51 protein-coding genes and 1 pseudogene are annotated in these 57,671 nt (G+C 43.5%); 21 read left to right on the top strand and 31 right to left on the bottom strand.

All coding sequences use genetic code 11. The features are described 5' to 3' along the window. Window positions 1-47: 47 nt before the first annotated feature. Entirely contained in the window at window positions 48-950 is a 903-nt protein-coding gene (locus AACT52_RS28500) for a phosphate ABC transporter substrate-binding protein (protein ID WP_083630604.1), read from the bottom strand. A gap of 660 nt (window positions 951-1,610) precedes the next feature. Here AACT52_RS28500 and AACT52_RS28505 point away from each other — a divergent pair. From AACT52_RS28505 to AACT52_RS28515, 3 genes are all read left to right on the top strand, one after another. Further along, window positions 1,611-1,859 (top strand): hypothetical protein, encoded by a 249-nt coding sequence (locus AACT52_RS28505; RefSeq protein WP_073634201.1) that lies wholly within the window; start codon window positions 1,611-1,613, stop codon window positions 1,857-1,859. Window positions 1,860-2,433: 574 nt separating this feature from the next. Then, window positions 2,434-4,584, top strand: a complete 2,151-nt coding sequence (locus tag AACT52_RS28510; RefSeq protein ID WP_073634202.1) for a peptidase domain-containing ABC transporter — start codon at window positions 2,434-2,436, stop codon at window positions 4,582-4,584. 173 nt (window positions 4,585-4,757) lie between these two features. After that, complete coding sequence (locus AACT52_RS28515; protein WP_073634203.1) at window positions 4,758-6,182, top strand: HlyD family efflux transporter periplasmic adaptor subunit; 1,425 nt, start codon at window positions 4,758-4,760, stop codon at window positions 6,180-6,182. Between the two features lie 80 nt (window positions 6,183-6,262). Here the strand turns inward: AACT52_RS28515 and AACT52_RS28520 are convergent, their stop codons facing one another. The 7 genes from AACT52_RS28520 to fbp form a co-directional block, all read right to left on the bottom strand. Continuing rightward, the gene (locus AACT52_RS28520) at window positions 6,263-7,114 is read right to left on the bottom strand and encodes a hypothetical protein (protein ID WP_073634204.1); all 852 of its coding nucleotides are present in this window, start codon (window positions 7,112-7,114) and stop codon (window positions 6,263-6,265) included. Between the two features lie 1,313 nt (window positions 7,115-8,427). Further along, window positions 8,428-9,861, bottom strand: a complete 1,434-nt coding sequence (locus AACT52_RS28525; RefSeq protein ID WP_073634205.1) for a cobyrinate a,c-diamide synthase — start codon at window positions 9,859-9,861, stop codon at window positions 8,428-8,430. Window positions 9,862-9,920: 59 nt separating this feature from the next. Beyond that, entirely contained in the window at window positions 9,921-11,300 is a 1,380-nt protein-coding gene (gene opcA / locus AACT52_RS28530; protein ID WP_073634206.1) for a glucose-6-phosphate dehydrogenase assembly protein OpcA, read from the bottom strand. A 110-nt stretch (window positions 11,301-11,410) separates the two neighbouring features. Continuing rightward, a complete protein-coding gene (gene zwf / locus AACT52_RS28535) occupies window positions 11,411-12,940 on the bottom strand; it encodes a glucose-6-phosphate dehydrogenase (RefSeq protein WP_073634207.1) in 1,530 nt (509 codons plus the stop codon). Between the two features lie 135 nt (window positions 12,941-13,075). Next, entirely contained in the window at window positions 13,076-14,221 is a 1,146-nt protein-coding gene (tal, locus tag AACT52_RS28540; RefSeq protein WP_073634208.1) for a transaldolase, read from the bottom strand. Window positions 14,222-14,269: 48 nt separating this feature from the next. Then, window positions 14,270-14,407 (bottom strand): hypothetical protein, encoded by a 138-nt coding sequence (locus tag AACT52_RS28545; protein ID WP_158054798.1) that lies wholly within the window; start codon window positions 14,405-14,407, stop codon window positions 14,270-14,272. Window positions 14,408-14,409: 2 nt separating this feature from the next. Next, window positions 14,410-15,462 (bottom strand): class 1 fructose-bisphosphatase, encoded by a 1,053-nt coding sequence (fbp, locus tag AACT52_RS28550; RefSeq protein WP_073634209.1) that lies wholly within the window; start codon window positions 15,460-15,462, stop codon window positions 14,410-14,412. A 355-nt stretch (window positions 15,463-15,817) separates the two neighbouring features. Between fbp and AACT52_RS28555 the strand changes: the two genes are divergently transcribed. Then, on the top strand, window positions 15,818-15,943 hold the full coding sequence (locus AACT52_RS28555) for a hypothetical protein (protein ID WP_272937122.1): 126 nt from the start codon (window positions 15,818-15,820) through the stop codon (window positions 15,941-15,943). 106 nt (window positions 15,944-16,049) lie between these two features. Here the strand turns inward: AACT52_RS28555 and AACT52_RS28560 are convergent, their stop codons facing one another. The 4 genes and pseudogenes from AACT52_RS28560 to AACT52_RS28575 all read right to left on the bottom strand — a co-directional run bounded on the left by AACT52_RS28560 (window position 16,050) and on the right by AACT52_RS28575 (window position 21,366). Then, a complete protein-coding gene (locus AACT52_RS28560) occupies window positions 16,050-16,325 on the bottom strand; it encodes an RNA recognition motif domain-containing protein (RefSeq protein WP_041037900.1) in 276 nt (91 codons plus the stop codon). A 762-nt stretch (window positions 16,326-17,087) separates the two neighbouring features. Continuing rightward, window positions 17,088-17,315 (bottom strand): hypothetical protein, encoded by a 228-nt coding sequence (locus AACT52_RS28565; RefSeq protein ID WP_073634210.1) that lies wholly within the window; start codon window positions 17,313-17,315, stop codon window positions 17,088-17,090. A 213-nt stretch (window positions 17,316-17,528) separates the two neighbouring features. Beyond that, a pseudogene (gene nrdJ / locus AACT52_RS28570) lies at window positions 17,529-18,599 on the bottom strand (ribonucleoside-triphosphate reductase, adenosylcobalamin-dependent); the annotation flags it as partial. 313 nt (window positions 18,600-18,912) lie between these two features. After that, the gene (locus tag AACT52_RS28575; protein ID WP_233154098.1) at window positions 18,913-21,366 is read right to left on the bottom strand and encodes an LAGLIDADG family homing endonuclease; all 2,454 of its coding nucleotides are present in this window, start codon (window positions 21,364-21,366) and stop codon (window positions 18,913-18,915) included. 223 nt (window positions 21,367-21,589) lie between these two features. Between AACT52_RS28575 and AACT52_RS28580 the strand changes: the two genes are divergently transcribed. Both AACT52_RS28580 and AACT52_RS28585 read left to right on the top strand, forming a co-directional pair. Further along, window positions 21,590-22,189, top strand: a complete 600-nt coding sequence (locus AACT52_RS28580) for an Npun_F5749 family FMN-dependent PPOX-type flavoprotein (RefSeq protein ID WP_073634211.1) — start codon at window positions 21,590-21,592, stop codon at window positions 22,187-22,189. Between the two features lie 131 nt (window positions 22,190-22,320). Then, window positions 22,321-22,632 (top strand): hypothetical protein, encoded by a 312-nt coding sequence (locus AACT52_RS28585; protein WP_073634212.1) that lies wholly within the window; start codon window positions 22,321-22,323, stop codon window positions 22,630-22,632. Window positions 22,633-23,066: 434 nt separating this feature from the next. Here AACT52_RS28585 and cysE read toward each other — a convergent pair whose 3' ends face one another. Next, window positions 23,067-23,861 carry a serine O-acetyltransferase gene (gene cysE / locus AACT52_RS28590; RefSeq protein WP_073634213.1) on the bottom strand — a complete coding sequence of 265 codons (795 nt, stop codon included), beginning with the start codon at window positions 23,859-23,861 and terminating at the stop codon, window positions 23,067-23,069. Between the two features lie 218 nt (window positions 23,862-24,079). Then, entirely contained in the window at window positions 24,080-25,774 is a 1,695-nt protein-coding gene (locus AACT52_RS28595) for a DUF3352 domain-containing protein (RefSeq protein WP_073634214.1), read from the bottom strand. A 226-nt stretch (window positions 25,775-26,000) separates the two neighbouring features. Here AACT52_RS28595 and AACT52_RS28600 point away from each other — a divergent pair, with 226 nt between their 5' ends. The 4 genes from AACT52_RS28600 to AACT52_RS28615 all read left to right on the top strand — a co-directional run bounded on the left by AACT52_RS28600 (window position 26,001) and on the right by AACT52_RS28615 (window position 29,423). Next, window positions 26,001-26,357: a rhodanese-like domain-containing protein gene (locus AACT52_RS28600; RefSeq protein ID WP_073634215.1), complete on the top strand. Its 357-nt coding sequence runs from the start codon at window positions 26,001-26,003 to the stop codon at window positions 26,355-26,357. Window positions 26,358-26,861: 504 nt separating this feature from the next. Further along, a complete protein-coding gene (gene hrcA, locus AACT52_RS28605) occupies window positions 26,862-27,953 on the top strand; it encodes a heat-inducible transcriptional repressor HrcA (protein WP_073634216.1) in 1,092 nt (363 codons plus the stop codon). 101 nt (window positions 27,954-28,054) lie between these two features. Further along, window positions 28,055-28,735, top strand: coding sequence for a DUF2834 domain-containing protein (locus tag AACT52_RS28610; protein ID WP_073634217.1), 681 nt, complete (start codon window positions 28,055-28,057; stop codon window positions 28,733-28,735). Window positions 28,736-28,739: 4 nt separating this feature from the next. Further along, window positions 28,740-29,423 (top strand): hypothetical protein, encoded by a 684-nt coding sequence (locus AACT52_RS28615; protein WP_073634218.1) that lies wholly within the window; start codon window positions 28,740-28,742, stop codon window positions 29,421-29,423. A gap of 343 nt (window positions 29,424-29,766) precedes the next feature. On the opposite strand, the gene AACT52_RS28620 is transcribed toward AACT52_RS28615, so the two are convergent. The 4 genes from AACT52_RS28620 to AACT52_RS28635 all read right to left on the bottom strand — a co-directional run bounded on the left by AACT52_RS28620 (window position 29,767) and on the right by AACT52_RS28635 (window position 32,823). Next, window positions 29,767-30,591, bottom strand: a complete 825-nt coding sequence (locus AACT52_RS28620) for a DUF3800 domain-containing protein (RefSeq protein ID WP_073634219.1) — start codon at window positions 30,589-30,591, stop codon at window positions 29,767-29,769. Between the two features lie 37 nt (window positions 30,592-30,628). Further along, window positions 30,629-31,336, bottom strand: coding sequence for a restriction endonuclease subunit S (locus tag AACT52_RS28625; RefSeq protein WP_073634220.1), 708 nt, complete (start codon window positions 31,334-31,336; stop codon window positions 30,629-30,631). A gap of 126 nt (window positions 31,337-31,462) precedes the next feature. Next, window positions 31,463-32,260, bottom strand: coding sequence for a beta-carotene ketolase CrtW (gene crtW, locus AACT52_RS28630; protein ID WP_073634248.1), 798 nt, complete (start codon window positions 32,258-32,260; stop codon window positions 31,463-31,465). 365 nt (window positions 32,261-32,625) lie between these two features. Further along, window positions 32,626-32,823 (bottom strand): high light inducible protein, encoded by a 198-nt coding sequence (locus AACT52_RS28635; protein ID WP_073634221.1) that lies wholly within the window; start codon window positions 32,821-32,823, stop codon window positions 32,626-32,628. Window positions 32,824-33,113: 290 nt separating this feature from the next. Between AACT52_RS28635 and AACT52_RS28640 the strand changes: the two genes are divergently transcribed. Continuing rightward, entirely contained in the window at window positions 33,114-33,932 is an 819-nt protein-coding gene (locus tag AACT52_RS28640) for an SDR family NAD(P)-dependent oxidoreductase (RefSeq protein WP_073634222.1), read from the top strand. Between the two features lie 34 nt (window positions 33,933-33,966). Here AACT52_RS28640 and AACT52_RS28645 read toward each other — a convergent pair whose 3' ends face one another. Next, window positions 33,967-34,416, bottom strand: a complete 450-nt coding sequence (locus AACT52_RS28645; RefSeq protein WP_073634223.1) for an SRPBCC family protein — start codon at window positions 34,414-34,416, stop codon at window positions 33,967-33,969. A gap of 157 nt (window positions 34,417-34,573) precedes the next feature. Then, window positions 34,574-34,762 (bottom strand): CPXCG motif-containing cysteine-rich protein, encoded by a 189-nt coding sequence (locus AACT52_RS28650; RefSeq protein ID WP_073634224.1) that lies wholly within the window; start codon window positions 34,760-34,762, stop codon window positions 34,574-34,576. A gap of 104 nt (window positions 34,763-34,866) precedes the next feature. Between AACT52_RS28650 and AACT52_RS28655 the strand changes: the two genes are divergently transcribed. Beyond that, a complete protein-coding gene (locus tag AACT52_RS28655; RefSeq protein WP_143172902.1) occupies window positions 34,867-35,055 on the top strand; it encodes a hypothetical protein in 189 nt (62 codons plus the stop codon). Here AACT52_RS28655 and AACT52_RS28660 read toward each other — a convergent pair. The 6 genes from AACT52_RS28660 to AACT52_RS28685 all read right to left on the bottom strand — a co-directional run bounded on the left by AACT52_RS28660 (window position 35,049) and on the right by AACT52_RS28685 (window position 41,994). Further along, window positions 35,049-36,695 (bottom strand): B12-binding domain-containing radical SAM protein, encoded by a 1,647-nt coding sequence (locus tag AACT52_RS28660; RefSeq protein WP_073634225.1) that lies wholly within the window; start codon window positions 36,693-36,695, stop codon window positions 35,049-35,051. The genes AACT52_RS28655 and AACT52_RS28660 overlap by 7 nt on opposite strands. A 21-nt stretch (window positions 36,696-36,716) precedes the next feature. Next, complete coding sequence (locus AACT52_RS28665) at window positions 36,717-36,971, bottom strand: SemiSWEET family sugar transporter (RefSeq protein ID WP_073634226.1); 255 nt, start codon at window positions 36,969-36,971, stop codon at window positions 36,717-36,719. Window positions 36,972-37,006: 35 nt separating this feature from the next. Next, window positions 37,007-37,831 carry a DUF4037 domain-containing protein gene (locus tag AACT52_RS28670; RefSeq protein WP_073634227.1) on the bottom strand — a complete coding sequence of 275 codons (825 nt, stop codon included), beginning with the start codon at window positions 37,829-37,831 and terminating at the stop codon, window positions 37,007-37,009. Window positions 37,832-38,088: 257 nt separating this feature from the next. Then, window positions 38,089-39,177, bottom strand: a complete 1,089-nt coding sequence (gene aroC, locus AACT52_RS28675; protein WP_073634228.1) for a chorismate synthase — start codon at window positions 39,175-39,177, stop codon at window positions 38,089-38,091. 485 nt (window positions 39,178-39,662) lie between these two features. Further along, entirely contained in the window at window positions 39,663-40,745 is a 1,083-nt protein-coding gene (gene psbA, locus AACT52_RS28680; protein WP_073634229.1) for a photosystem II q(b) protein, read from the bottom strand. Window positions 40,746-40,959: 214 nt separating this feature from the next. Next, window positions 40,960-41,994, bottom strand: coding sequence for a hypothetical protein (locus tag AACT52_RS28685; RefSeq protein WP_073634230.1), 1,035 nt, complete (start codon window positions 41,992-41,994; stop codon window positions 40,960-40,962). Window positions 41,995-42,381: 387 nt separating this feature from the next. Between AACT52_RS28685 and AACT52_RS28690 the strand changes: the two genes are divergently transcribed. From AACT52_RS28690 to gshB, 8 genes are all read left to right on the top strand, one after another. Continuing rightward, window positions 42,382-43,008 (top strand): helix-turn-helix transcriptional regulator, encoded by a 627-nt coding sequence (locus AACT52_RS28690; protein ID WP_073634231.1) that lies wholly within the window; start codon window positions 42,382-42,384, stop codon window positions 43,006-43,008. A 78-nt stretch (window positions 43,009-43,086) separates the two neighbouring features. Next, window positions 43,087-44,127, top strand: coding sequence for a 7,8-didemethyl-8-hydroxy-5-deazariboflavin synthase subunit CofG (gene cofG, locus AACT52_RS28695; RefSeq protein ID WP_073634232.1), 1,041 nt, complete (start codon window positions 43,087-43,089; stop codon window positions 44,125-44,127). A gap of 583 nt (window positions 44,128-44,710) precedes the next feature. Next, on the top strand, window positions 44,711-46,036 hold the full coding sequence (locus tag AACT52_RS28700) for an AAA family ATPase (RefSeq protein WP_073634233.1): 1,326 nt from the start codon (window positions 44,711-44,713) through the stop codon (window positions 46,034-46,036). After that, entirely contained in the window at window positions 46,033-47,571 is a 1,539-nt protein-coding gene (locus tag AACT52_RS28705) for a tetratricopeptide repeat protein (protein WP_073634234.1), read from the top strand. The genes AACT52_RS28700 and AACT52_RS28705 overlap by 4 nt, the downstream gene beginning before the upstream one ends. An 82-nt stretch (window positions 47,572-47,653) precedes the next feature. After that, the gene (locus AACT52_RS28710) at window positions 47,654-47,854 is read left to right on the top strand and encodes a hypothetical protein (protein WP_073634235.1); all 201 of its coding nucleotides are present in this window, start codon (window positions 47,654-47,656) and stop codon (window positions 47,852-47,854) included. Between the two features lie 188 nt (window positions 47,855-48,042). Continuing rightward, a complete protein-coding gene (hflX, locus tag AACT52_RS28715; protein ID WP_073634236.1) occupies window positions 48,043-49,836 on the top strand; it encodes a GTPase HflX in 1,794 nt (597 codons plus the stop codon). Between the two features lie 525 nt (window positions 49,837-50,361). Continuing rightward, complete coding sequence (gene grxC / locus AACT52_RS28720; protein WP_073634249.1) at window positions 50,362-50,634, top strand: glutaredoxin 3; 273 nt, start codon at window positions 50,362-50,364, stop codon at window positions 50,632-50,634. A 290-nt stretch (window positions 50,635-50,924) separates the two neighbouring features. Then, complete coding sequence (gene gshB, locus AACT52_RS28725; protein WP_198941009.1) at window positions 50,925-51,893, top strand: glutathione synthase; 969 nt, start codon at window positions 50,925-50,927, stop codon at window positions 51,891-51,893. Window positions 51,894-52,328: 435 nt separating this feature from the next. Here the strand turns inward: gshB and ftsZ are convergent, their stop codons facing one another. From ftsZ to AACT52_RS28745, 4 genes are all read right to left on the bottom strand, one after another. Next, window positions 52,329-53,618, bottom strand: a complete 1,290-nt coding sequence (ftsZ, locus tag AACT52_RS28730) for a cell division protein FtsZ (protein WP_073634250.1) — start codon at window positions 53,616-53,618, stop codon at window positions 52,329-52,331. Between the two features lie 849 nt (window positions 53,619-54,467). Beyond that, window positions 54,468-54,647 (bottom strand): hypothetical protein, encoded by a 180-nt coding sequence (locus tag AACT52_RS28735; protein WP_143172903.1) that lies wholly within the window; start codon window positions 54,645-54,647, stop codon window positions 54,468-54,470. A 51-nt stretch (window positions 54,648-54,698) separates the two neighbouring features. Beyond that, window positions 54,699-54,872: a hypothetical protein gene (locus AACT52_RS28740; protein WP_158054802.1), complete on the bottom strand. Its 174-nt coding sequence runs from the start codon at window positions 54,870-54,872 to the stop codon at window positions 54,699-54,701. A 117-nt stretch (window positions 54,873-54,989) separates the two neighbouring features. Continuing rightward, window positions 54,990-55,871, bottom strand: a complete 882-nt coding sequence (locus tag AACT52_RS28745) for a cell division protein FtsQ/DivIB (protein ID WP_073634238.1) — start codon at window positions 55,869-55,871, stop codon at window positions 54,990-54,992. 1,099 nt (window positions 55,872-56,970) lie between these two features. On the opposite strand from AACT52_RS28745, the gene AACT52_RS28750 reads away from it, so the two are divergent. Beyond that, complete coding sequence (locus AACT52_RS28750; RefSeq protein ID WP_073634239.1) at window positions 56,971-57,201, top strand: hypothetical protein; 231 nt, start codon at window positions 56,971-56,973, stop codon at window positions 57,199-57,201. 113 nt (window positions 57,202-57,314) lie between these two features. Here AACT52_RS28750 and AACT52_RS28755 read toward each other — a convergent pair whose 3' ends face one another. Beyond that, window positions 57,315-57,665 (bottom strand): hypothetical protein, encoded by a 351-nt coding sequence (locus tag AACT52_RS28755; protein ID WP_073634240.1) that lies wholly within the window; start codon window positions 57,663-57,665, stop codon window positions 57,315-57,317. Between the last annotated feature and the right edge of the window lie 6 nt (window positions 57,666-57,671).

Consider the following 57,671-nt stretch of genomic DNA (forward strand, 5'->3'; position numbering starts at 1 on the left):
GCTAAATCGAAGATTATAGCGCGGGTCTTATAGCCCCCGAACCCCCACTAGATAAATTGCTTTGCTGCTGGACTCGTTTTACGCGGCACGACTAAATAAACGACTCGACTAATGGGATAAGTCCCATTTTCGATAGCAGTTTTATCAGTCGGAGAAATGCCGTTAATCGGGATAAAGCGGACAGTTTTTTGATTTTCTATCTGGGAAACCGTGCTGTAACTGATGCCGTTATCACCCAAAGCACGTAATATCGAAGTGGTTTCATCTTTCTTGACTGTGGTGAAATTTGCACTATCAGCTGCAAAAGGCTCCTCTAAAAGCACCGCTTCCTGAAACAATGTATATGTACCACTGTCTGGAGAGCGGTTAATCACTTTGATTGGCAGGTTGGGACCTCCTACCTGTGACCAGTTGGTGATTTTCCCCTGAAAAATTCCCTTCAACTGTTCTATTGTCAATTCCCCTTTGTACGGATTGTTGATGCCGACTGCTACAGCCAAAGCATCTCTTGCTATTGGGACTTGCACCAATCCAGCCTGTGCTTCATCAGGCTTGAGGGGACGTGAACTCGCTGCCATCAACACTCTGCCGTCCCTTAAATTTTGAATTCCTTTGTTAGTGCCATTGGGACTGCCATTTGGTAAGCCATAACTTGTAGGCAAGGAAGGGTTCACCGGATTAAAGGCAATTTGAAGCTGCTTCATCAAAGCCACTATCGTGACGCTACCATCAATACTCAACAGGTTTGGATTGGGCAGACTGGTATCCAACCTTGAAGAGTCATATGCTTGTTCCGCGCCCCTTTGGGATGCAGAGGGTTGAGTCTGTTGCTTGAACCCAAAAGGCAAGCTATTGCGGAAGTACCACACACCAAACCCTAGAAGCCCAAGAGTGATGAGCAGAGATAGCACCAAGGTGAGTGTTTCTTGATTGTTGCTTTTATTAGCCATGTGGGATGTTAGTTATTGGGACTTTGCAATTTGGGCGATCGCCGTAAAGCGTGGCACCTGTGCAATCGCAAATGCTGTAGCACCTAACCTCATTAGTCTGGTCGCCATCCAATGACAAGTATTACCCAAAACCCTGCCGTTAAGTAGTTTAGCCTACAAAGAACCACCGCTTTGATTGCTTGAAACATTGCTCAGAATGGCTCCTGTGGCAACGCCAAAAATATCAGCCACAGAGAAATCAATTGCTCCTATACTATCGCGAGTTCACCCAAAATGCCTAAATTCAGAAGCCCTATATTTGTGACAATCATTTCTTTGTGAAGTTTTGCAATTTCAATTTTTGTAAAAGACAGTGTTTTGCCATTACGTTTTTATTAGTAGGAAAAGTGGGAAAAGTAGATTGATACATATTATTCTTGTTTCTAAAAAAGTAGGAAAAGTGGGAAAAATGCTCGGCATATTATTGCGTGCCTCATTCTTCTTATTACTTCAATAAAAGATTTATGTTTAGTAAACTAAGTACAGTTATTTATATTATTTATATAAAGATAAATACAAAAGTGAATTTAGAAAAATTTGTCATGCTATCTTTCTAAATGTCTGGAACGAACAAATCGATTTTCAGACAACTCAATTCAATTAAGTTGAAGGAGTAAAATCATGAATCCACTTTTCACTGAAATTACAGAATCTGAAGCAACCAGCGTTGTGGGTGGTATCGGCTTCTTACCTACAGTTCCCTTTCTATCGAACAATGCGATTGCAAGTGCTTCAGCTAGTGCTAGCACTTCCCCTCAGTTCATAGATATAGCCTACCCTGAAACTTTTGCTTTCGCTAATACAGCACAAGATGACTTAAATAGTGCAGCGGTAGCAGGTTCTCAATCACGTGTTTTCTATCTCGAGTAACTGGTACTGCATGGTTTGGAAACTGTGTGGTTGATACTAGCTGTACATCAACGACACCAGTATGCAAACTACCACTTGGGCGTGGGTCAATATGGTTCAGTATATGCCTTCACCGTAAAGGTGTAGAGCTACATAAACTAAGCCTGGAACGACAGGCTTAGTTTATACAGCCTTGAGCTTTAGCTTGTCAGCTCATCCGATGAACCATATTAAGGGATGTGCAAGAAAGGATGGAAGCCATTCTTGCTTTTCAACGACTTTCCCACGCTCATTTTCTCATTTATAGCGGTGAAATGCAAATATTTTCTATGAGATAAAGACGAACTTATCACTGTGACATTGAAAAAATGTATGCTTTTTTAGCAGTATATTAATACTAAAAAAAGCATATTTTTTTATAAAAAATTTTTTTTATAAAAAAATATGCAAATCTAATAAAATTGAGAGAAGTTACTTTGCTACTTTTTTAAATAATTAATTGCAAGAGTTACGTAGTTCCATCATTTGAGTAAACACCTCTAGATGATAGGTGCTTTGTTTTGAAAAACAGGGGAATATAGACAAGCATTTCTGTATGAAACACACTTGCGTTTTACAATACAGTGAAGAAGATTGCGGTGCTGCTTGTTTAGCTTCTATCGCTAGGCATCATGGACGTACTTTCACACTGAATCACATCCGTGAGGTGGTAGGTACTGGACAGTTAGGCACAACTTTATTAGGGCTGAAACGAGGAGCAGAAACCCTTGGATTTAATGCTCGCACAGTGAAAACTTCGCCAGAGTTGTTAAATCGGATGAATGAAGCGCCTCTACCAGCAATTATTCACTGGAAAGGTTATCACTGGGTTGTTTTATACGGTACGAAAGGCAAGAAATGTGTCGTCGCCGATCCAGCGGTAGGAGTTCGTTATCTTTCTAAAAAAGATTTAGCAGAGGGTTGGACGGATTGGTTGATGCTTTTGCTAGAGCCTGATCCAGTTCGGTTTTCTGCTCAACAGAACGATCAAGTTGGAGGCTTTTGGCGTTTTTTCCAGCGCGTCTGGATTTTTCGCTCAATTCTGGCGCAAGCTTTACCTTTAAACTTCATTCTGGGGTTACTCTCTTTAGCTTCCCCTTTTCTGCTGCAAATCCTGACTGATGATGTGCTGGTACGCGGTGATACGAGGCTACTGACTACGGTGGCGATCGCTGTCGTAACCATGAATTTGATTTCTAGCAGCCTTTCCTGGGTGCAGTCTAACTTAATCGCTCACTTTGCTCAACGTCTACAATTAGGGCTAGTCCTAGAATTTGGGCGTCAAATTCTGCAATTACCTCTTTCTTACTACGAATCTCGACGCAGTGGAGAAATTGTTAGTCGCTTGCGAGATATTAACGAAATTAATCAATTAGTTTCTCAAGTCGTTATCTCTCTACCCAGTAGATTCTTTATTGCGGTCATTTCTTTGAGTTTGATGATTTTCTATAGCTGGAAACTGACTGTAGTAGCAATGTTCATCTCTGTGGTGATGAGTTTATCTACGATAGTATTTCAGCCTACTTTACGGGAAAAAACCCGTGAACTTTTAGTCACAGAAGCAGAAACACAAGGCATTTTAGTAGAAACATTTAAAGGCGCACTCACTCTCAAAACAACTACAGCTGCACCCCAATTTTGGGATGAATTCCAAAACCGATTTGGTCGTCTTGCTAGCGTCACACTCCGGACTGTTCAGATTAGCATTATCAACAATACTTTCTCTGGTTTGGTTTCTGGTATTGGCAGTATTGTTTTACTATGGTTTGGCGGTAATTTGGTGAGTAACCCAGCGGAGAATTTAAGTATCGGGCAATTGCTAGCATTTAACTCGATGAACGGTAATTTCCTGGGGTTGATTAGTACTATCATTAGTTTTGTCGATCAATTTACACGTGCAAAAACTGCAACACAACGCTTGACAGAAGTTATAGATGCTACCCCAGAAAATCAAGGCGACGGGAAAAAGCAGTTTGTAAAAATACAAGGAAATGCTGATATTGTTTGTACTAAAGTCAAGTTTCACTATGCAGGTCGGCTTGATTTATTAGAAGACTTTTCTTTAACAATTCCTGGCGGTAAAGTTGTAGCTCTCATTGGTAAATCTGGTTGTGGGAAAAGCAGTCTAGCTAAAATCATTGCCGGGTTATATCCACTGCAATCTGGTAATATTCGTATTGGACTTTATAACTTAGATGACCTTGCTCTTGATTGTCTGCGTCAACAAGTGATTTTAGTTCCTCAAGACGCTCACTTTTGGAGTCGTTCCATTATTGAAAACTTTCGCTTAGGAGCACCCCACTTAAGTTTTGAGCAGATTGTGCGAGCTTGCCAAATTGCTGAAGCTGATGCATTTATTAGTAAACTACCCGACAAATATCAAACTATTTTAGGTGAATTTGGCGCAAATATTTCTGGTGGACAACGTCAACGACTAGCAATAGCACGAGCGATCGCCACAGATCCAGCAATCCTCATTTTAGATGAATCTACCTCTGGACTCGATCCAGTGAGTGAGAACCTTGTGCTGGATAAACTGTTTAAACATCGTCGCGGTAAAACCACGATTTTGATTACCCATCGTCCCAAAGTCATTAATCGCGCTGATTGGGTTGTGTTGTTAGATCAAGGAAAGTTAAAACTTCAAGGCTCTCTGGAGGATTTACACTCAAAAGAAGGAGACCATTTGGACTTTTTAATACTTTAGCTCATGGCGAATCGCTTATAGAACAATACGGTTCAGATAAGACGAAAATCCTTAGTAGAACCACATTGTAGAGACGCGCTGTTTGAAGCGTCTCTACAGAGAACGCGAATGCCACTAAAATCCTTAACTGAACCGTATTGGCTTATAGAAGAAATTTAGCAGACTAAGTAGCAATTATGTATATCGAGAAACAAAAGCTTCTCTCCTCGCTTCAAATTCCCTCGATTCAAACTGACGGGTTTCTCCCTCCTATTAGTCCTTGGACATCTTTAGCTGGAGTTTTTCTTGTTGGAACTGTCGGTGCTGCGTTTAGCCTCGCTTGGTCTGTAAAATACAATGTCACAGTGAAAGCTAGTGCTAATGTGCGTCCCACAGGGGAACTTCGGCTCGTGCAACCAGAAATAGAAGGAACTGTTAAACAGATTTTTGTCAAAGAAAATCAAATAGTCAAGCAGGGAGATAGAATCGCCCTCCTTAATGATGAGCAACTGCAAATAAAAAAGAGCCAGGTTAAAGGCAATATTGAGCAGAGCAAGTTACAACTGATTCAAATGTATGCTCAAATCAAAACTTTAGATGTTCAGATTGTTGCTGAAAAGAGAGTTATAGAACAGATAATTTCTTCTGCGAAAACGGAATTGGCACGTAATCAGCGAGAATATCAAGAACGAGAAATTACAACGACAAGCGACTCAGTAGCTGCAGAAGCAAATTTGCAAAAAGCAGAAGTTGATTTGCAAAAAGCCAAGGTAGATTTAGAGTTTGCTATCGTAGATCGCGATCGCTATGAGCAGTTGTCACAAACCGGAGCAGTTGGTCGGCGTGAATTTGAACAGAAAAAACTAGCTGTTGAACAAGTAAAATTAACACTACAAAGTCAACAAAAAGCTGTTGATATCGCTAAAGCCAAAATTCAATCAACTAAAGCCGCTCTTAATCCCAGCTACGCAACGGTTGACATAGCAAAAAAACGGATTGACCAAGAAATTGCTAAAGGTGAAGCAGCGATCGCGACTTTGCTCAAAGAAAAAGAAGCCTTAATTCAGCGGCGAGCTGAAATACAAAACCAAATAAACCAATCTCGAAAAGACATCCAACAACTTGATACTCAACTCAAAAGTAGCATAATTCGTGCCACCACTAACGGTGTTATTCTTAAGCTAAATGTGTACAACCCTGGTCAAGTTGTGCGTACTAGCGAACCTATTGCCCAAATTGTGCCTCTTAATGCTCCTCTAGTTATTAAAGCCATGATTCCTCCTGCTGACATAAAAAAAGTCGCAGTTGATCAAAAAGTGCAATTACGAGTTGATGCTTGTCCCTATCCTGATTACGGGACTCTCAAAGGTACTGTCAGCGCTATTTCTCCAGACGCCATTACATCTGGAAGCAATTCAGGTACTCTAGCAACGAGTTCCTCAACTGCTGGTGCTAGCTACTTTGAAGTCACAGTAAAACCGGAAACACTAACATTTGGACGTAGCGGATATGAATGCCATCTTCAAGCTGGAATGGCTGCTACAGCTGATATTATTTCTAAACAAGAGACAGCACTGCAATATCTGTTGAGAAAAGCAAGATTAATAATAGATTTGTAAGCAGCTATGAAATTGACCAAAAGCAATATATTATTGCTTTTAGTCACTGTAGCTATTAACCGTTATCCGTTAGCAACTGCTCAACCTTTAGCAGCTAGGTTTTCTTTTAATGAGCGTGCTGAGGTCATTGCTTTACGTTTAGCATTGGCGATAAGACCAATAACGCTACCACAACAGAGTAAAGCTAGAGTACTGGAAGGTTCAGGTGCTGTAACTCTAGTTCTATTGCTCTTAACCTGTACTAAAGCCAGATTTGTTTTGTTGGTAAAAGAGCGTTGCAGAGAACCTCCAAGAGAAGCCGTAGCATATTCTTGATTTCCTCCAAACTCAGATGCGGGGACTGCTAGCTCCCTTACAGTAACATTGTCGCTTTTTTGATATGCGATAAAGTCGTTATCACCTTGAGTCGCTAAATTTCCCGTAAGGCTGAAGAAGTCTAAGACACTGTTATTCGTAGTGTCGATTAATTTGAAAGATATATCTCCAGCTGCTCTTGCATTTTCTGCTGGTGGATTATCTATTGATGTTTCCAAGTCTAAATTTGCTGTAAAGTCAAAAGAAAAAGGTGTATTTGCCTCTACAACAAAATTACCAATAACTTTACTTTGACTTTCCGCCTCTCCTAGGTAATCTTTGTTCTCGCCCAAGGCTACGCTCAAACCTGAAGTGGATGCTTTTGGTGGAGAAACTAGAAAAACTGCACCTGCTTGAGCGAAAGTATCTACATTACCACCATTACCAATAGCAAGGGTGTCGGTGTTAGTCTCAGTTCCAATTCCTAATGGTGTTTGATTAATGTTGGTAAAATTGAAATCTCCTCCAGAGTAAGCAAAAGTAGCAGCTTGACTCGGTGCAGTTCCTAAGACAGAACCAGCTATGAGTGGCGTAGCGAACAGTACACAATGCTGAACAAAAGCTAAGCGTCGCTTCATACAATTCTTTGCCTATATTTGGTGATTAGGTTGGCTAAGTTGCCGTATAAAAATCTGTAAGCAGCATAAATGTGCCTTGAAAATTCAAAGCGTTTACTCTGCTGTGTCTGCAGTTATTCTTTAACTGGGTAGATAATGCAACTTATTTGCACCCAAATACTTGTAATTTGCACTTAAATACCTCTAACAACCGCTTTAGTGTTAGGACGGTATAAGTGTAATTTTCAATGATGTATTTAAGTAGTAATATTAACAGATAAATATAAGTAATTTGTTGTATTTTATGTAAAATAACGGTAAACTTTGTTTGAACAAAAGTTCACGAAAACACGAATAAAATTCAAAATCCTTGTTCTATTTTTCTACTATTAGGTTATCTTTAACCTCACTTAATGTGTCCTCTTCGGAAGCTAACTGAGATGTTGAGAGCTATCAACTAAACTCAGTTTTGGGGTAGATCAGTACAAAGACACTGTTCGCGAATTCGTAAAACACCTATGCTAAACTAGTGAGTTCAGCAAGAAGAGATAGATGGCGATCGCTCAACATCACTCACACTAAGCGTCCTGAAGGCGATGATAGAAAAAACATCTACATTTCAAAAAGTCATTGAAGCTGTAGAAGCATTAGATATAGATGCTCAGATTTTGCTGATAGATATTACAGCACATTGCAAGTAAATGAAGTACAACGCGCTTTGTCTAAAAGCCGAGACACTAAGCCCTTTTTACTTCTGACTTCTGACTTCTGAGTTCTGAATTCTGCTGTATTACCAAGCGCCTCAATCAACATAGACGATGCGGAGTTATTAAAGGAAGTTGCACAAGCACAACATGATTATGAACAGGGAAATGTGCGGCGGTGTTCTGTTGCAGATTTGATGGCGGAGTTAGAAGATTGAAGAATTTAGTTTGGAGTTCTGCATTTGCTCGTGCTTTGAAACGTTTAGTACGTCAAAATCCACAATTACGTTCTCAAGTTGAATAAACACTACAAAAACTATGTGAAGATCCTTTTTATCCCAGTTTACACACTCAAAAACTGAAAGGTGATTTAGAGGGTATATGATCGTGTTCTATTGACTATAGCAATCGTATTTTATTTCAGTTTGTTAATAACTCAGATTCAGGAGAAGAGATTTTGTTGTTAACTTTGGATTCTCTTGATGATGTATAGTAGATACAGCAGAATTCAGAACTCAGAAGTAAAAAGGGCTTAGTGTCTCGGCTTTTAGACAAAGCGCGTTGTACTTCATTTACTTGCAACGTGCTGTATATAGTGTCACCCTTCCAAGCGATCGCACTATGTATAGTTTAAGTAAATTTAAATACCTGACACTTTTTTAAAAACCCTTGTGGAATTTCTGGACTCTCTCCCCAATGCTGGTGAATATAAGAAGCGTGTAGAGACGGAAGCAAATTCCAGCCCTCTTCTCCTGTAGATTCTTCGCAATCAAAGCGATAAGTTTGAAACAAAGGTGTACTAGGATTTGAAATTAAACGGGAACGATGAAACTCATGCCCGTAAACGGTTGCACCTGCGCGTACTACCAAACTATTTTGTAAAGCAACGGCTCGACGATACCCCAAGGTAAGACGCCCACCCATCTCGGCTGTTGTGGGCAACACTCCTACCATTGACCACGATTTTCCTTCAAAATCGATTATTTGCTCGCATAGATACATTAATCCTCCACACTCAGCTATTGTGGGCATTCCAGAGAGGATTGCTGTTTTTACTGTATAGCGAGCATTGGCGTTTTCTGCTAGTTGTTGGGCAAAGACTTCTGGAAAACCACCGCCAAAATACATTCCTTGCACGTCCTCTGGTAGTCCAGCATCTTCCAAAGGACTCCAGAAAACGAGTTCTGTACCCAATTGTTGCAGCAAATCAAGATTGTCTTGGTAGTAAAAATTGAAAGCGCGATCGCGGGCTACGGCTATCCTGATTTGGGATTTTGGATTTGGGATTTTGGATTCAATAAGCGATTGGGGACTAGCGATTAGGGATGAAGCAGATTCTTTCCTCTGTTCCCAGTCCCTAGCCCGCAACAATGGTAATAAACGTTCCCAGTCAAAGCAAGTGTCGCCCAAATGGGCAAGTCGGTCAATTACAGCACGTAGTTGGGGGAGTTCTACTGTTGGTACTAAACCCAAATGGCGATCAGGAATTGTGATGTTATCCTCACGTCGCAACACCCCAAGAATTGGTAATTGTAGGGGTTCCAGGGCATCCTTGAGAAGGGATAGGTGGCGATCGCTTCCCACTCGATTCAGTACCACTCCTGCAATCTTCACTCTGTTGTCAAACGAACAATAACCGTGTGCGATCGCAGCCACAGAACCAGACAACCTGCTGCAATCAAGCACCAGCACCACAGGCAAATCCAAAAGCCGTGCAATATGAGCTGTACTAGCAAAATCATTTGCCCCTCCCCTTGATAAGGGCAGGGGTTGGGGTGGGGTGACTCCATCAAATAGCCCCATCACCCCTTCTACTAACGCATATTCACTTATGTCAGCGTGCTTAGCAAAACATTGCTTTACATAAGCTTCCGATGTCAGTACGCAGTCTAAATTACGACAAGCAAGACCCGTAACGTGCTGATGAAACATCGGGTCAATGTAGTCCGGACCAACCTTGAAAGATTGTACTTGTACACCTCGTTGACATAAAGACGCTAAAAGGGTGAGCGTGACAGTCGTCTTACCCACCCCACTGCGTTCTCCCGCAATAACTAAAGCCATAAATTTCTATTAAGGAGTTAAGAGTCAAAACTCCTAACTCCTTAATTTTACTTCTTAAGTTACTTCTTAAGCCCTAATTTGAGAATTTGGGTTGTGACACCAAGGCTTTCTTCAAAAAGTGCCTCATGACCCCAGCGTTGCACCTGCTGGCTTAGCAAAGCTTCTGCCTTTTGTTCAGAAAGTGAAGTGACCTGTTGAAACACACCACTAGACTGGGCACCACCTTGTGTTTCCATCCGCATACAACCACCAGTTTCCGAACAGATCAGAGTACCGCCGTTTGCCTGTGGATTTGTGGAACTTAGGCGCAGGGCAATCAAATCGCCAGGAACTTCACCCACATCACCCACTGGGACTCCTGCTAACTCGGCTTCTATTTGGCGTTGATCTTGGGCAACTAACTGAATTCGTGTAATCTCATAATCTCCGCTTTCGTTTTGATAAGAAACCGGCTGCCATTGCAAGCGACTTGCCAACCAACCCAAAAACAACAGTGCTTGTACAGGGCTGCCTTTTTCGTAATCAATGTTGATTCTATCTACCTCTGTAAGGGCAGCACGACGTTGGGGTGCGTCGTAAGCCTCAGCTGTTAACTCCTGCCATCCTGAAAGACGACGCCAGTTGAGGTCAGCTAGAGGTACACCAGATTCTACCAACTCTTGCAAGCTGAGCAAATCAGTTTCTGGCTTGTTGAAGTAGCAGGAATCTACAATAACATTGTTGCATACTGCCGCTAATCGCTTGAATAAAGGATTGCTGGGGTCTGGCGTTGCTTTCCACCAGAGAAACTTGGGCAAGCCACCTATCAACAATGCCGGAATCATGCCACCGATCCGTTCCAAAGCAGCAGCGGTTCCTGTCAGAGTAATGTACTCGCAGCAGACGAGTGTACTTGCGGACTGCTTTTGAATTGGGCAGTAGGCAGAGACTTGAGCCTTCACCCCGACATCTTCGCCAGCTATGGGAGTCAGGGCAATAATACGGCAGGGGTTACGGCTGGCAATTTCATCAGCAAGTCGGGGGCTGCTGGTATCTGCAACATAGGACGTACCACCAGAACCGTTGTCTGCGGTAGCCCCATTGCCATGACGTTTGGTGAGTTCTTCGCGCAAGACGCCCAAGGTTTCATCTGTTGCTGTTCCAGTCTCAGTCAGACCATAGGTTTTCTGCACTTCTCGTAGTGCTGTTTTCATCTGCGGACCGAGAATGCCATCAATCGGACCTTTGTAAAATCCCAAAGTAGCCAATAGATACTGGGTTTCTTCGGGTTCGTAAACCACTAAACTAAATGTTGTGGCGCGAGTGGCTGCAGGAAGCGCACCGTCTTCACCGGCAATGCCGTAACTTTGCCAAATGCGGCTCAGTTCCGCTTCAATATCTGAGAGCGAAACATCTTTGGGAGCCTGAAGTGAAAAAATCGTAGGAGCTTGGGAAGTCATAGCTAATTTTGGATTTGGGATTGTTAGTTGTTAGTTATGAGTTATTATTTGTTAGTAGTTAGTAGTTAGTTGTTATACTAGCGACTAACTACTAACTACTAACTACAAATCTATAATCTGCGCCAGCGGCGACCATCCTGGTTAATCAACAATTCCGCTTCCGCTGGTTCCCAAGTACCAGCTTCATACCGGGGAACCGATGCTGGATCTGCGGGTGCATCCCAAACAGAAAGGATTGGTGTCACTACCTGCCATGCCGCTTCGACTTCGTCTCCCCGTGTGAATAATGTTTGATCGCCCATCATACAATCTAAAAACAGGCGGTCATAGGCATCGGAAGTTGCTTGGATACCAAAAGAACCATAAGTAAAGTCCATGTCAACGGAACGGGTACGGAATTCCGCTCCTGGCATCTTGACTTCAAAGCGTAGAGAAATTCCTTCATTAGGCTGAATCCGCATTGCCAAAATGTTACCAGCCATTTGTTGGGCGGCAGATGGAAACATCCGAGAAGGAACTTCGCGGAAGTGGATCGAAATCTCACTCACTTTTTTTGGCATCCGCTTACCAGTACGCAAGTAGAACGGAACTCCTTGCCAGCGCCAGTTGTCAACCAGAAACTTCACCGCCACATAAGTGGGTGTCGTGGAATTTGGATTAACTCCTGGTTCCTCATGATACCCTGGGACGGGTTTACCCTTCATCCACCCAGCACTATACTGACCCCGGACTGCAGAACGGTGCAAATTTTGGACATCAGCTAATCGGGTCGCCCGGAGTACCTTGACTTTTTCCGTACGGATGCTGTCGGCATCTAGGGCATTGGGAGGCTCGATCGCGGTGAATAAGAAAAGTTGCATGAGGTGGTTTTGCAACATATCTCGCAGCGCGCCGGAGCTTTCATAATATCCGGCGCGGTCTTCAACTCCCACGGTTTCTGCTACAGTAATCTGAACGTGGTCAACAAATTGACGATTCCACAGGGGTTCAAAAATCGCATTGGCAAAGCGAAACACCAGTAGATTCTGAACTGTTTCTTTTCCGAGATAGTGGTCTATCCGGTAGACTTGCTGTTCTTTGCAATATTTCTGTACCACTCGGTTAAGACTTTGGGCAGAAGCCAAGTCCCGGCCAAAGGGTTTTTCAATCACTAGACGATGTTTGTACGGGTCTTCCAGCATCCCCTCTGAGCCAAGCTGCCTGATTGCTTCTGCAAAGAAATTCGGCGCAACAGACAGGTAGAACATTCGGTTTCCGCGTGTTCCCCTTTTCTCGTCTAACTCACTTAAGAAATTCTTCAGTTTCTGGTAACTTTCAGGCTTGTCGATATCACCAGAGCAGTAGAACAGACCTTGGGAGAAGTCTTGCCAGAGTTCCTCCTGACCGACACCGCCATGAGCTTCTTCCATGCCCTTGCGCATCTGTTCGCGGAAGTATTCGTGGCTCCAGTCCCGACGTGCAACACCAACAATGGTGGTTTCTGGTGGAATGCGCCGTTCTTGTCGCAGTTTGTAAAGTGCTGGTACCAGTTTACGCCAAGTAAGGTCGCCGGAAGCACCAAAGATAACTATGATCTGAGGTTCGGGCATCCGTTGCTGTTGCAGACCAACCCGCAGCGGATTTTCTAGCAGACTGACCATAACAATTTTGGATTTTTAGATGTGAGATTTGCGATGAGAGATTGGGATTTGGGAATTCTTGGTTGTCCAGAGCGTCATAGCTGTAGAGACGCGCCACGGCGCGTCTATACATTTAACCACTATCGACTAACGTTATTACACTGGCGACAACTGTCTAACTTTGGTTTCTAGAGAACCCATCAGCGATTCAAAGGGCTTGACAAACTTATCGATACCATCAACGAGCAATTCGTCCATCACTTTGTTGATATCGATGTTGATGTCTGGGTCTTTGAGGCTTTCTATCAGGTTATAAGCTTCTTCCACAGCTGTGTCAACGCGGCTGGCGACGTTGCAGTGGTCAGCACAAGCTTCAATCGTCGCAGGTGGCAGGGTATTCACTGTGTCGGGACCAATCAACTCATCGACATACATGACGTCGCTGTAGCTGGGGTCTTTGGTGCTGGTGCTTGCCCACAGGAGGCGTTGCACGTTAGCACCTTTGGCGGACAATGCTTTCCATTGCTCAGTCTGAATAATCTTTTTGTATTCCTGGTAAGCAATTTTAGCGTTGGCGATCGCCACTTTTCCTTTGACATCTTTGAGCTTAGCTTCTTGGGTAATGTCATCAACGCCTTTTTTCAATTTGGCGTCAATCTTACCGTCAATATTACTGTCAATCCGGCTGAGGAAGAAGCTCGCTACAGACGAAATCTTGCTAATGTCTTGACCTTGTGCAACCCGTTTTTCTAAGCCGCGAATGTAAGCCCAAGCTGTGTTCACGTAGCTTTGAACCGAGAACAGCAAGGTAACGTTAACGCTGATTCCTTCCGATATTACCTGCTCAACTGCTGGCAAACCTGCCTCTGTGCCGGGAATTTTAATCATCAAGTTTTCCCGACCAACTTCTTGGTAATAGCGGCGGGCTTCTTTGATTGTTGCTTCGGTATCATGAGCAATAGTTGGTGGGACTTCGATGCTCACATAACCATCTAATCCCTCAGTTGCGTCATAAACAGGGCGTAGGATGTCACAAGCGTTACGGATATCTGCAAAAGCTAGGGATTCATAAATTTTGTATGTCGGTAATCCAGCCTTGATCCCCGCTTCAATATCGGCATCATAAATCGCGTTTCCGGCGATCGCTTTTTCAAAGATGGCTGGATTTGACGTGATCCCGCAGATTCCCTTATTTTCAACCAGGTCTTTCAGTTCGCCAGATTGAATAATATCACGGCTCAAATTATCCATCCAGATACTTTGACCGTACTTTTTAATCTCTAGTAGTTGATTAGTTGCCATACCTGTATTCGTTTAACTCCTGCTAATGATGTGTTTAAGTAACGTTTGTCAGGCTGTTAGTTGTTGGTTATTGGTTGTTCGTTGTTTGACTTCCCAATAACTACTAACCATTAACCAATAACTGCTAACCACTAACCACTCACTCATGCCTTCTGTGCTTGCTGCACCCAAGACTGATCTTTTCACATTCAAGAGTGACTGTTGTTAATAAAAGACTCCACCTTTGCGACATCTTTTGGGCTTCCAATAATCAAAGGCGTGCGCTGGTGGAGTTGTTTCGCTACCACGTCTAAGATTTCCATGTGTCCCGTAGTAGCGCGACCACCTGCTTGCTCAATGACAAAGGCTAGGGGAGCGGATTCATAAAGCAAGCGCAGTTTACCTTCTGGTTTGGAAAGTGTACCAGGGTAGAGAAACACACCGCCTTGAAGCAAAATTCTGTGGATATCACTTACCATTGCCCCACTATAGCGAGCGGTGTAGCCTTCTGTTCTGTGAACGTAGCGGACGTATTCCCGAATCGGTTCATCCCACTGCCAAAAATTACCCTCGTTGACGCTGTATATGGAACTGTGATCAGGAATTCGGATATTTTCTTCCGTGAGGATAAACTCTCCTAAGCTGGGGTCGAGGGTAAACGAATGAACTCCCTTACCAATAGTATAGACCAGCATCGTGCTGGGACCATACAATATGTAGCCGGCGGCAATTTGGTTGCGCCCAGCAGCTAGCAGGTCAGCTGCTTCACCATTGAGGTCGTTTCCTTCCTGTTGCCGAATCGCGAAGATGGAACCCAAACTGAGATTTGTATCAGTGTTCGATGAGCCATCAATTGGGTCATACAAAAGAGTGTAGCGACCTATCGGGCAGTTTTCCGGAATGTAGTAGGGGTTTTCCATTTCTTCGGAAGCTAAGCGACAGACTAAACCGCTTTGCTTGAAAACCGAGATAAAGACATCATTGGCATAGACATCCATCTTTTTGACGGATTCTCCTTGCACATTGACTTCCCCTGTAAATCCGAGAACCCCTTCCATTAAGCCTGCGCGGCTGAGGCGACGAGCAATCAGTTTGCCAGCAAGGGCGATCCGATTCATCAGCGCACTCAGATCTTGCGCTTCGGGCGAAAAGCTGTGAAGTTGCTGTAGGACATGACGGGATAATGTTGTACAATCACGATCTAACGCCTTGTCTACGACTTCGCTGCTTACCGACTCTAAAGATTCCGGCACTTTAGCCATTTTTTATTCTCCCTAGAGACTAGGTGTTTGTTGGGTTCATCCCGTGCGTTGCAACTTGTGGTTGCTGCCTCTATCTTAGAAAGGTAATTTGACAATCTAAATGTGATTTTAGATAAACTAAAGAAATCAATCACCTGTAGGTCTATCCAAGGCTAATTCACCAGCTTGGAATGCTATACTTGAGCAAGTCTACCTAGTCTAAATGGAAATTTAAACACAATGGTATCTCGCCATAAATAATTCCATAGGTATATTTATCCAATCAAGCGAGCAGCGCACCTGTAGACGAAAAAAACATTTTTTACTATGTTAACTTGTCATCATCTCCCCGCTCGCTGGGCAGACTCATAGAACAATGGAAAAAACGAAAAGCAGCAAACCCTGCACTCCAATTCGGTTGAACGTTGCTAACTATACTTTAGCATTTTACAAACCGACGAGTTATGACTATGAGCTAGCAGTCACAACTCGTCGGACATAACTTGATCAAATTGTTTTATTGATTTTTTCTAGATATTTCAGCGCTTAATAGCTTGCATAACTAGAAAACAATTTGCTACTATTGTATTTCATCGCTCTTAAGACTATTATCTTTTCACCCAACTACCTTGTCGCTCCTCCTCGCGGGGTTTAGCCTTATTAACTCTAAGTTGGCGACCCATCCATTCAGCTCCATCTAACTCTGTAATGGCAGCGTCCTCTTGGGCATCTTCGCTCATGTCAACAAAGGCAAAACCGCGTAATCGTCCGGTTTCACGGTCAGTAGGTAACACAACTCTTTTGACCTCGCCATATTCTGCAAATACTAATTTTAAATCTGCTTCTGTGGCGCGGTAGGAGAGATTTCCAACGTAAATAGTCATGTGAATCACGTAAGTCGCAACAAAGAGCGAAGAGTTCAGCTTGAAAACAGCTAAAACAAATAGCAGGAATTGCTTTCGTCTCGTCTGATTCACCAACGGCAAAGATTGTAGGAGCAAAGCAACCAAGGAGGTTGCGTCTTCTTACAAGTCAACCAGTGGTCATGCTGAATTTTCGCATACGCTACAGATCATAACTGATTGCGTCAATTTTCAAAGTATGAGATTTTACAAACACCTAAAGGTTCAAATCAGCTTGGCTTATATGTGCTGATATCTTTTATGGTTAATAAAATTTTGTTTAATTTTTTCTAACTTTCAATTAAGAAAAATACCTATTTATGCAGATGCGGAATTTTCAATTTTGAAATTTTCGTATTATCATTTGGCTGAAATGAAATACTTATCATACCTGAGATGAACTGCACACTCCTCTTTAGAAGGAGGCAAGTAAGCAGTTAACAAGGTCTTAATACATCGAGTAGACGAGCAAAGCGCCCTAGCAAATATCTTGCAATAACAAAGAATAGGTATAATTTTTTATACACTAAAGGGATTTCCAACAAAGAAATTATCCCCTAACACTGGCGTGGGGAACTCCCAGAGCTATACGTGCCAACAATCACGCTTAAACACGCAATTGAGCGTCGTTTTAGATTGCCAAACCCCCAATCCTTGCGGGCTACTAAGAAGAAGCCTCGCGGTGGGTTAAAAACACCGCGCAGCATTCTTTTAGAATCTCTGGACTAGAAGTCCGGGGAGTGGTCAATCAATGCTAATCGACTGAGGACCACCAGTTTTGCCATTATGTGCCTGAGTGGGTTCAGTCGTTGAATTCCTGTAGGTTGTTGAACCGCGTTGTTGGTCGAGCCAGCTTTTAACGGGATCGTCAGCAAGGCTGAGTCGAAGCAAACCAGAGACGAAACCGCCCAGAAATGAGACTGGGTGCTGGGTGAATTGTTTAAATATGGGTGTTAATTCATCAATGAACATGAAAAATCTCCTGGTACTTAATTAAAAACTAGGACTATTAAAGCGATCGTAACGTGTGGAGCTATGCCTTCGTGAGGATTGTTATGGTTCTGGAAGCTTTGGGGACTTTATGGTGAGAAAAGCTGGGAGTGCATCTATGGCATCTATGTAGGAATAGAATAAGCGGTGGTAAAACATTCCCAACACAACCACCGCTGTTCATCTCAATTGTATTTACATTGAAGTTTGTTCAGGCATCATGCATTTATCAGAGTCACAACCTGCTGGTCCTGCTTCTATTAACTCGCCGAAATCATAGCGGCTCAAAACAGCATGAAAATCTTCGGTTTGGCGACGCATTTCCACTTCTTTCATGAGCTGTTCGTACTGTTGTTTTGTTATTGGCTCAAATGGTAAGCGAGGAAAAGTTTGAAGATCGTCAAACCGTGCTAGAAGTGCGGCGCTAATGTAGCCTTGATCATCTCTGATAGTTTCATATATGCGAGTTCCCAACGGTTCAACTTCATTTTCCCGTAGCTCAATGGTGGCAGAGGTGTTATGTGTCACATAAAATTTCTGCACTTGCATATAGAAATCCATTTGGGCGATCGCACTAAATTTACTGATATCTATTTGATCAGCACCTGGTAAATCAGCCCACAGTACAGAGACTGGAATTTCCACAAGCCATTCGCTGACTCGGGGATCAAAGGGATCATTCAACAAGTTACCTTGTTCATCTTTGTCGGATTGAGAAGGTATGACATTGTAGCCGTAGTCAATACAGGCTAAAGCTACGGGATCATTTTTGCGGAACGTGATGCGACGAAGAAATCTTTGTGCTTTGGGCGGATGCCATCCCGGACTAGCACCTGTTAATAAAGACTTGGTACCGCTGGGTTGAACTGTGGTACAGCGATTTGGACGTTTGAGATTGTGGCGATCGCAGTAATCCCAAACAACACGCTGCACAGTATTTTTCCAAAAACTTAGGTATTCTTCCTCCTGACGCTTAAACGCCAATCCTTGAGCAGTCGCAGGTCTTCCTTGTTCCCACCAACGTAACCAATCTACCCCAAAAGCTTGAACAAAGAAATCAAATAAGCCTGTGAAAGAAACACCAACAATTGGGTCTAATTCACGGCTGTACTGGTAGCGTGGTTCAATAAATTTGTGATGCAAAAGTGCAGCTACAGAGAGCGCACCTGCTGTGAAAGCCTCCTCCTGTTCTTTGTAGTTATTTGGGTCTATTTGATTTAGGTGAATTTCTGCCAAGTTGCAGTGGAAATTCGAGCCAATAATTTCCATTTTTGTTACCCTAGAGGCTTTTTATCCCCTAGTTCTACGAGTTCCTAATTCCTCGTAGATCCGACTATATTTTCTACTAATGATTGACGATAGCATTAGTAGCCGGAGACTCGTGGAGCCGTTCTTAAGAACGGAGGTAAAACCCAGATTATATTCTTTTTAAAACCCAACAATAAGTGTTTATTTATGGTTTAAAAAGGTTCACTCTCTAGTCTGTACGGTGTCAAAGGTGCTTTAGTTCCTCTAATTACCTCGGTATTCCCAATCGCAGGGTTCACCGAATTTCTCCGGTTTTTAACGTGAGGCAAAACTATCTACCACACGGGTTTAAACCATAGCGAGCCAAACGATGCTCTAACTCACTTTCAGGAATTTGAGGATAATTCTCCTGCAACCAATCTTTGGCTTTTCCCTCAGCGTATGCTTTGAGAAAATCCACTTTTTGTTCATGATTTCTCAAAAGGTCACAGTTAGCTCTAGCTATCGCTTCACCAGCCCATTGAATTGCACCTTCGCCGCTGTAATACTGTTTGCGGACAGCATCAAGACATTCTTGTAATGTGGGCTTTTGGTGAAAAACTCTTGTGTGGTTTGCCATTCTTAGAGCATCACGCTCTGGATCAATGCGCCAGTTGCCATTTTCATCCTGCTGCCAAAGATTGTTCTTAGCATCTGCAAACAAATGATCCTCACTGAAACCTTGGCGCATACCAGCACTGTTATGCGTTAGGTAGCCATCGCAGTAGAAGCAATGAGCTTCTTCGACTTCAATGTCATAAGTTTGGACATGATCGTAACTGCCCAACCCTTTGACGGTAACTGGAATATCCAGTGAAATGTCCGACTCAGCAATATAGCGTTCATAGTTGGCATCCATCAGGCGCGAGCCTTGAAATCCCATTTCTCGCATCTCACTATAAGTGTAAGCCTCTCGCATGATGACACCCGGAACGGTGAAGCCGTACATTTTCAATCCTTGTTTGATCTGTCCCTGAATGCTATGTGGAGCAATAAGAGCGTTGTAACGCTCTTTCAGGGCTGGAATGGTAAGGTTGTACTTAGCTTGCCATCCCTGCTTTTGAGGATGAGTGATCGTCATTCTACCAGCGATCGCCAAGCTGGATAAAACTGCTGCAACTTGTCTGATAAATGAGCGGTAAACTGTCGTAACTAGTTGCGGTGGGCGGTTATTAACAGCACCATCGCTATCCATTAATCCTGCCAGATAAGCTGCTCGGATATCTACTGAACCCTGGAGAATAAAACTGGGAACTTCCAGAGGAACATTAGGCTGCTTAATATACCGATGGAAATATTCTGCCAATCTGATGGATGAGCAGATTGATTTGGCAGTGTTTTCACCCTTAGTTATGCTGTGACTAGCAGTCAGCCCAAATAAAGCTAAAGCAGAATCTATTTTGGCTTGAATTCCTGCCGTAAGTTCTGTATCTGAACTGTTCATTGCCCATTCAACACGACCGTACGGTTTATCATGCTTATTGCGACCAAGAGCAACATAGCCATCACCGTGGGTAAAGCCTATCAGCCAAGCGACTTCCGGTGTCAGATCGGGAATAATAAACGACTTAGCGGTTCGACTTTGAGATGGTCTTTTTTCTGTAAAGTCAACAGGTAAATGCGTCACTGTACCTGGTAGTACTTGTGTATTGTGTAAGAGGCGATCGCCCTCTACTAAACTTGCCACTGACTTCCAGACAATCCCCCCTTTACCATCTGCAAGAACTGCTTGTCTATGGTTTAAAGTTGCCCTTGGGTAGGTAGCGTTGGTTTCAATTTCATAAACATCCTGAAATCCTTGGTCAAATTTATCGACTACTCGCCGAAATCCCAAGGGGGTTTGCACTAAGTCACCCACTTGGACATTACGAATGGAAATCAGACCTTTGGAAGTATGAACCAAGGCGTCTTCAGGTAGACATCTTCTTATATTACCTGCGACAATTGTGACAGCTGCTTCATCAATCAACAAACAGCATTCAACGGAATTTAACTGTCGTCCCACAGCTTTATTCAGGATCGATGCACAACGCTCATACAGCCCAGGCAATTTTACAGGATTAGCAACCCCTCCAAAGCCATTGAGAGGCTCTCCTGCTTGACGTACGTCGCTAATATCAACAATGACTTGAACGTCTCCACAAAAGCGTTCATCAGTTGAGAGTTCCAATAGGCTTTGATATGATTTCACCCAACCTTGACGGCTATCGCCAACGTAAATAGTGACGAGATTGCCTTGTATTTTGACTTCTGTCTCCTCACGACGCTGATCAACAGGAGTACTACCAATCTCACCCCGCACTTGTACTTGAAGACGATTGCGGATCGGGGGTAACTGGTTAATATATTGTGGTTCTAGAACTGCTCCAGTCCCACACCCCATCATTGCTAAATCCACCATTAACCCAAAAGCGCTCCAGTCTTGCAGGTTGGTAGATGTACAATTGTACGCTCCAGAAAAGTTTTTTTGCTCTTTTAGCCAATTTGTACCGCCAACCCATAACCAACGCCCACTGGGTAAAGCTTTTAAGTTTCGTTGCATCCGCTCTAAGATATCAGCCTCATGTGGGAGTAGCTTCCCGAGAGTGATGAAAGCTTGGAGGGTGCGATCGCACACCTGCTCCCAAGTCTCCCTCACCCCAGCCTCTTTCCGGCGGCTGTAGGTTCTAAAAAATACTGGGTTAGCAGCTGGGGCAGTTTCTGGAAATGTTGCACTCTGACGTTTTCTTTCAAGCTCACGAACCATAATCAAGTCTTGTTGCTCGCTGACATAGATTATGACTATACGGCAAGTGAATGAGAGGGTAAAGATTGAAAATTTGTTGAATTTGCGCTACGTGTAGGGCAGCACTCATTGTGGTAAAATTTTATAGCTTTTCTCGTTGAAAGAAAATAGAGTTTAATTGATGGAAAAGTATATAATGTGCAACTAGCCAGTAAAAATCTTATTGCATAAAACGGGGGTAGATATGTGTGAATCCCTATCAGGGATTGTAAATGTTGCCCCTTGGCGTTCTCCCCTTGCCCGTGCTTTGCACCGCAATCGTAGCCAGCCCCACTCCCGCTACTTTCAACTGGCAACTGTCCAAACTGACGGACGCCCCGCGAATCGTACTGTTGTTTTTCGGGGGTTTCTAGGCGATACCAATCTGCTGAAAATCATCACAGATACACGCAGTCAAAAATTCGACCAAATACTTTATAAGCCTTGGGCAGAAGCTTGCTGGTATTTTACCGTCACTCGTGAGCAATTCCGCATAGCAGGAGAACTGAGTCTCATCGATGGTAATCATCCTGACTTAGAACTGCAAAAAGCTCGTCAGTCAACGTGGCAAGACCTTTCAGACAATGCTCGTTTACAATTCGCTTGGCCCCATCCTGGAAAACCTAGAGATTATCAACAAGCTTTCTCACCACCTCTTCTTGATCCCGCTAATCCTCCACCTAATTTTTGCCTGTTATTGTTTGATCCCACTCAGGTGGATCATCTAGAATTGCGTGGCGAGCCCCAAAATCGTTGGTCTTATCTGCGTGGTCACACTTGGTCTACGACTGCGATTAATCCCTGAAGAATTTCTGCTTTCTTTAAAGTTGCAAAAATGTAGTAAGTACCTTAATTTATATTACGGGAATAGTGAAAGAAATTGTCTCTCTTATGTATTAAAATTACAGCATTTTTAGTATAAAAACTCGCATTTTTATGGATTTCTACAAATACCATGCCCTGGGTAACGACTACATTGTTATAGATCCCAACAAAATAGATGTTAGTTTATCCCCAGATAATATTCGACTTATCTGTCACCGAAATTATGGCGGTTTGCAATTGGGCAAGATACAGAAAGAAATAATGAACCACAGATGGACTCTTGCGTGCGTTGCGGAGCCAGCACGCTCAGACGGAGAAGCCAGTGCAGGTGACTGGCGTTGGGGTTCCCCCCGAGTCCCGCAACTGCCGTACAGATGGACACAGATAAATAATTACTTCATTCAATGGAGTTGCGCTATATGAATTCTTTGGGCTTCCGAACAGTTGTATGTACTAAAACTAGCAAAGAAAAAGAGCCAAGAAATAAGTTTCTTGGCTTTTTTCAGTGCGGAAGTTCGTAGTAAGGACTTTAGTCCAATAGACAAGATTGCGGAATGTGAGTTCCATCTGTGTCCATCTGTGTGCATCTATGGTTCATTATTCTTTTTTTTGGAATGAATGCAAGAAGTCCAATACAGTTCAGTTAGTGGTGTTCGGTTACGGAAGCTCCCCCCAACCCCCGATGCATTGGGGGGCTTAATTCCCTCCTTTTTAAGGAGGGTTAGGGAGGATTAACTCTTATCACCAAGCGTATTGGACTTTAGTCCTCTTTACCGACAAAGCAAGGACTCTTGTCCTTACTACAAATAAGTTTTCTTATGGACAATTAAGCGAACATGATAGAACTTGCTTACTTGTTAAATCCCAGATCCATCCAAGAACTCTTCTATGAGCTTATTTTCCAAGCGGCAACTCTTGCGCGTTTCTGCCAAAGATGCCTCATCAGTTAATATATGGGAATTTGAGACGCTAGGTGTTTGAAATGCTGGGTTAAGAGAAGAAAATGAAATTTTTTGCTGTGTTTGTTGCAACTGTTGAATTTGTTGTTCAAGTTGCTCAAGCCTGTCTACTAAAGCACGTATCACTTGGGCTTCAGCATCTGGTAAACTTCCGTGTTCTAGTGGGTTGACTCGAACGCCAGCGCGATAGATAATTCGACCAGGAACGCCAACCACAGTACAGTCGGGTGGCACATCACGCAATACAACTGAGCCAGCACCAATACGGACATTGTTACAAATTTCGATATTGCCCAATACTTTGGCTCCAGCTCCAACGACAACATTTTCCCCCAAGGTAGGATGGCGCTTACCGCATTCTTTACCTGTACCGCCGAGGGTGACACCTTGATAAATCAGGCTATAGTCTCCGACAATCGCCGTTTCCCCAATCACCACACCCATCCCGTGGTCAATAAAAACACCATGTCCAATCACTGCACCAGGATGGATTTCAATTCCGGTCAAAAATCGAGCGATGTGGGAAATCAGGCGGGGGATAAAGGGAATACGAATGCTATACAGCCAATGAGCTAACCTGTGTAAGAGTAGAGCTTGCAAACCGGGGTAGCAAAACAATACTTCCAACCAGTTACGAGCAGCTGGATCGCGTTCAAAGATGATGCGGAAGTCAGTAATGAGTGTAGATAGCACGCTTCTATTACCCTAGTTTTGCCAATCTAGTCAAACTCTATATTAACGTCCTATGTCCATGCATAATTGTTCAAAATCCCAAGCTTTTTTCTTTTGGGTTTCAAGCGACAGGATGACAAGAAAGCAGGGGAAGAAGAGGAAACTTCTTGCCCTGCACCCTCTGTACTCCCTGTACCATGAACAACTACAGCTTTGTTTGTGGCAATTTCGGAATTGAACTAGCTATTGAATTGGAAAAACACGCCGCCTTTGAGTAATCGCGTGTCGCTCCCATAACTACTAAGTGTGAGCGATCGCAAATCTTTAAAAAACGGCTTACCCAAGACGAACACAAACTTAAGAATTGGTAGTTGACGCTCTAAAATCTCCTGACTCTTTGTCCAGTCGAGATACACGTAGCCTTGATTGGGTTGAGGAATAGCAGCGACGCTGTCTTGGAAATTGCGACTGTTGATCAAGGAGTTATTTTTGGCTGTCAAAGCTTGATCAATTGCTTCAACAGAGGATGCGAAAATCTCGTAATTTCCCAGATCAGCACGCGCCCCTAGAACCTTTGCTTGGATTGCGAATGATTCTCGCTCTTTTGCTTCATGAGATTTATTCACAGCAGCGCTTAACTGTGTCCAAGTGGAGATTTTTTGTTCGTTTAGGCTGAAGGAATTCAGGGAAAGCCCTTTTGATGAGGCGAGTTCATCCAAATGGGAAATTCCTGCTGGTGTAGCGTCAGATTTTTGGACCACAAAAATCCAATCAGGAGTTGTTTGTTCTTTACGAGGTAACAATCCTATGGCGTATTCTCCTTGCACCCAGTTGAAAATATCCTCTTTCCATCTGATGCCCCATTGTTTTTGTACATCTGCCAAAGGTGGTAATAATCTAGAAATAACATCTTCTGGGGAAGCAGATAGGACGGCTGTCACTTGTTGCCAGAGTTGGGCTAAATCACTGTCACCCAAACCGTTCAAATTCGACCCCGCAACGGCCAAACTTGCTGCAGCAGGGATATACTCCAATGCACCCACAGGTTTAGAGAGTTGTGCAGATGGAGGTGAAGTTTCTTCCTTTGCCAGGAAAGCAGTTTCAGCTAGCAATCCTTTGGAGTTGGATACCAAAGAAATAATTTGGTTGTCATAAATTCGAGCCTCGGGTTTTAACCCTTGCCATTTTGCGACTGTGGGGAGATTCAGAAAAGCAACAGCCAGTGCTTCTTTGGGCAGTTGTTTCGTGGCTTGTTGGTATTTACTGGAACTCCTCAAATTGAGATCGGTTGCCTGTACGTTATTAATAGCCTCTCGCAGCACTTTTGGATCGTTGGCAAACAAGACAAAGCTATTGCCTACAGCTGCACCAGCAAGAGGATTTTGGTTTTTGACTTTTTCCTTCTCAACAGGAGTAGCTTCGGTTGCAGGGATTTGATTGTCATAGATCAGCTTCACGCCTTCGTACTGTTCAGTTGCTAAATTTGCCCCAGCCAATGCCCGTTTGGAAAACAACACCTCTACAAATTCGCGGCTTTTCTCTGGTTGAGTAGTTGCAACTGCCATGAGATACCCTGGCTGTTGCCCGTTGTCAGAGTCACGGTCAATGTCTAAGGTGGTGACAGCCAGTGTGATTTCGTTTCCTAGCCAAGGTTTAATATCCTCTTGGTAATCTATACCCGTATTAGCCAGTAAATTTGTTTTTAATTTTGAGAGTTCCCCATCACCGTCAAACGCCTGCAAGCGTTCTGGATTCACTAGCATTGACACCATCACTGGTGCTTGTTTCGACACGAATATGGCAGCATTTGACTGTTCAGTAGAGGTGCGAGTCAGCGGAGTTTTGGCATAAAACCCGTTACAACCAGTGATACCAATCAACAGCAGCATAATGGTACCCGCTGCTAGAACTCTGAAGAAGGAGCGTTGTGTCATAATTTTTACACATACTACTAGGGGCGCAAACACAAATAATCAACCACCATTAGAAATATCGAAGGCAGTTCTGTTACTAAAAATTAGTTTAGTACTGAAACTTCGGCACAAACCTATCAAAAATGAGGTTATCTCCTACCTCTATCAAGGGATTGATACACCTATCAACCCCAAAGAACGAAGATTTCTGCCAACATAAGTAGTATAGAATTTTTATTAAAACTTCATGGCAGGTAAACCTTCACAACCATTGATCACCCAAATTAGCGTAGAGGAACTAGCGCAACGCTTATCTTCAAAAGATTCACTTCAGCTAGTAGACGTGCGCGAACCACAAGAAGTGAGCATTGCCCACATTGACGGCTTTGTCAATCTTCCCTTGAGTCAGTTTCCTGATTGGGCAGATCAAGTCAACACCCGATTAAATCCTGAGGCTGAAACGCTTGTACTGTGCCATCATGGCATTCGTTCTGCCCAGATGTGTCAGTGGTTAATCGTTCAAGGGTTTACAAATGTGAAAAACATTGCGGGCGGAATTGATGCCTACTCAACGTTGGTTGATCCTTCAATTCCCCAGTATTAGCTCCTGTTTTGCACTTCTTCGACATGATGTCAGAGACTAACGATTCCAAATTGCCTTTGCTATCCTTAGGAACACAAATTCATTAATTTCCAATTTTTGGGTAGAGGTACGGCAGTGCCGTGCCCCTACAGAGATTCTGAATTCTGCTTTTTTATTTAATGCACATCCCTTAGTACAAGCTAGGATAGCTTTAAGTATTAATAGCTATCAGGAAATTAGTAACTTGAAATACAGCGATTTCAAGAAGCTTATGGAAGTATGCATAAGTAGGGGGCTATTTTACTTAAAATGCAAAAGCATTTCCAGCAGAGTTATGCTGTAGTTAAGGAAACTTTTTTCTCTTGGCAGTACTGAATCTTTACTGTTAACTTACTTCTTTTTACTTATTCCTGTAGAAGGCAACAGTTTGCTATCTTGACTTTACTATTATTAATCTTTTTTGGAGTTGTCTCCATAAATTTTTTCAAACTTTACTTAAAACTCGGCTTCAGTGCAAAATAGCTTATGCAAGTCCACCTAACAAATCGTCAACAGCATATACTTTCCGCAACGATACGTCATTATATAGCCACAGCAGAACCTGTTGGTTCTAAAACTCTTGTTGATGAGTACAACCTTGGTGTGAGTTCAGCAACAATCCGCAATGTCATGGGCGTGTTGGAAAAAGCTGGGTTACTGTACCAACCTCACACCTCTGCTGGACGCGTACCTTCTGACTCTGGCTACCGCATTTATGTTGACCAGCTCATTACACCTTCTGAAACTTTAGCACGAGAGGTAGAACTGTCACTGCAAAAGCGGCTCAAGTGGGAAGATTGGAGTTTGGAAGCTCTACTGCAAGGAGCCGCGCATATCCTAGCAACCCTAAGTGGTTGCATTACCTTGATTACCATGCCGCAAACCGCGACAGCAGTGTTGAGACATTTACAACTGGTGCAAATAGAAACGGGACGGGTGATGCTGATTGTGGTGACGGATGGATATGAGACACATTCAGCATTGATGGATTTACCGCAAGCCTCGGAGGATACACAACCAGATGCAGAGGTCATCGACCGCGAGTTACAGATTGTCTCTAACTTTTTGAATAGCCACCTGCGGGGACGAAGCATAACTGAATTAGCCAGCCTGAAATGGAGCCAATTAGACCGGGAGTTTCAAATATATGGCGAATTATTGAAAAAATCGATTGCAGAGTTTGCCCATCGCACTCTGGCTCCATCTGCAACACAAATTATGGTTCGCGGTGTTGCTGAGGTTTTGCGCCAGCCAGAGTTTTCGGAATTACAGCAAGTGCAAATGCTCATCCACCTGTTGGAAGAAGAACAAGACCAACTGTGGCGATTAATATTTGAACAGCAGCCGGAGACTGAGGAAGTGGGAAAACCACGAGTTACCGTTCGTATTGGCTCAGAAAACCCTCTAGAACCTATACGCACTTGCTCGTTGATTTCTTCCACCTATCGCCGGGGTTCCGTAGCAGTAGGTAGCGTGGGAGTTTTGGGACCAACGCGCCTAGATTATGAAGGTGCGATCGCAGTGGTGGCTGCTGCTGCTGATTATCTATCGGAAGCTTTCAGTTATTTCAATCCCTAGTAGGGATTTGTGAATTTGGGCGCTCTCAAACCGATAAAAAGCATATAAACAGCGCGACTTGTGGCAGTACAATTCAGGATTGGTTAAAACTAGCTTAAATCATGGTAAGAAAAATTGCCTTTGGGGCGCTGTGGCTAGGATTTATTGCCTATGCCTTTTTCTTTGCGCCTCCCAATCAGCCCGATACATTCGACTTGATTAAAAATCTTTCCACTGGTCATTGGCAAGGAATTAACCCCTTAGTCGTGGCACTCTTCAACATTATGGGCATCTGGCCTATGATTTACAGCTGCCTCATATTTATTGATGGTAGAGGGCAAAAAATTCCTGCTTGGCTGTTTGCTTCAGCTTCTTTTGGCGTTGGGGCGTTTACCCTACTGCCTTACTTAGCCTTACGGGAACCAAATCCAAAGTTCCCTGGTAGAAAGAATGCTTTTTTAGCGATACTAGATTCTCGCCTGACAGGTATTGCCCTGGCTGTCGGAACGGCTATCCTAGTCGCCTATGGTATAGGGCAAGGAGATTGGGGAGATTTTGTTCACCAGTGGCAAACAAGCCGCTTTATTCATGTGATGAGCTTAGATTTTTGCCTGCTTTGCCTATTGTTTCCAGCTTTGTTAGGAGATGATATGGCGCGGCGGGATATGAATAATCCTCAGTTGTTCTGGTTGATCTCATTAATACCGCTATTTGGTCCCTTGATGTATTTATGTATGCGTCTCCCTTTAAAAGAAGCGGGTAAACAGATGATATCGAGTCAGCAACAACCAGCAGGAAATTAAGATTATGAATAGAAAAATTGCTCTTTGGTTATTGTGGGTTGGATTTATAGCGTATCTATTATTTTTGGCTCCTCCACTGCACTTAGAGGAAACTCTCACACTGCTAAAAAATATCTTCACTTTGAACTGGGCAAATGTAAATCCAGTTATCCTCTCCTTATTCTCGCTTGTTGGCATCTGGCTGCTCATTTACAGTGGTGTTTTGTTCTTTGATGGCAGGATGCAGTGGATACCTTTCTATCCCTTTGCAATAGCGTCCATTGCTTCAGGTACGCTTGGTCTTATACCTTATTTGGCTTTGAGAGAACCGAATCAACAATTTTCGGGACGGAAGGATGCTTTTTTGCAGCTCTTGGATTCTCGCTTTTTTGGTATTGCCCTCAGTTTAAGCACTCTTGGTTTGCTGATTTATGCTTTTTTAGGGGATTGGGTAGGGTTTTGGCAGCAGTTTCAGGGCGATCGCTTTATTAATGGCATGAGTTTGGCATTTTGCTTGTTTTGCTTACTCTTCCCAACCGTCCTTGGTGATGATATGGCGCGACGGCGTTGGAATAATCCCCAAGTCTTTTGGGTAACAGCACTTGTTCCACTCTTCGGTCCACTTGTGTATCTTTGCCTACGTCCAGCGATATCAGATAATGTTGCTCAACAAACACCAACATCTTTTACCAGCAGTAGGGCGCGATAGGACGCCAGTTTGTAGGATATATTGATTTCAATCTAATCCTTTTGAGAGGCACGCTATACGGAAAGTTTCCGCATATTGCCCCTCAATGAGGGTGCTATGTAGAAAAATTCCATATAATAATGAGCTATGCCCCTAACTGCTCAATGGAGGCGTAGTTGCGAGCTTGTCTGTGGGGCGATCGCTCCGAACTATAAACCCTAACGATTAATCTCTTCAAATCTGCCACCACATGAAGTGATGAAATCGCTATAATTAAAGATTTTGAATGGTTGGATTTATATGATGTACAATAGTATTTAGAGGGGCGAACGTCGGCTTCATGCCGTGTGTCCGAGTAGTGATCCTACTTAGACCTAGCCCCTTTTAGCTTTTTAATAGATAATGGGTTGCGATCGCCATACCACTCCCCATAAGGCTTGTTGCGCTTATCGTCCAAGTCCATAATGAGTCTATATTTCTTGGCAAGGGGCAGAAAAAACTGGTCATCTTCGCGTTCATAGCATCGCTGTACAGCCCACAGGTAATAGTCGATGATCTGTAAACCAGCAACCTCAGATGGATAAGTAGGCTCAATTATGATAGAGCTATTTGAACTTATTTTCCATTGAGACTCAAAGTTTTTTTGAGCTTGATTGATGGCTTGTTCTAGTGCTTCTTCGCGTACTGCCTTACCGCGTCTAGCAATAGCAATTTGGATAACGTCTGCTTTATGGAGCAGATTTTTGAATAAGCGTGTTATGAGATCGTCGTAAATTGCATTCTGCTGAAGCTTTGTGCCCAAACTCTTAAAGTCTGCTTTTGCTGATTCTGCCATATCAGCTTTACTCCGAATTGCCACTAAAACTTTGATGTCGAAAGACTGGATCAGTTCAAAAACCTTTTGCCGAATTTCGGGATGATCGTCTTTTGCATGAAAGGTAATCGCAGTCTTTTTAGCTTCAGGTTGCATAGAGGGAATATTCTTGAAGCGAGGATGAGTCATCAAGCTTGAGCGGAGTGCATTCAGTTCCCAGGTAACTCTTTCTGGATCAGAAATTTGAGCAACACCAGCCATGAAAAATTTAGATGCTCCAGGTTGACCTACGATGATCCGTCCCTTTTTATCGAAGAATGTAAGATCACCTGCTTCGTCAACAAAGTAGTGACGAAATTTGATTTCTTCTGACATGCACTGGAAGATAAGAGTAGATTTGACCTATTTTACGTCAATCTGAGATTATAGCCTCTAATTCCGCGATAGCCTCATCTTCTAAAGCATTGGCTTCATCTCTTAGCTCATAAACTCTCACTACAGTTTCACCAATTCCTAACTGCTCAGAGTAACGAACGTCAGGAATAAGAATCATTTCTGTATCTTCTGCGGTAAGTTCATCTACAACTCCCCCGTAAATTTTGGCTTTCAGTTGATGTTGACCATACGGAGTAGATAGAAAAGCGGCTAAAAAACCCGGATGAGTCACATTTTCTTGTGGAATAATTCGTAAAATGTGTTGAGATGCTGCCCAACCATCTTGGTGGTAACTAGATACCGCAACTCTACCAATCGTCCCAGAACAAGTTACTAAAACCCATCCTGATTTAATAATCCATCGCTCAATTTTATTAGTTTTTGTATTTGAGATATATTTCAAATCATACAGACGCATACTAGGCAGTTGGCTTCCTTGAAGTAAAGGAACACCGAAATCTTCTTCAACATATATTCGAGCAAATCTTGGAGCTACATATACTTGTTTTACTTTTGAACCAACCTGAACAAGATTAAATTTACTTTCTGAAAGCTTATGAACTACACTTCGGCATACTGGGACATGATGAGTTGCGTCTAACCTCTCACTAAGCTCTAAAGAAGAAATCTCAAATGCTTGAGGATCATTTGACGAAGACCGCCCTACGACACCTGCAATGAACAAAGCATATGGCGAACATATGGGACTCTACGACTTCCTAGGCGATATTGCTGCGGTTAAATAAGTTATTGCCCGATCAGATCCCCGACTTCGCCAAAGTTGTCGGGAATCTTGTTTTTTCACAAATCCTCAACGGACTGCTACTGAAGCTGCATTAATCGTTGACCGCTTCATCATATAAATCTCTGGCAGTTGCCACCAAGCAACATGAGGATACTCGTGATGTTCTTCATGATAACCAAAGTGATAGCAACTGATAAATGACCACCACACAGGACGTGAAAGAGTTTGCGCCCGGTGAGGTTCACTATAACCGCCTTCTGGCTCTCGATGAGGCAGGAAACTGCCAAAATAAAATAATTGTAATGAACTCAAAAGTGAGGGGATAACCCAAAAGTAATTTAGATTTTCTTCAGGTATATGGAGTGTGTTATGAACAACGTTATAAATAATCATTGATATGATGATTTGTCCCCAACTCCAGTAACCCTTCATAAAATGAAAATACCAAGAGAAGAAATTTTTATGTTTACCGTCGTGGAAATCGGGGTCTTTCTCACTAGCAGGATGGTGGTGATGCATCCAGTGCTTTTTCAATAGTTTTTCATAAGATAGAAAACCATAAAGAACAAGACACACTGAACCAATAAAATGATTTATTTTGCTATTGCCAGGAAATACTACTCCATGCATAGCATCATGAGCGGTGATAAATAATCCCGTATATAGGAATGTTTGCCAAAGTATAATAGCCAATAACATCAAAAAGTTAAAGTTGGAGATGTCAAGGGAAAGTAAGAGAGAAAGGCTGATTGCCCATACAGTAATAATGACAGTAGCGATTAAAATTCCCCAATTCTCAGATTTACTTTTCCCCACTGGACTAAGTTTTATTTGATCAGTGGGTGGTTTTTCTAATTGTTCGATCACGGTTCTACTCTGTCTTAGGTGAAAAATTCACAAAAATAAGGGCATGACAAGATACACCAACCACCTAACAGAGCAACTCCATTACTGGTTAGTCCTGTGTCTTAGGCAACACTAGCCTGAGATTATGTAGAAATATTAATTTACTTTAATAATTACATACATAACTGCCATACCGAAAACTTTTTTCGTGTGGAGGTTGGTATAGGCATGATGCAGCCAAAATTCTTGAGAACTATTTAGAACCCAGAACGTGAAATACAGAATGGGTTGGCTGTTGTGGATACTCCATCCTGCATTATCTGTACTGTCGGCTTAACTTGCGGAACTGATTTCTCACTGCTGAGTTCTGGGTTCTTTCAAGACTAGTGAGTGAGATTGAGGACGTCGCGCACAACGCTGAAGCCGTTGAGATCCCAAAGTAGGTAAGCAATAAAACCAATCATCGCTAAACGACCTTGCCAAAGTTCGGACTGTGGAGTGAATCCAGGCTTAACTGCATTGCGATCGCTGCCGTTATATGCTTTTTCAGTTGCATCAGTAGGAAAAGATCCCTTAGTCATTGTTAATTTTCCTTAAGTATTTCCATTACACTTCTTATAATAGTCACCTACCTAGTGAACGCTATCTGTCTGTAGTGCCAAAACTTCAGCTAGTCCAAAGGATGAGTTTTTGAGAAATTTATGTAAAATTTTGTATCGCATGGGTGAATGAGTGTTTGGTGAGCCGATTGAGTAGTAGTCAGGTATACCAAGAGAATTTATAAATTGAAAATCTAACGCTAGTCAGAAGGTTTATTAAATTCTGTTGCCCAAACTAATAGACAGGAAATAAAGTTTTTTAACTGAAAAATATGGCTCCTACAGTACTCATTACAGGTGCTTCTCAAGGTATTGGGAAAGCAACAGCTCTTTTATTTGCCCGCAAAGGATACGACCTAGTACTAACTGCTCGTCACCTTGACCGCTTGGAAAGTGTAGCGCAGGAGGTGCAAAGCCTTGGTCGTCCAGCGCCATTAACGATTTCTTGTGATGTCACAGATCCGTCGCAGGTGGACACACTAGTGGAAAAGGCGTTGGATCATTATGGCTATATCGACGTATTGATTAACAATGCAGGCGTTTTCGCAGAGGGACCAGTGGACGGGTTCTCGCTCAGCGATTGGCATCAAGTGATAGACCTGAACCTGTGGGGATATATTCACACAATTCATGCCCTACTGCCTCATTTCCTCCAGCGCAAATCTGGAACTATTGTGAATCTAAGTTCCATCGCTGGTAAAGTACCTACCCCATATGTAGTGGTTTACTGTACTAGTAAGTTTGCTGTTACAGGGTTGACGGAATCACTGCATGCGGAATTAAAGCCCAAAGGTATTCATGTTTGTGGCATTTACCCAAATTTAATCAAGAGTAGTTTAATGGAACGGGCAGTTTTTCGCGGCAGCGATGACCAGGATGCTCAAATCCGTCGTGAGCAGCTCGAAAATGTGCTGAAAACCCCCGCCGTGGAAAAGCCCGAGGATGTGGCAAATGCCATCTGGGATGCAGTTAAAAATCAGAAGTCTGAGGTCATGGTTGGTTCGGCGAATTTTTCGCAGGGCTTTTATCGATTGTTTCCTGGTGCCCTTCAGTGGGTTTCTCGCCAAGCTTTGAAGAATAAAGATAAATAAAAGCTGGGGCTAGCAACAAATAAAAGTCATTGACTTAACTTGACTCGCACTCCCGTGTTGTTACGTGGTGGCGGTAGCGAAACATAGCTTCTAGCTGAACTTGCACAAGCCAACCACTGACAAATTCTACTGGTTGTCCACCAGGCATCGAAAAGGAAATCTCATCAGTCAACCTGGTTTTGCCATTTTCTGGTTCAAACAGATGTCGATGTACCCAAGAATCAAAAGGTCCGGAAATTTGCTCGTCGGTAAATAGGCGATATTCTTCATATTCTGTGTGACGTGCCAACCAACGCAAGGGCAATGGTCCCAAGAAAAGGCGAAACTCAGTGATAGCACCCTTGCCGAGTCCCCCTTCGCGGCGGAGGACTTGAACTGGTTGCCAAGGTGGAGTCAGAAGTTGCAAAACATCTGGTCTTTCGTGGAATTTCCAAACGACTTCCACTGGTGCATTAATCACTGAGGAATATTTAAACAGCAGCATCTCAACGATTTTCGATTTTGCAAGTGGTAATTGGTAGTTAATGGTTGTTAGTTGTTAGTTGTTAGTTAAATTTTTTAATCACCACTAACTACTAACCACTAACTATTCTCTATGACCTACTACCAAAAAATCTTAAATTTAAAATCAGTAGAAAAATTTATTCATCGTATTCAGTATCTATCTCTACATCAAGAGTATCTTCATCAATCCGTACGTAAAGAAGATTAGGGCGGCAGCAAACTTGACAATCTTCTACGTAAGATTGCTGCCCACCTGCACTTAAATCAACAAAGGTCGTATTTGGTTCGCCGCAATAGGCGCAGTAATATTCAGCTGTTGTTTGCATATACAGTCATTATCGTAATATTATCGAATTATAAAGACGCACAGAACGCAAAGGAAGAATCTAATTTTGCGTTCCTCCGCGTTTCAAAAATTAACTTTTCGGCTATGAGTTTAACAGTTACCAGTTATCAAGTACCCGCAGTACCAGTTATCGGTTTTATCGTTAGGGGAAACACCACACCAATTGGACCGTTCGTCAAGAGACGTGCCGTAGGCATAAGCGTTGGTGGCGGGTTTAAATCCCCCACCAGCCCGCAGGCGTCACTGCGGCTGGTACTGTTCACTGTTCACTGATTTAATGGTTGTAACTCTTTTTGCGTCGAGTCGAAATGACTGGTGGCATCAGCCAAATGCTTTAGTAGTGTAGACTGTGGCAAGGGTCCTTGCAAGTGGTTCCAGGGTAAAACTTGATCTGTTGACCAATTGGCGTGAACGTAGAAATCTAAGTCGGGGATTTGTCCTTTGAGTTGTTTGAAAGCACGTTTGTAACTACCCAAAGAATCACCGAAGTCGCGGGTGAGTTCTAAAAGCTGGGAGAGTCGGCGATCGCCCCTCGACAACAAGGCTTGAATAATCGACCAATTGTAACTTTCTGGACGAAACTCTATTCCTTGCGGCTTGAGTTTTTTCTGTAAAAATTGCAACCGTTTTTCTGCTTGAGAATTCACCCCAAACCACTGAAATGGTGTATGTGCCTTGGGAACAAAGGTGCTGCATCCTAGTGTTAAGCGCAGTCCAGGAGCAGCTTTTTTAACTTCGCGCATCATCGCCACGGTTGCATCCACATCCTCTGGTTGTTCACCAGGAATTCCTACCATTCCGTAGAGTTTCAAACTAGATAATCCGCCAGCCTTAGCATTTACTGCAGCTTGGATGATTTCGTCGTTGTGCAACTTTTTGTTAATGATTTGTCGTAATTTTTCCGAACCACTTTCTACGGCAATGGTAAGCGATTTCGTGTCTCGTTTTGCCAAAGTTTGCGCCAACTGCACCGTAACGGTGTTCGTTCGCACCGAGGCGATACTCAGACGTACATCATCGTACTTTGGCTGACTGATGTAATCCAGCAAAGCTTCAAACTCTGGATGCTGGGTAACTGAAGCCCCCAATAATCCTAAGCGATTTGTGACTGATAACCCTTTTTCAATCGCTGGAATCAGTGAATCTTCAAAACTAGCAGTTCTAAAAGGCAGTGTGAGATAACTTGCCAAGCAGAAGCGGCACATTTCTGGGCAACTTCTCACCACTTCCACCATATAAATATTTTCCCATGCCGCTTTTTCCGTCACCACTGTTGATGCGGAGAGGACATTTCCCCGGTAAGTTTGCTTTTGCACCACAGCGGGAATATCTGGTGAAATAGGTTGAATTGATTTTACCGCCCCATCTAATGCGAGATATTCCACCTCATACAAACTGGGGACATAAATACCAGGAACTTGTGCTAAAGCTTTGAGTTGGGTTTGTCTATCAGCGTTTCTAACTTGTTTGTAAGCTTCGATAAAATTCCCCAGCAAAATTTCCCCATCTCCCAGCAAAATCACATCAAAGAAATCTGCGAAAGGTTCGGGGTTGGCAGTAAGTACGGGACCGCCGCCAAAAACTATGGGATGATTATCATCTCTGGCATTTGTTCTGATGGGAATTTCCAAAGATTCCAGCAGGTTCAATATATTCACATAATCCAATTCCCACGAAACGGAAAAGCCGAGTAATTCAGGCTTTCTTGGAAGTTGTTCGTGAGTGTCGGTAAACAGACGGCTTACCTGCACATCAGAACGCATTGCCAAAGTTGCCCACACCACCTGATAACCAAGGCTAGTAATACCCACGGTGTACTCGTTAGGAAAGGCAAAGATGGTGGGGATAGCGTCGGTGTCAGGGATAGCAGGTGTAAATAAAAGGCGTTCAGCAGCAAATACAGAGGATGTCACAGGTGTTTGTTAATTGCAGGTTTATCTATATTTAATTTTAAGCCATAGAATTATGAGGTTAAAAAACAACGTTACGCCGTTAGCAAGGATAATCGGCAAAGCTCTTAAAGAAATTCCATACATTAACCATAAGAATACACCTGTATTGAAGGTTATCAGCATGGCGTAGGAAACATCTTTTGCAGATTTTGTTTGCCATGTTTTTAACATTTGCGGCAAGAATGAGAATGTGGTTAATGTCGCAGCAACTAATCCTAAAATTGTAATAAAATCCATTCGATGCAACCCTTTTAAGAACTTACCTGGCTCATTTAATCGCTGATTAAACTCTCGGTACGCAACAATTCATCAAGACAATCAATCAAGTTATTAGCCTTGTCAAGAATGCCTTGGTCACTAAATGGATATGCAATACAGAAAATCAGGCTGTTTATATTTTGCTCCATATGCATAGGCAACTTTTGACATAGCTGCTTGGCAAATTGTACCAAACGTTTTTCTCCAGGTGATGGTACATAGTTAATAGCGAAAATAATATCAAAGTAACTTGCTATGAATGCAGCTATCCGATGGTTCATACTTACAAAATCGTGACGAATAATTGCCAATTCTATCTGATGCAAGTAGGAAGAAATATTATTTCTTAAAATCGGATAATTCTTAGCGATGATAGCTTTTCTTAAAGGTTCGGGATAGGGGACATTAGCTTTCTCTTGCAACTGTTTAAACCAATCGTTTCGGTCATACAAGGGTGCTGAGTGCAAAACGTTCCACCAAAAACAAGTGGAATAGCCAACCGATGCTTGATGCTTCACAAGTACAGAATCTAACTGCGCCTCAATCCAATCAGGTGAACGGTACATCATATCAATACCACGTCCAGAATTGGTCTCTATCCATTCATCTCCTGGTTCCCAAAATTGATTATTTATTTCGCTACGAGTCGCGAATTTTCTGCTAATTTCAGAACGAATATCTACTGGAATTTCTTCTTCAATGTAGACGTAAAAATCCAAATCGGATAATTCATCGGAAACATTAGCTGATTGAGAACCACCTAAAGCAACAGCTACAACTTGAGGCAGTTTACTAAATTCTGAGGCTATACTTTCAGCTAAAGAATTATCTACAGGCATAATATCAAGTCCGGTAATACAACCGTCAAAAGTTCATAGGTTTTGACTTTAGTCCTATATTTGCTGACATAGCAAGGACTGTTGTCCTTAGTAGAAATAAGTTTTATTATGGGCAATTCACCAAACATAATATATTTATGCTTTCAAATGCGACACACCCACTTGAATATGCTACCAGTGAATTATAAACACATCACTAAAAAAGTAGGGTGCGTTACTTTCCGCTAACGCACCCTTATAGTTTTACGTAAAATATATTACAACACTTTACATTGCCCGTGATGCCGCAATAGATGATCGCACAGCACCAGCGCCACCATCGCCTCAACCATCGGCACAGCACGAGGTAACACGCAAGGATCATGGCGTCCTTTGCCTGCTAATGTCGTCTCTTCACCCTCATTATTGACTGTTTTCTGCTCTTTTCTAATGGTTGCCGTTGGTTTAAATGCTACACGCAGGATGATATTTTCACCGTTGGAGATACCGCCTTGTATTCCACCCGAACGGTTGGTGACAGTGCGAATTTCACCGTTTTCATCAATATAAAATTCGTCGTTATGCTCAAAACCAGTCAGTAGCGTCCCTGCAAAACCTGAACCAATTTCAAAGCCTTTACTAGCTGGGAGAGACAGCACGCCTTTAGCAATATCTGCTTCCAACTTATCGAAAACTGGCTCACCCAAGCCTTTGGGTACATTTCGCGCCACGCATTCTACCACGCCGCCAACGGAATCACCTTGTCTGCCAGTTTGTTCAATTAATTCAATCATCCGTTCTGCACATTCAGCATGCGGACAGCGGGCGATGTTGCTTTCAACTTGCTCTAAAGTAACAGTGTTGGGGTCAATGTCACCTTCTAAATCTTTAATGCGCTTAACATAACCGATTACTTCAACATTAGCGACTTGACGGAGAATTTTTTTGGCGATCGCCCCCGCAGCAACTCGTCCAATTGTCTCCCGCGCCGACGATCTACCGCCACCTTGCCAATTACGAATACCATATTTAGCATCATAAGTCGCATCCGCATGGGAAGGGCGATACTTGACCGCCATTTCATCATAATCCTGGGAGCGCGTGTCTTTATTTCGTACCAAGATTGATATTGGCGTTCCCAGCGTTTTCCCCTCAAATACCCCAGACAGAATTTCGCAGGTGTCCGTTTCCTTTCGAGGCGTCGTAATCTTACTTTGTCCGGGACGCCTTCTGTCTAGTTCTACTTGAATTTCTTCTGCGGAGATTTCCAGTTGTGGAGGACAACCATCAATCACGACTCCCACACCGCCACCGTGGGACTCGCCGAAAGTTGTGATGCGAAACAGATGCCCAAAAGTATTGCCCATGATGTTGAGGAAGTATCGCCAAGCGCCTGTGGTTTACTTAAGTGTATTTTCTCACTACAAAGCAATAAACGCCATGATTGTCATTTAGTCATTTCTTTGACTTTTTTTGCTTATTAGACATATCTTGTGAGACATATCTTGAAAATAGAGAAAAACATCTGTCTTAAAAGTTTACTTTCCAGACAGGTTGTCAGCGCCACTTCATCGGCATCTCTTGCAAAAGTTAAATTTTTTGAATATTAAACCACAGATGAACACAGAAATAGCGGTTTGCAAGCCTTGTAAGGTACATCAAAGAAATAATGAACCACAGATGGACACAGATGGACACAGATAAATGGGCTAAAGGGTTCACAGTCAACAGCCTAGTACCCCTCTCCGAACTTGCGGAGAGGGGCAGGGGTGAGGTTGTCAAAAATCTGTTATTCAAACCAAAAAGCGCCCCCCATAAGGGAGACGCTTTTTTATTCAGCTAAGCTTTGTTATTAGCCGTTGATTGCAGGAGCAGACAGAGCTACAGGAGCAACTTCTAAAGCAGCCAAGTCTAGAGGGAAGTTGTGAGCGTTGCGCTCGTGCATTACTTCCATACCCAGGTTAGCGCGGTTGAGGATGTCTGCCCAGGTTCCAATCACACGACCTTGTGAATCAATCACAGAGGAGTTGAAGTTGAAACCGTTGAGGTTGAACGCCATGGTGCTTACGCCCAGTGCGGTGAACCAGATTCCGATTACAGGCCATGCAGCCAAGAAGAAGTGCAAGCTGCGGCTGTTGTTGAAAGAAGCGTATTGGAAGATCAAGCGACCGAAGTAGCCGTGTGCTGCAACGATGTTGTAGGTTTCTTCTTCTTGACCGAACTTGTAACCGTAGTTTTGAGATTCGGTTTCGGTTGTTTCACGAACCAAGGAAGAAGTTACCAAAGAACCGTGCATTGCACTGAACAAGCTTCCACCGAATACACCTGCTACACCAAGTTGGTGGAAGGGGTGCATTAGGATGTTGTGCTCTGCTTGGAACACCAACATGAAGTTGAATGTACCAGAGATACCCAGAGGCATACCATCAGAGAAGGAACCTTGACCGATGGGGTAAATCAAGAATACTGCGGTTGCTGCTGCTACAGGTGCAGAGAATGCTACGCAGATCCAAGGACGCATACCCAAGCGGTAGGACAATTCCCACTCACGACCCAAGTAGCAGAATACGCCAATCAGGAAGTGGAATACTACCAACTGGTATGGACCACCGTTGTACAACCACTCATCGAGGGAAGCTGCTTCCCAGATGGGGTAGAAGTGCAAACCAATAGCGTTGGAAGAAGGAACAACTGCACCAGAGATGATGTTGTTGCCGTATACCAATGAACCTGCAACAGGCTCACGGATACCATCGATGTCAACGGGAGGTGCTGCTACAAAGGCAATGATGAAGCAGGTGGTTGCTGCAAGCAGGGTGGGGATCATGAGGACGCCGAACCAACCGATGTATAAGCGGTTTTCGGTGCTGGTGATCCACTCGCAGAACCGACCCCAGACGTTGGCGCTTTCGCGACGCTGTAAGGTTGTGGTCATTGTTTTATGAGTGCGTTACTTACGTAATGTGTATGTATTTGATGTGGAGGTAGGTTTCTTTACCTCTCTGTAAATATCTTAATGTGTTTATTTACTTTTGTAAAGCCTTTTCAGAAAAATTTATTTCTCTTAGTAGGTAGTAAGGTGTAGGGTGTCGGTGAACAGAGGCGCACATGCCTTGTACCGCAAGACTTTGCGCGCCTTATGGGCTTTGTCAATCCCATCGTAGGACTGACAGTGCTTGTTCAATATTGAGAGCCAGATACTTATCTAAGGGTACATACATCCAAAAGACTGATCGCTGGGAATTGTAGCTGTTTTTCTGAAAACCCAATGCTGAAGCGAGTTGTTCATTAGCTGGATCTATGGCAATTGTATACATATCGCAAAGATTGGGAAAGTCAGCTTGCATCTGGATTAATGTCTTTTTTGAATCCTCTAAGAATTGACAAATGTTAACTCGCTGTTGATAGGGGGTATCTATTTGCCAAACTCGATTATATATAGATGTACAATTGAGGTCGCCTGGTAGAGCGATTTTGAAAGGGTCAGTTTCTCTGGTGGAGCTAAGAAGGTAAAGGCTTTTGTTTGGCGGAAGAAAGAAATTCTTTTCAGATTCGGTGGCTGTGGGATACAAGGCGTAAAAGCCAACGATATGTTCGTTATCACAGCGACGTAGCACTCGCATACCAGTGGGATATTGCTCTGCCCAGCGCCGCAGTATTCTAGCAATTCTATAAGGTGCAGCAGCCGTCCTTTTGTTCAAGACAAAGGCACGAGCTAGAAAATTGGCAACGGGAATTGTGTCAATTCGGTGATCAAAGTCATCTGGTACAAGCTGTATAGCTTCTTTAGCATCAGCAGATTCGTCAGGATTTGGTAATGAAGAGCGAATGCGAATGCATGTCGTGCTACCATCAAAGTCTTTTTCAATCAATCCCAAAGCGACGAGCTGATCAATCATCAAACCCGCCGCGCGATCGCTCCCCCGCCCATTATTTCTCTGACCATAGAAAATTTCATAAGCTTCGCGATGCGAACAAGGAACAAACCCTTCTGGTAACTCCAGTTGAGTTAAAGGCGCTACACGCTTACCCAATTCTTGCTGCTGTTTGAGTAGTAAGTAAGCCCACAATCTCACGAAATATTCTGCCCGACGGCGTGTGACACCAACCCGTCCTTTGAGCAAAGCGACGTACTTGAGTTGTTGCTCGATTGGAAACCATTCGTCAATGGTTGCTGGATTCATGTGACGAGACTCCCTGGCAGAATTTCCCAAGCTTGTACAGATCCCTTGCACTTGCGTTTACATCAGGATAGCCATGAGTCAACAGTCAATAGCCAACAGTAAAAAAGCTATCGACTATTAACTACCAACTCTTGACGAGCCGGGACAATACCTTATTATTTCGCAATTGCGATCGCCGTCAGACTTATTTTAGAAAAACTTCACCCTGCTTCAGGTAACTTCCACAAACTTCAGCCAACAAAAATTTGCTTCAGTGCTTTTGGTGACCATACAGGTTACGGCATAGACACTACAGAACCCGAAAAATGACAATTCGGACAAAGCACCAGATTCATTCTGACTGGTGCTCATTTTTGTCGTGTGTACTTACTTGTAAAGGAGATTCGCATGTACCTTCCGTATGAAGAACCAAATCATAACACTCCATCTACCGGAGGAAAAGAATCTAAATCACATTCAAAAAGTGAGCAGTTGCAACCTGAGTCCAACGTTGATCTACTGCAAGCTGTCATTGAAAGCTTTTTAGATGGAATTTTGATACTGAGTACTGAACGTGAGTTGCTCCATGCTAATGAATGCGGTCGTCGAATTTGCCAACAATTAATCCCAAGGGGAAGTTCTCCTGATACTATACCAGAGGAAGTTTGGCGCGTTTGTGAGTCTTTGATTGACAGCCGCGAACTCTTCCCTGGGGAGAAAATTTTCCTCGAGTCCGAATTAGAAACCGATAGAGGTGTAGAATTACGTATTCGGGCGAGATGGTTGCCACTAACTACAGGTGAGCAGAACTTTGTGTTAGTCATTTTGGAAGACCGCAATCAGACGAGCCAAAGTATGACGTTGTTCGATGCCAAAAAGTATGGTCTGACTAATCGCGAGGCAGAAGTTTGGTTACTGCGTCGCGCTAACCTTTCATATAAGGAGATTGCGGAGCAGCTTTACATTACCATCAACACCGTTAAAAAGCACTTAAAGAACATTTACGCTAAGCAACAGGAAATGCTGTGGTCATAATAGGTAGCAGTGGCAGATTGGGAGACACGGGTATGAGCAAACATAGTAACTGATAGCTCCTAACTCCCAACTCCCAATATGCCAACTTCTCATTCCCGAATTGTTACCTACAGCCCTGCTTACACAATTGTTCCGACTTACGAGTGCTTCAATCGCTGTGCCTACTGTAACTTTCGCACAGACCCAGGCAAAAGCCCCTGGATGACGATTTCAGAAGCAGAAACACTTTTAAAACCACTTCACAGCCAAGACGTTTGTGAAATTTTAATACTTAGTGGCGAGGTGCATCCCCATTCCCCACAACGTCAGGCGTGGTTTCAGCGGATTTATGATTTGTGTGAATTAGCTCTTGCAATGGGATTTCTACCACATACCAATGCGGGACCGCTGAGTTTTGAGGAAATGCAACAACTCAAGAAAGTTAACGTTTCAATGGGGCTGATGTTGGAACAGTTAACGCCAGAATTATTAAAGACGGTGCATAAACACGCACCTAGTAAATTATCAGAAGTGCGTCTACAACAATTACAGTGGGCGGGAGAATTAAAAATACCATTTACCACTGGGTTACTATTAGGAATTGGCGAAACAGAAGATGATTGGTGGGAAACATTAGAAGCGATCGCCCAAATTCATCAACATTACCATCACATTCAAGAAGTTATCCTGCAACCCCACAGCCCAGGAAATCAGCAAACTTTTGACGCGCCACCCTTTGACCCCCATCAACTACCAAGAGTTATTTCTCAGGCACGTCAAATTTTACCACCAGATATTACCATTCAAATACCGCCGAATTTAGTCATCGATATAGTAGGGGCACGGCATGCCGTGCCCCTACTAGCGTGTATAGAAGCTGGTGCGAGAGATTTAGGCGGAATTGGACCAAAAGATGAAGTCAATCCTGATTATCCTCATCCTGATTATCAGGCATTGCAAGAAATATTAGAGCCTGCGGGATGGGAACTGGTTCCGCGTTTACCAGTTTATCCACAGTTTGATGATTGGTTGTCGGTGGAGTTGCAGACTGCTGTTAGGCGCTGGCGAAGAACCTCACCCCCAACCCCTCTCCTGCAAGGAGAGGGGAGTAAGAATTTTCGTCTCTCGTTCCCAGGCTGAGGCTGGGAATGCCATATAGGAGGCTCAGCCTCTAACAGTGCTGCTGAGTAAACGAGGCAGAACCTCACCACGTGCCCCTCTCCTACAAGCAGAAGCGAGTACCCTCGTTCCGAGGCTGAGCCTGGGAATGCCATATAGGAGGCTCAGCCTCTAACAGTGCTGCTGCGTAAACCAGGCAGAGCCTCACCAGGTGCCCCTCTCCTACAAGGAGAAGCGAGTACCCTCGTTCCCAGGCTCAGCCTGGGAATGCCATATAGGAGGCTCAGCCTCTAACAGTGCTGCTAAGTAAACGAGGCAGAGCCTCTATAAACTGCGTTCCCAGCCTGAGACTGGGAACGAGAGAAAATTTTCACTTTTCCTGTTAGTTGTTTCGCGCACGAGTGTTTGAGACTCACGCACGAGTGTTTGAGACTCACGCACGAGTGTTTAGGACTCGTGGACGAGTGTTTGATATTCGCGAACCAGTGTTTGAGACTCACGCACGAGTGTCAGAGGTTATCTAGCTCGTAGTAAGCGCTTTAGCGCTAAAGCGCCTACTACAAACTAGACTTAGTATGAGAAAGATGGCAATATTTTTGAACCTATGCTTGATAGTCAAGAATTACTCACAAATCTATACAACGCTTTTAACCCATTTGAACCCTTACCTGCAGATGATCTGAGGTATGTAGATTGTCAGGATGTGCGGGGAGATGCGGATATCTTAAATGAGTTGGGGAACCGCATACAACGAGCAAACACAAAGACTTGCCAATTGTATTCTGGACATCGGGGGGCGGGGAAGTCTACGGAACTACTTAGATTAAAGCAATATCTGGAAAATCGCAAATTCTATGTCGTTTATTTTGCCGCTGATGAAGAAGATATCGACTCAGAAGATGCCCAATATACAGATATTCTCCTTGCCTGTACCCGCCGATTGCTCAAAGATTTACACAAAATTGCCAATCCTCGTCCTATACTCAATTGGCTCAAAGAACGCTGGCAAGACTTAAAAGACTTGGCACAGACTGAGATGGAGTTTGAGGGCATGGAAGTAGAAACACAACTTTCGCAGTTTGCCAAGCTAACAGCAAATTTAAGAGCCGTTCCCGAATTACGCCAGCAGATTCGCAGAAAAGTCGATCCCCATACTGTCACCTTAATTAAGGTGTTGAATGAATTCCTGGCAGATGCAAAAAGCAAGCTACCAAACGGCTATACTCAACTGGCGGTGATTGTCGATAACTTAGACCGGATGGTATTAGTTAAAGATGGGGAAAACACGAATCATGAAGAAGTTTTTTTAGACCGTAGTGAACAGCTCAAGGCTTTGAATTGCCATTTGATTTATACTGCCCCTATTTCTATGTTGTATTCTAAACGGGCGACAGACATTAGAGATATCTATGGTGAATGCTTGATTTTGCCGATGATTATGGTCAAAACTCGCACAGGAGAAGTTTACGAACCAGGACTCAAGAAAGTCAAAGAAGTTATTCGTAAGCGAGTTCGGCAAATTGAACAAGAACTTCCCTTGGAAAACGGAATTTTTGATAGTCAGCAAACCTTAGAAAGATTGTGTTTGATGAGTGGAGGTCATGTCAGAAATTTGCTATTGTTAACTCAAAGCGCCATTGGACGGACTGAAGAATTACCAATTACTGAAAAAGCAGTGCGACGAGCAATCACTCAAGCCAGAGATGACTATCATCGTGCAGTGGAAAATCATCAATGGTGTCTGCTGGCGGAAGTCTCCCGTTCTAAACGCATCGTTAATGATGACCAGTATCGCAGTTTGATGTATAACCGCTGTCTTTTAGAATATCGCTATTTAGATGATGATGCAGAAATGCAGCGTTGGTATGACATTCACCCACTGATTCAAGGAATTTCCGAATTTAAAGAAGCTGTGGCGAAACTTCCATGAACCCAAATTTAACTGATTGGGAAAGTGATTGGGATGATGATTTACCTCCGGAACCGGAGGAAGTTTATCAAGATTTGGTTCGCGCATTGAAACGCAAGTCAGGATTTGGCTTGTTTTTTGTGCAATGTACACCTGCGGAAGCAGAAAGCTTCATTGTTAAACTTCCGCAGGAGATTCCACAGAAAAAGATTGCAACGCTTCGTTTGGTTGAGGCGATTGATAATTTATATCAGCGAGTCGCTGAGTTTGTGAAAGAGAAGCCAGTTGATATTTTATTAATTAAGGGACTGGAATATACTTTATATAAGTATGAAAAAAGAAAGTTTGGGGAAATAACTGAAGCTAAATTTAGTAATTTAATCAGCGTACCACCAATTTTAAATCACCTTAATCAACAGCGTGAACGGTTTAGAGATGATTTTCCATTTTGCTTTGTTTTTCTGTTGCGTTCATTTTCGATTAACTATTTGATTCACCGCGCCCCAGATTTTTTTGACTGGCGTTCAGGAGTATTTGAATTACCCACGACACCAGAAGTAGTAGAAGAAGAATCGAATCGTTTGTTGCTGGAGGGAGATTATAAAAAATATCTGCAACTCAGTCCAGAACAAAAAATTGAGAAAGTCCTGGAATTTCAAGAACTTTTAACAGAACAACATCAGACAGAAAGTCGTAAGGCTGATTTACTATTTGAATTGGGAAATTTGTTAGTTGCTGCTAATGAATATGAAGCAGCGATCGCATCCTACGACCAAGTTATACAATTTAAACCTGACGACGATTCGGCTTGGAACAACCGGGGGATTGCGCTGGGGAATTTGGGACGCTACGAAGAAGCTGTAGCATCTTACGACCAAGCACTGAAAATTAAACCTGACTACGATTCGGCTTGGTACAACCGGGGGAATGCGCTGGGGAATTTGGGACGCTACGAAGAAGCTGTAGCATCTTACGACCAAGCACTGAAAATTAAACCTGACGACGATTCGGCTTGGTACAACCGGGGGATTGCGCTGGGGAATTTGGGACGCTACGAAGAAGCTGTAGCATCTTACGACCAAGCACTGAAATTTAAACCTGACAAAGATTCGGCTTGGTACAACCGGGGGTATGCGCTGCAGAATTTGGGACGCTACGAAGAAGCTGTAGCATCTTACGACCAAGCACTGAAAATTAAACCAGACGACCATTTGGCTTGGTACAACCGGGGGAATGCGCTGGACGAATTGGGACGCAACGAAGAAGCAATAGAATCTTTCGACCAAGCACTGAAATTTAAACCCGATAAACACGAAGCTTGGTATAACAAAGCTCGCTGCTATGTCGTTCAAGGTAACATTGAGCAGGCAATTGAAAACCTCGAAAAAGCAATTCATCTCAATCCTGATGAATATCGGGAGATGGCAAAAACCGATTCAGATTTTGACAGTATTCGTGAAGATGAGCGCTTTGTGGCGTTGATTCAAGTTGATATCCTCAAGCTTTTTTCGCATAAGTTTTTAAACTTCGTGAAGATGAGCGGTTTTTGGCGTTGATTCAAGAACAACAAACAGGCGATTAATTAAAGTTATTTTAGAAGTACGATGTTACTCACCATGATGCAACTAAGAAAATTATATGAATCAGGTATTTACTTCTCAAGATGATGATGAAATGCTCGATGACTACTCAGAGATGCTGGAGAAAAGCTGGAGTAGAGTCGTAAGAGGAAAATATTACAATCGCTATCCCAAAGATAGAAAACCTATAGTAAAGATTACAAGTGAAGATGGTGCGAGATATGTAACAATGCGATGGCTAGACAACCCTTTGTTCTGAACAAGCGCGTGTCGTTACCATTGCTCGATTGGGTACAGGCTTATACTATAAAAAATAGCGTCAGAGAAAAAGTTTGAAAGCAGTTAATCAAAACGCATCCTCCCTAAGTAAGAGTTTAGACACAAAAAGAGTGTTCTAAAATAGAAAGAGCAGGATTCGGGGGACCATTTAACTGGTCATAGGCGCTTATAGAGACTATCTTCGGTAATCTCCAAGGTCTAAAGTCAAGTCAGCTGAAGCAACTACAGCGACTGTATCACCAGCGCATACCGGGCGATCGCATCACAACGCCTGAGTTTTCCCAGCGACTGGCAGCAATTAGCACTGAAATCAATCAGCCGGTGTGTGCCTACCTCAACCGTCGCGGACAGGTGATCCGCGTAGGGGTGGGCACACCGCGTCAAACGCAAATTCCACCGTTGGAATTGCCCCGTTATGGCGCAGAACGATTGAGCGGTATTCGTTGCATCGCCACTCAGTTGAAGCCAGAACCGCCAAATGAAACGGCGCTGACGGCTATGGCACTGCAACGGCTGGACGCTCTGGTTATGCTCAACATTACCGGAACGGGATTTCAACGACGAGGCGGTGGCGCAACAGGGTATGTCAAGCAAGCTTACCTAGCTCACCTGACACCCCAAGATGCTCGCGCCCTGATCACCAGTCCAGCCGTGCAAAAAGTTTCTGCTGATCTTCCCCCTGCTGGCGGGGGGAATGAGGGGGGTAAAGAACAAAAGAGCAACCTCCCATACACGAGTTGGAGCGTTTCGCCGCCCATGAGTGTCGATATGCTGACCCAGCAGGACTTCATGGATTTGGTGGAAGCACTGGAAGCGGAGTTCCGGCGGGAATATGTCGCCCAAGAAGTAGACGCCGACCAGGATCGCGTCCTGATTGTTGGGGTGATGACTGATGACATGACTGCTCAACAATTCCAAGACACCTTGGATGAATTGGGACGGTTGGTGGATACCGCTGGTGGAGAAGTATTGGAGATGATGCGGCAAAAGCGATCGCGCATTCATCCTCAAACAGTCGTTGGTGAAGGTAAAGTCCAAGAAATCGCCATCACCGCCCAAACTCTGGGAGCAAATCTTGTGGTCTTTGACCATGACCTCTCACCCGCCCAAATTCGTAACTTAGAATCCCAAATTGGTGTTCGGGTGGTTGACCGCACCGAAGTCATTTTGGATATCTTTGCCCAACGCGCTCAATCACGTGCTGGTAAATTGCAAGTTGAACTCGCACAACTAGAATATATGTTGCCGCGACTGGCTGGTCGAGGTCAGGCAATGTCCAGGCTGGGGGGTGGTATTGGTACAAGAGGTCCTGGTGAAACAAAACTAGAAACAGAACGCCGTGCTATTGGGCGACGCATCGCCCGACTGCAACAACAAGTCAACCAACTACAGGCACATCGGGAGCGGTTGCGCCAGCGGCGACAACATCAGGAGGTTCCCTCGGTGGCGATCGTTGGTTATACCAACGCTGGTAAGTCTACCTTGCTGAATGCTCTGACTAATGCAGAAGTTTACACAGCAGACCAGTTATTTGCCACTCTCGACCCGACCACACGCCGCCTAGTTGTTCCCCATGCTGAGGTGGGTGAACTCCAAGAGATTCTGGTGACAGATACAGTAGGGTTTATTCACGAATTACCCGCATCTTTAATGGATGCCTTCCGCGCCACCTTAGAGGAAGTCACGGAAGCTGACGCCCTCCTGCATTTGGTGGATTTGTCTCATCCTGCTTGGCTGAGTCATATTCGCTCTGTCAGGGAGATTCTCGCACAAATGCCAATCACTCCTGGTCCGGCGCTGGTTGTTTTTAATAAGATTGATGAAGTAGATAGCGATACTCTAGCATTAGCACGGGAAGAGTTTCCTCTAGCGGTGTTTATCTCTGCGAGCCAACGTTTAGGATTAGAAACCTTACGCCAGCGTCTCGGTCAACTGGTTGAATATGCCGCCTCCTATGGCTAAATATAGAGACAGCTTAATGTCTCTGTCAGCATAGGTATAGGTAAATAGGGGTGTGGGGTGTAGGTGAACAATAACCGCTGCCCCACACCTTTACACTTTGTCCTTGAACGAGGAGTAGCTACCTAGTTATTATCTATAGATACTAGTTATCACTTCTAATATTTCAAATTTATCAGTATTATCCCTGAAGTTATAGGTATTGTAAATGCAATATCATCAGTTCATTGCATAAGGTGCAAGCATACATAATAAGTACAAGTGAAGTATTCCGTTGAGTGAGATTGTCTTTGAATAGCAGGCGCACAAGCGGATGGTTGAGAAATACGAAGACTCATTTGTGTCATCAAACACTTTTAAATAGAAAAATAAGGTACTGTTTGTTACCGATAACAGTATCTTATTTTATTTTGATTGGTATCAATTGACTTTGCACGCAATGAAAACAGCAAACATAGGATAAAGCATCCACAGCCAACAACAACATTATCTTAAAATTAAGACACATTAATGAAAGTTGAGGATGTTATGGCAGCAAAAGTAGAAATTTACACTTGGAGAACTTGCCCATTTTGTATCCGTGCTAAAAATTTGCTGGCAAAAAAGGGGGTGAATTTCACCGAATACAGTATTGATGGAGATGAGGCTGCACGCAATCAAATGGCTCGAAGAGCAAATGGGAGGCGCACCTTGCCGCAAATTTTCATCAACGACAGCCACATTGGTGGTTGTGACGATATCTACGCTTTAGACTCCCAAGGCAAGCTGGATCAGCTACTAGCATCTACCAATAATGTGTAGATTGACACAAAAGTCCAGGCTGAAAGCAAGGAAAAAAGTTAAGAGTTAAGAGTGAGGAATTAGGAATAGAACTCATAAGTAGGTAGGTAGGAATAAACAGATCTACGAAGAGCGAAAGTGATAACGCCTGAAACTCGCGCCCTAGAGGAATGACAGCCCTCTCCTGTCACCACACGCTGGGCGTGAACACGAGTTAACTTTATTTGTGCCGACCTACTTAACTCATAACTCTTCAAGAGATAATCAAAATTAAATAATCTTGAAATTTCCTGGCAATTGAGGCAGAAAGCGTGAAACTGGCTTTTATCATTGATCCCATCCATCAACTCGATCCGTGTCATGATACCAGCGTTGCTCTCATGGAAGCGGCGCAAATCCTAGGACATGAAATTTGGATAACTCAAGCCAATCTACTTAGTGTGGTGGAAGGCAAAGCTTGGGCAGTCCTAGAAAAAGTGGAACTTGTACCAGTGCAGTTGGTGGAGGGACGTTATCAGGCGGCGAATCCTTGGTACAAGTTGATCCAAAGCGCCGCCCTTTGCCTGGAAACAATGGATGCCGTATTCATGCGGACAGATCCACCAGTCACAGTCCCTTATCTCTATGCCACATACATTCTGGACTACATTGACCAAAACAAAACCTTGGTGATTAATAGTCCTGCGGGTATCCGAGCAGCAAACGAAAAAATGTATGCCCTCCAGTTTACCGAAGCGATTCCCGAAACCATCGTTACTGCTGATAAACAGTTGATTCGGCAATTTGTAGAAGCCAAGGGAAGAGCGATACTCAAACCACTAGGAAACAAAGCAGGAGAAGGGATTTTATTTTTAGAACCAGGCGATCGCAACTTCAACTCCATAGTTGAACTCAGTACCCTCCAAGGTCGAGTACCAGTTATGGTGCAAATTTACTTACCAGAGGCAAAAGACGGAGACAAGCGGATTATCTTGCTTAATGGTGAACCGATTGGTGCCCTCAATCGCCTTTCATCTGGCAGCGATTTTCGCAATAACATGGCGACTGGGGGCACAGTTGCCCAAACTAACATCACTCCAAGAGAGCATGATATTTGCACTCAACTAGCCGAAACCCTACGTAAAGATGGCTTAATATTTGTCGGTATTGACGTTATCGGTGGATACATGACAGAAGTTAACGTTACCAGTCCTACCGGCGTGCGCGAGATAGACCGATTAGACGGCACTCGCCTTGCTTCACAAGTTATTCAATGGCTCGAGCAAGCAAAAAAATCATGAATGATAACCATTGCCATAAAGCCACAGTGTCACAATTATACCGTAACATCCTGGTAATGGCTTCATCAGCAGCAACACCAGTCGTTAAAAGTTTGGGTTATATTCCGTGTAATTTCCCTAGCACCCTGGCAAACCTAGATAATTGCAAATAAGTTGGAAATTACACCAAGTACCAGGTAGCAAAATTCAGCCTGGTCAGGTAGAACCGTGAAACCTCTCCGCCCCCGCTTTTTTGTACCAAATGCAGTGGCGGACATCCGAAAGAAGGAACTCTAGCCCAAATGAATTCAGTCTCTGGGTAGGGTAGACGAAGTTTAGTCACTTATAGGGGAACTGCTCACCCTTAGTAGCTGGCGAAATCCTCTAATTATGACTTGTGGATGATGAATCCTATAAAATTTTTCGAGCCTTTGCATTTATAATTCATCATTTTTCTTAATTACGGGGTGTGCGTCGGTTGCGGAGAAAATCCGGTATATCCAATCCTGGTTTTTCTTTAGGTTCCACAATAGGGGTTGGCGGATTAACTGGTGGTGTCTGTGGCAATGGTCGTTTTGTTGATTGTTGGGGGACAACCCGTGGTTGATTGACGTTTTGCTGTGGTGCGGCTTGTGCTTCACCTGTAAATCCTGTGGCAATTACAGTCAGTCTGACTTCACCTTGAAGCCTATCATCAATCACCGCTCCAAAAATAATATTGGCGTTGGGATCAACAACTTCATAGATTGTTTCTGCTGCAGCGTTGACTTCATGCAGGGTAAGGTCACTACCACCAGTAATGTTAAAGACAACGCCTCTGGCTCCTTCAATCGAAGACTCTAGTAACGGCGAAGAAATGGCAGCGATCGCCGCTTCTCTGGCTCTTGATTTTCCTGAGCCAATACCAATCCCCATCAATGCTGATCCTGCATCTGCCATCACAGCTCGCACATCAGCAAAGTCAACGTTGATCAAACCAGGGATTGTGATGATATCGGAAATACCTTGTACCCCTTGACGCAGCACATCATCTGCATAGCGAAAAGCTTCTTGCATGGGTGTCTGCTCTGGGATCACTTCCAACAGCTTGTTATTGGGGATGATGATCAGCGTATCCACCCGACTTTTTAGACCTTCAATGCCTTGCTCTGCTTGAGAGGTGCGGCGACGCCCCTCGAAGATAAATGGACGCGTGACCACCCCAACAGTGAGAGCGCCCATTTCTTTTGCGACTTCAGCAACAATCGGAGCGGCACCCGTACCAGTACCTCCTCCCATACCAGCGGTGATAAACACTAAGTCGGCACCCTCTAAAGCGGTGGCGATCTCGTCTCGTGATTCTTCAGCTGCCTTTTGACCAATAGCAGGATTGCCACCTGCTCCTAAACCCCGTGTCAGCTTTTGTCCAATTTGTAGTCTCCTAGGAGCATCTGCCAGAGTCAAAGCTTGGGCGTCGGTGTTGATTGACCAAAACTCCACGCCAATTACATCAGAAGCAATCATGCGGTTAACAGCATTGCTACCGCCACCACCTACGCCAATCACTTTGATATTGGCGACTCGACCAGGAACAATGTCACCAATTCGACTTTCTTCACTGGAAATCTTCTTACTGTCATGATTTTGCCCGTAGTTTACCCCACTATTATTAAAGGGATTGGTGGAGTTAATTGCCAGCGAGAACCCCTGGTGTCCGGGAGACTGGGAGTTTTTATAGGTAAGCCCTTGGTTATTATCAAGTGTCATCGGAGTTGCGAGCATGTAGATAAACGACTTTTTAAGGTGTTATTCACCTAGGAGTCAACTATAGTTTGACGCTGCCATCATCTATGGCATTTTTGTTTATTGTTCTTTCTACTTCCAGCCCTTAGAGGATTGGAGGTGCGAAAGTCTGCTATAGGGTAAGCCCTGACGGCACCCAGTCGCACAGCTAATTCTAGTGAAGTATACCTATATTCACCTAAAATTGACCTGTGTAACTTCCACCAGACATTAATATCTTCACTGGTATTTTGCTGATTTGGTTCAGTACACCTTTGGTATTTCCAATAATATCTCCGTGTTTCTGCTAGTGATTTCCATCGGACATTGATTTTACGACTGGGGCTACTGGTTTTTTTTTCGCTATCCGCCCTGCATATAAATATATTTTGATACCTTTGTATCTTGAATAAATACTTAAACCACTGATACGAGCAATTTTTTCCTTTTTCAATACGGTTGCCTCGGAATAATTGTAAGTAATTTACTATACACAATTGTTGCAATCCAGAAATTCTGTACACAAAATCCTGAAATAACTGTATAACTTGTAAAGACGCGCCTCGGCGCGTCTGGTTTGTTATCAAGATTTGATCAATAGGATTTACCATTTAAGACACAAAACACAAAATTTATCTTTTACTTACCTTTTACTTACCTATACCTAAACTGGAAATCACCGAGAAATTGCGAGCTTAGGTAATAGAACACCGTAGTTGTTTTGCTGTTAGAGTTCGCCTCAATACGAGGGACACTTTGCAATCAACAGATTCGACCTTTACTTTGGAATTCCCCTTCGGGCTAGTACCAATGTCTACGGGCTTTTAGAGGAATCTACAAAAACCAGCCTAAGATTGCCTTTGTTGCAGTACCTTCACTCTCGTTGTTGCAGGTTTTACCTACGACGATTCGCCTTGAGGATGTCTGATATATATGTGTACAATATGCAGTTGATTGCAGCACCAACCGTTCATCCTTACGGGAAACCGTTGTAAACAGGGGTTTTCCTTGCATACAACACTGCTTTCTCCTTGTGAGTCAGCAGAGAATAAAAAGCTCATGAACTCAACTTGGTAAGGTAATGCGCTCTGTGGAACACCAGGTACGCAATAGGCGTTTTCCAGCCCAAACGCCATCATTAGGTTGTCTAACATCTTGCACCCCATCATGAGATGTTAGGGTAACAACAAGCTGATAGTTTAACTTCCAATGAGAAGTTTTTATGATTATTCTTCCCATTGTAATTAGAAGTTAACGCCGATTTTTACTTGGGTTACTGCTATACCAGAAAATAGTATATTTATCAGCATAGAACTTCTTTATTAATTAGGTGTGTTTTAGACATCAAACACACCATTACTTTTTAGGGAGTTGAGGAGTTAAGCTGTTGTTTTTTTGGTTCATTTGTACTATTGGGAACTCTGGATTTTTCAGATCAATGTACTCTACCTGATTAGGATTGAGTTGTGCGGGCAAATGGCGCATTTGTGCCATGACCTTAATTTTTTCAGCCAACAAGGAACTTGGAGCCCCAAGATGTATATTGCCCAGTTCTGTTTTCAAAATTAAATTTGTTGGGTCTTGAAAATCAATTTCCATGACGTTAACAGAACTCTGGATGAGAGCGTGATAAAGTTGATCCCAATAGGGGCGATACTGCTCTGGCAAGCCAAAAACTTTGAGACTGGGCAATCTCAAGTTGGGATTGAGTGATGTGTATTTTTCTAGGGGTATCCAAACGCCACTTGCATCTAGTAACCCCACAGATACTTTTTTATGACCAGTGTCAGTGTTTGGTTGCTCCCGGCGACTTTGGGCGATGTTCCCAGAGGGAGCCGCGCTTTGCGCTAGCGCTACAGGGACTCGTTCGTTAATCTGGACTATTAACCCAGGTGGAAACAGGCGACGACTGACAGTCGCTTGTGCTATTGTCGGTTGCTGTTTCAGAGATTCGGCGATTCCATAAGGTTCTATGCGCCATAAAGACTGAGGATAAGAAACCACGAGCAGTGACTCAATTGCCTCCCGAGAAAGTAAGTGATTACCTGAAATATCGATGTCTTTGGGAGTTTTTAGTACCCAAATCGGTTGGGTAACCATCCACAGCAAACCTCCCGCCAATGAACTCACAGCAAAGGTTTGCCAAATAGTCTGAATAATTTTCATCTGCCGCTTTTGACGTAATTTCTTACGGCGACCTTCTAAATCTGCGCGGGAAACCGATATAATGCCAGCCATTCAAACCCTTCCACACTTTCAGTTCAAGTCGTTGTTGCGCTCGTACCATTATGTAATTTTAGTCAACGCTCTTGAGGTTTGTAGACCTGCTCTTCAAAAGACTTTTTTCACTTTTACTAAAACTTTACAGCAGCCATATAAGCCATCTCACTCAATTGTACTGATAATGATTTTTAACTAAGTGTCTGGGTGTTATTAAACATCACTTATTGGAGTCACGAATGGTAAATCGGGAATGGTTTATTTCTACTGCCTCCCTATTCCCAACCCCTAGAAGTTAGCTTTGTTTGTGCCGACGAGCTTATGAGAGGCTTATAAGAGTTTGTAGCGAAGCTTCTTAATTGAATGTGGGCTTTTGACTTTGTTATGGCAACCATTTCTTACTGAAAAAACAACAAAAATATTGACTAATTACTTGAAACATGGTGTATAATTTTTCATTGTCTGACTTACAAAGAAATCAGCACTCAAAACACACAACAGGAATTAACAGACGAAGCAATTTTGCACCAAACCTCTACCACAGGGTATTGAGTAGTTCTGAATTTTAAGTTCTCAGTGCAGCTCATAAATTTTGTACACAGAAGCTGTCAAGGTAGAATTGCCATCTTAGTTGGTTTTATCAACCAATATTTTGCGTCCTTGAGGAAATCAACAAAAAATCTAGCTCCTAAATTGTGGAAATTGGTAACTTAGATGACCAATAACACGGTTAAAATTTGTTGCTGATAATTGCAAAAATTAACCAAGGCATTTACGCTAAGGTTTTTAAGAAAAATTTTAAATAATAATATTACCATAATAAAATTGCTTAGCAAGTTGCTATAACAAACAACTGTCTAAGCATATGAGCAGCTAGAAAACAAAGGATTATAGTTGCGACCTAGGTAACAATTGTCTGTACATAGGTATGCAATACAGTAAATGTGCATTTACAACGTAAAATCATTCGTATCTCTTAAGTACAACAGCAACTTGATCCAGCGCGATCGCGAACGCGAGTGCGTGTCCGTGCCTGCCTAGGAGGAGCTTACGCTAACGGCGTTCGCGAGTGCGTGTGCGAATGCGAGTGCGGCTCCGCAGGAGCTAGCACTCAGCCGTGCCGCACCGCGAGGGACGAGCGCGGGAGAAAAGCGCCATCGCCCTTGGCGGGGGTTTGTCCATCGCTTTTTGGGCGGGCACTTGTGCCAATGCCCAAAGGGCACGCAAAGAGCGTGAGTCCCTGAGTCCTTACGGACACGCGCTCGCGTTCGCGAACGGGACACGCTGCTTTGAACGCGAAGACAGCACACTACCGTTACAGGCAATCGTACCGTTTGTAATGGCATGACTAGCAAGTGTTAGAGATGGTCTTGGGGATTGGTTAGTCGTTTGTAGTCAAGAACAACTCACAAAAAACAACTAACAATTCCCATTTTCCAATCTAAAATCCACGCATTGGTACTACCAACTCAACGAGCTATCGTTTTCCAAAACTTCACTGTTGTTTTCAACAGCTGCCTCTTGTTCCAAATTTGTTAAAAAGGCTTGCAGTCTCATACGTTCAATATAAGGCCACCCTCCCTCAGCTTCAATATCGCGAAGCAGTGAGTAGAGGGCTTGACGGTTATCGGGCAAACTCTGTTGAAAAGCCCCATCTCGGATCTCTCGGTGTAACCGCTCTAACTGTCGCAGTAAGGCTAAAAGAGCCTTTGCATCCCCTAGACAATCTTGTTGTGCATTGTATACCGCAGATGCGATCGCTTGCAGTTCACAAGACAATTTCGCAGACTCTAGCTTTTTGCCGTTGCTCATACCCCC

It is taken from the genome of Scytonema sp. HK-05, from assembly GCF_963872035.1.
Classification (GTDB): domain Bacteria; phylum Cyanobacteriota; class Cyanobacteriia; order Cyanobacteriales; family Nostocaceae; genus Kalymmatonema.

Coding starts and splice junctions, on each gene's coding strand:
- AACT52_RS28500 (WP_083630604.1), bottom strand. CDS start 950: ATGGCTAATAAAAGCAACAATCAAGAAACACTCACCTTGGTGCTATCT.
- AACT52_RS28505 (WP_073634201.1), top strand. CDS start 1,611: ATGAATCCACTTTTCACTGAAATTACAGAATCTGAAGCAACCAGCGTT.
- AACT52_RS28510 (WP_073634202.1), top strand. CDS start 2,434: ATGAAACACACTTGCGTTTTACAATACAGTGAAGAAGATTGCGGTGCT.
- AACT52_RS28520 (WP_073634204.1), bottom strand. CDS start 7,114: ATGAAGCGACGCTTAGCTTTTGTTCAGCATTGTGTACTGTTCGCTACG.
- AACT52_RS28525 (WP_073634205.1), bottom strand. CDS start 9,861: ATGGCTTTAGTTATTGCGGGAGAACGCAGTGGGGTGGGTAAGACGACT.
- opcA (WP_073634206.1), bottom strand. CDS start 11,300: ATGACTTCCCAAGCTCCTACGATTTTTTCACTTCAGGCTCCCAAAGAT.
- zwf (WP_073634207.1), bottom strand. CDS start 12,940: ATGGTCAGTCTGCTAGAAAATCCGCTGCGGGTTGGTCTGCAACAGCAA.
- tal (WP_073634208.1), bottom strand. CDS start 14,221: ATGGCAACTAATCAACTACTAGAGATTAAAAAGTACGGTCAAAGTATC.
- fbp (WP_073634209.1), bottom strand. CDS start 15,462: ATGGCTAAAGTGCCGGAATCTTTAGAGTCGGTAAGCAGCGAAGTCGTA.
- AACT52_RS28555 (WP_272937122.1), top strand. CDS start 15,818: ATGGAAAAAACGAAAAGCAGCAAACCCTGCACTCCAATTCGGTTGAAC.
- AACT52_RS28560 (WP_041037900.1), bottom strand. CDS start 16,325: ATGACTATTTACGTTGGAAATCTCTCCTACCGCGCCACAGAAGCAGAT.
- AACT52_RS28565 (WP_073634210.1), bottom strand. CDS start 17,315: ATGTTCATTGATGAATTAACACCCATATTTAAACAATTCACCCAGCAC.
- AACT52_RS28575 (WP_233154098.1), bottom strand. CDS start 21,366: ATGGTTCGTGAGCTTGAAAGAAAACGTCAGAGTGCAACATTTCCAGAA.
- AACT52_RS28580 (WP_073634211.1), top strand. CDS start 21,590: ATGTGTGAATCCCTATCAGGGATTGTAAATGTTGCCCCTTGGCGTTCT.
- AACT52_RS28585 (WP_073634212.1), top strand. CDS start 22,321: ATGGATTTCTACAAATACCATGCCCTGGGTAACGACTACATTGTTATA.
- AACT52_RS28595 (WP_073634214.1), bottom strand. CDS start 25,774: ATGACACAACGCTCCTTCTTCAGAGTTCTAGCAGCGGGTACCATTATG.
- AACT52_RS28600 (WP_073634215.1), top strand. CDS start 26,001: ATGGCAGGTAAACCTTCACAACCATTGATCACCCAAATTAGCGTAGAG.
- hrcA (WP_073634216.1), top strand. CDS start 26,862: ATGCAAGTCCACCTAACAAATCGTCAACAGCATATACTTTCCGCAACG.
- AACT52_RS28610 (WP_073634217.1), top strand. CDS start 28,055: ATGGTAAGAAAAATTGCCTTTGGGGCGCTGTGGCTAGGATTTATTGCC.
- AACT52_RS28615 (WP_073634218.1), top strand. CDS start 28,740: ATGAATAGAAAAATTGCTCTTTGGTTATTGTGGGTTGGATTTATAGCG.
- AACT52_RS28620 (WP_073634219.1), bottom strand. CDS start 30,591: ATGTCAGAAGAAATCAAATTTCGTCACTACTTTGTTGACGAAGCAGGT.
- AACT52_RS28635 (WP_073634221.1), bottom strand. CDS start 32,823: ATGACTAAGGGATCTTTTCCTACTGATGCAACTGAAAAAGCATATAAC.
- AACT52_RS28640 (WP_073634222.1), top strand. CDS start 33,114: ATGGCTCCTACAGTACTCATTACAGGTGCTTCTCAAGGTATTGGGAAA.
- AACT52_RS28645 (WP_073634223.1), bottom strand. CDS start 34,416: ATGCTGCTGTTTAAATATTCCTCAGTGATTAATGCACCAGTGGAAGTC.
- AACT52_RS28650 (WP_073634224.1), bottom strand. CDS start 34,762: ATGCAAACAACAGCTGAATATTACTGCGCCTATTGCGGCGAACCAAAT.
- AACT52_RS28655 (WP_143172902.1), top strand. CDS start 34,867: ATGAGTTTAACAGTTACCAGTTATCAAGTACCCGCAGTACCAGTTATC.
- AACT52_RS28665 (WP_073634226.1), bottom strand. CDS start 36,971: ATGGATTTTATTACAATTTTAGGATTAGTTGCTGCGACATTAACCACA.
- AACT52_RS28670 (WP_073634227.1), bottom strand. CDS start 37,831: ATGCCTGTAGATAATTCTTTAGCTGAAAGTATAGCCTCAGAATTTAGT.
- aroC (WP_073634228.1), bottom strand. CDS start 39,177: ATGGGCAATACTTTTGGGCATCTGTTTCGCATCACAACTTTCGGCGAG.
- psbA (WP_073634229.1), bottom strand. CDS start 40,745: ATGACCACAACCTTACAGCGTCGCGAAAGCGCCAACGTCTGGGGTCGG.
- AACT52_RS28685 (WP_073634230.1), bottom strand. CDS start 41,994: ATGAATCCAGCAACCATTGACGAATGGTTTCCAATCGAGCAACAACTC.
- AACT52_RS28690 (WP_073634231.1), top strand. CDS start 42,382: ATGTACCTTCCGTATGAAGAACCAAATCATAACACTCCATCTACCGGA.
- cofG (WP_073634232.1), top strand. CDS start 43,087: ATGCCAACTTCTCATTCCCGAATTGTTACCTACAGCCCTGCTTACACA.
- AACT52_RS28700 (WP_073634233.1), top strand. CDS start 44,711: ATGCTTGATAGTCAAGAATTACTCACAAATCTATACAACGCTTTTAAC.
- AACT52_RS28705 (WP_073634234.1), top strand. CDS start 46,033: ATGAACCCAAATTTAACTGATTGGGAAAGTGATTGGGATGATGATTTA.
- AACT52_RS28710 (WP_073634235.1), top strand. CDS start 47,654: ATGAATCAGGTATTTACTTCTCAAGATGATGATGAAATGCTCGATGAC.
- grxC (WP_073634249.1), top strand. CDS start 50,362: ATGGCAGCAAAAGTAGAAATTTACACTTGGAGAACTTGCCCATTTTGT.
- ftsZ (WP_073634250.1), bottom strand. CDS start 53,618: ATGACACTTGATAATAACCAAGGGCTTACCTATAAAAACTCCCAGTCT.
- AACT52_RS28735 (WP_143172903.1), bottom strand. CDS start 54,647: ATGCAAGGAAAACCCCTGTTTACAACGGTTTCCCGTAAGGATGAACGG.
- AACT52_RS28740 (WP_158054802.1), bottom strand. CDS start 54,872: ATGGGAAGAATAATCATAAAAACTTCTCATTGGAAGTTAAACTATCAG.
- AACT52_RS28745 (WP_073634238.1), bottom strand. CDS start 55,871: ATGGCTGGCATTATATCGGTTTCCCGCGCAGATTTAGAAGGTCGCCGT.
- AACT52_RS28755 (WP_073634240.1), bottom strand. CDS start 57,665: ATGAGCAACGGCAAAAAGCTAGAGTCTGCGAAATTGTCTTGTGAACTG.